We start from the raw sequence: 48,182 nt of genomic DNA, 5'->3' as shown, positions 1-48,182 counted from the left end.
GCACTACAACCGCTATCGGTACTATGATCCGCAGGTCGGGAGGTTTATCAGCAAAGACCCGATCGGGTTTGCGGGTGGGCTGAATGTCTATGCGTATGCGCCGAATCCGGTGGGGTGGGTTGATCCGCTGGGGTTGGCTCGCATCCCGAAATCAGTTAAACAAAAAATTTCAGACGAAAATAGGGATTTTTTTGGAGTGGAGACATGTGAAAGTTGCATTTCCGCAGTTGTACCAGGACAAAAAAGTACAAAAGGCATTAGCCCGCCATCCAATGAACGTCAGTTTGACCATATCGAAGCCGACTCACGCGGTGGCTCAAATGATGAAAATAATACACAACTTTTATGTAGAAAATGCAACCGGGGCTTCTCAAACAATTCAAAACCAAACTTCAGAATACTAAATCGTATAGACGGCGCTCAACAATGACTTCTCAATCACTCAAAAAAATAACATTCAAACTAAACCAAGATATGGAAGACTATCCACCACTCGAATTCGAATCATTATGGGGAATTCAAATAAAGCCACACACATACAAAGTAGACAATATCCCCTACTACATTTATGGCGTAAGCAAAGGAGATATCATTTTAGCTATAGAAAGCAACAAACAAATCCAGGCATCGTACCTTTTATACAGAGGTGGGCACTCAACGCTACGCGTATTTGCTGAAAACAAAAGCGATCGCATTAAAATCATTAACTATGCAAAAAAAAATGGCGCTCAGTGCACTAGTCAAAAAGGGAGCTCACTACTTGCTATTGACATCCCCCCCAGCATAGATTTTCATAAAATCGATGCTTTCCTTTCAAATCAATCAGACAACAAAACTATTGCCTATGAAGATGCCTGCCTGCAACACACTATAAGTGACATAAATCGGATTAATGAGTGCTACTCACTCGCAACGATCCCGATCTGGGCAAATTGATATTCACACTGTATTTTTGAGCTTATTACTGATGACATTCGGATAGTTTAGTGAGCGAATCCTTCCTCACACGCAGGCTTAAATATGAAGACAATAACAGACTAAGGTTACCTGGTGATGCATATCACTTGTACAAAAGGTCATATCCAATACTTATAAAAACTACCTATTCCGTCAGCGACGTAAGGGTAGCACTGCAAGTTATGAAGACCTTCGCGGTACCGGACTGATCACCAGTGACTCACAAGTATGGTGCAGCGCTGACCATAAAGTTCATAGCTCTTTAACAGTCGGGCAACACCGGCATTGGCCTCCCGTTGTCAGTGCCTGCAAGTATTAAGACAAACCTTCGCCCTCTACCCTGCCAGCAGTCTGCGCGACTACTTCGGCCAGCACTACACCTACGACGCCCGTGGCAACCTGCTTGAACGCCTCGACAACGGCAAAAAAGCCCGTTTCACCTGGGACCTCTACGACCGCCTGACCCGCTACGAAGACGACCGCCTGATCGCCGACTTCGCCTACGACGCTCTGGGGCGACGGGTAGCCAAATACTCCAAAGCCCATTGCCCGCCCAGCCCCGGCGCCGGCCCGGCGTGGATCGAGCAACAGCAGCGCACGCTCAACGCCCAATACGACTGCGGCCAAAACATCTACGGCTGGGACGGCGACACCCTCGCCTATGAAACGCGCTACAGCGACAACCCTGGCGAACGACGCCTGATCCACTACTTCTACGAACCGGGCAGCTTCATCCCCCTCGCCCAAACCGTCGAAAACCGCAGCCTGTCGCTAGTGCGCGAGCCAAGCCATGAAAACGGCTACCACATCGACCGCGACCCGCTGTGGCAACACCAACCCGTGGCGAAACCATTCAACGCCATGGCCTGGTACCAATGCGACCACCTCGGCACCCCGATGGAACTCACCGACCAACGTGGCGAGATTGCCTGGACTGGGACCTATCAAGCGTGGGGGCTAGCCAAGGAAAAGCGTACCGACAGCGCAACTCGCGAAAACATCCGCAACCCGCTGCGCTTTCAAGGGCAGTACTTCGACACCGAAACCGGGCTTCACTACAACCGCTATCGGTACTATGATCCGCAAGTCGGGAGGTTTATCAGCAAAGACCCGATCGGGTTTGCGGGTGGGCTGAATGTCTATGCGTATGCGCCGAATCCGGTGGGGTGGGTTGATCCGCTGGGGTTGAACCGTACCAATAAACAAGGACGCTATCACGGACCAAAACCCCAATATCACAATCCCGGCCATCATGACCTCTCATCAGGAAACTTCAGAGGCGGCGGATCGAAAACATCAATAATCCCTCAAAACGCAGAGCAACTTTACAAGCGAGCAATACCTGACGTCGATGGAAGGCACTGGTATGCCATGGACGAAGACGGGGTGATTCACAGGTTTGGGAACAGCAATGACGGAAATGTTCACTGGAACGGAGATTCATCGCAAGGACGCGGCGTCCCACTTCCACCTGAGATTGAAAAAAGATTTAACGCCATGAGAAAAGACTGTATTTGCGGAGTAAAAAAAAGATGAGCAAATCATTCGTACGACTCGACACATTCTTCTCAAACGACAAAAAACACATTTTCTCAAGATGCCAATTTGTGTTTCCCTCAACAACAATTGGAGATTACGACCAAACCACTTTAACAAATACATTAATAGCTGCATTCGAAGATCTAACCACGCGACTAAGCAATTACCACCTAGAAAATTGCACCCTAAATAACATAAACACCGAACTGCCATTACTGATATCGCACAACATTAGAAACTCCTGCCTACCGATTGATGTCGAAAGCTTTGATGGGGATCAAGCAGCTTTTTTCCTTATTGAAAACGAAGAAAAAATTGCACTAAAACCGTGGAATTCAAATAGCATCACACTAGAAAATCTGAGCCTAATTAAATTTAAGTACGAAATTATAAAAACTACAGAAAAGTTAAAAAAACAAAAAACTTTTCTAACTAATCATTCATCAACTTAGACACATAGCCACCTTCATCACTTAGCTACGAGCCGAATACTGTGAAGTGAATAAATAGTCGAGCAAGAGTAATTATTACGTCAACGGCGTCTTGGGCTGCATGAAACATGCTTTCGGTGCCAGCCTGATCGCCAGCAAGTCGCGCACTTTGATTTGTCGCTAACTTCACACGGCACTGTTCTTTAACAAGCAGCCATCATCGGTATTGGCCCAGCGTCGCCAATGCCTGCGGACTTACGACCCGCTCGGCTGCCTGCTCGACCTCAAGGCTCCGCGCCGGCCCATCCACCACCCGCCGCTCAAGCTCCTCGACAACCTCCTTGAACGCCTCGACAACGGCAAAAAAGCCCGTTTCACCTGGGACCTCTACGACCGCCTGACCCGCTACGAAGACGATCGTCTGACCGCCGACTTCGCCTACGACGCACTGGGGCGACGCGTAGCCAAATACTCTAAAGCCCACTACCTACTCAGCCCCGGCGCCGGCCCGGCGTGGATCGAGCAGCAACAGCGCACGCTCAACGCCCAATACGACTGCGGCCGAAACATCTACGGCTGGGACGGCGACAACTTGGCTTACGCATCTCGCCCCCATGAAACCCGCCGACCAACACGGCGCAATCCCGACCCTCCAAACCTAAAACCGATCAACACTCCCAACCTGCACACCCCATCGTCTTTTAACACCAGACGGTGGCCGTTTGGTGCCAACGGTGCGTACTATGACGCCCGTTTCAATAACGCGATCCAAGTGCCCCATACGGCGATGCATGCCTTGCGCTGACGCCATCTAACTCTTTTGAGAACAGCATGACTTTTGACTTCGATACGCTGCTGGATCGTGCCGGCAGCGGCAGTAAAAAATGGGGCCGCTATCCGGATGAGGTTCTGCCGATGTGGGTCGCGGACATGGATTTTGCCGTCGCTCCGGTCATTCAGCAGGCCTTGCAACAGCGCATTGCACACCCTGCTTTCGGTTATTGTCTGGCTACCGACGCGTTGCGTAACACGCTGGTTGATTACCTTTGGCATGCCTATGCCTGGCGGATCGAACCTCAGGACCTGGTGTTTCTGCCAGGTATAGAACCCGGCGTCAGTATGGCGCTGCGTTCATTGATCGAACCGGGTGCGGGGGTAGTTGTGCAGACCCCGAACTACGCGCCGCTGCGTAATGCCGCCAGCCATTGGCAGTTGCCAAGCATTGAGTTGCCGTTCCAGACCAATGACCAAGGCCACTGCTATACCGATATCCCGGCACTGCACGAGGCGTTGGCCAGCGCCGGTGCGCTGCTGTTGAGCAACCCGCACAATCCGTTGGGCAAAAGCTTTTCTGCCAGCGAACTGACAGATATTGGGCATGCCTGTGTGGAGCACAACGCGCTGATCATCAGCGACGAAATTCACGCCGATCTGCAATTCGATGGTCTGCGCCATGTGCCTGTTGCGTCACTTGATCCGCAGTTCGCGCACCGCACGGTGACTCTGATGTCAGCCAGCAAGGCCTATAACATCGCCGGTCTGAAGACCGCGTTTGCGGTGATCCAGAACCCACAGCTACGTAATCGGTTTGATAACGCCCGCGCCGGCATGGTCGACAGTGTGAATGCCTTGGGTCTGGAAGCCACTCGCGCCGCCTACGCCGATGCAAAACCGTGGTTGACCGAGTTGCTGGCTTACCTGCAGGGCAACCGTGATTACCTGCTTGAAGCCGTGCGCACGCGGCTGCCGGGTATTACCCTGCATGCGCCGCAAAGCACTTACCTGGCCTGGCTGGACTGTTCTGCACTGGGCCTGGACGACCCGCAGCGCTTTTTCCTCGAAGAAGCCAAGGTTGCCCTGAGCGCCGGGACTGAGTTTGGCGCAGCCTGTCAGCAATTTGTACGGCTCAATTTCGGTTGCCCGCGTTCGACCCTGGAAGAAGGTCTGGCCCGGATGGAACGCAGCTTGAGGGGCACCACAAAACCGTAGGAGCGTGCTTGCCTCGCGATCTTTTGATATTAAAAGATCGCAGCCTTCATACCTCAGCAGCGATTACCCGATGTTCATTTCCCTGGCCAGTTCCAGCCAGGCTTTGGCGGCGGGTGGCAAGTGTGCGTTGGCACGCCAGGCCAGGGCGATGTGCCAGTCAGTGTGCGGTTCATCCAGCGGCACCAGAGCAATGCCCGCATGTTGGTGTTTGTGCGCCAGCATGCGCGGTAAGAAGGCCACGCCCAGATCCGCCGCCACCAGGTCGACGATAAAGTCGATCTGCCCACTGCGGGCCGTAACACGCGGCACTACGCCTTTGCGCTCGCAGGCGGCCATGATCTTTGCGTTCAGTGCAAACCCCGCTTCAAACAGAATGAAGGGCGAATCCGCGAGGTCGGTAAAATCAATGCGCTTGCGCCGCGAAAGCGCATGACCCGCCGGCAGCACCACAATCAACGGCTCATTGCGCACAGCCTGATAATCAAACGCCTCATCCATCGGAATCAACAGCGCCGCCAGGTCAACCTCCCCGGCCTCAAGGCATTCCTGAAGGCGCTTGCTGCCATGCTCAATCAGTTCGATGTCGACCTGCGGATAGCGCTTGCGGTAGGTGGCAAACATCGCCGCAAACAGCACGCCACAGCCCACCGGTGGCAAGCCGATGCGCAACCTGCCACGCTTGAGGTCGAGCAGTTCGTTGATTTCAGCGAGCATGTCACTACGCTCAGAGAGCAAAACAAGCGCACGCCGGTAGGCGATTTCACCGGCGGCCGTTAGCTCGACTTTGTGACCGGCGCGGTTAAACAAGGGCGTGCCCAACTCGTCTTCAAGGGACTTGACCGCCTTGCTGACGGTGGACTGCGTCAGTGACACCACTTGCGCCGCTTGGGAGAATCCGCCCTGGCGTACAACCTCGACAAAGGCTCGCAATGTTCTCAGATTCATAGGTATTCCAATTTCGACTTAACATAAGGAATAAAAGTCGTTTTTATCATAATTGGTTTTTGCCTATCTTGAACCCACCTCGGCGACACGGCGCGGTCACTGAGCTCATCTGGTTTTTGAGGAATGATTGACATGATTATTTCATCCGCTTCCGATTATCGCGAAGCCGCTAAACGCAAGTTACCGCGCTTTCTGTTCGACTACATCGACGGCGGTGCCTACGCCGAGCACACCCTGCGCGCCAACAGCGCCGACCTCTCGTCTATTAGCTTGCGCCAACGCATCCTGCGTAATGTCGAGAGCCTGAGCCTCAAGACCACGCTGTTTGGCCAGGAACACGCAATGCCGGTCATCCTCAGCCCGGTCGGCCTGACCGGCATGTTCGCCCGTCGCGGTGAAGTGCAGGTGGCCAAGGCTGCCGCCAACAAAGGTATCCCTTATTGCCTGTCGACGGTGTCGGTGTGCTCCATTGAAGAGGTGGCGTCGCAGAGCCCGCAGGCGATCTGGTTTCAGTTGTACGTGCTCAAAGACCGCGGCTTTATGCGTAACGCGCTGGAGCGTGCCCAGGCAGCGGGCGTAACGACCCTGGTGTTCACCGTTGACATGCCCACCCCAGGCGCACGTTACCGCGATGCCCACTCCGGGATGTCCGGGCCGTACGCCTCCTCGCGGCGCATCCTGCAAGCCATGACCAAGCCAAGCTGGGCGCTCGATGTGGGCCTGTTGGGTCGCCCCCACGACTTGGGCAATATCACTAAATACCGGGGCAAACCTACCACGCTGGAAGACTACATTGGCTGGTTGGCCAACAACTTTGACGCGTCCATCAGTTGGAAAGACCTGGAATGGATCCGTGAGTTCTGGAAAGGCCCGATGATCATCAAGGGCATCCTGGATCCGCAGGACGCCAAGGATGCGGTGAGTTTCGGCGCCGACGGCATTGTTGTCTCCAACCATGGCGGCCGCCAACTCGATGGCGTGCTGTCCACCGCCAAAGCCTTGCCCGCGATTGCCGACAGCGTAGGCGATGACCTGACCGTCCTCGTCGACTCCGGCATTCGTTCCGGGCTGGACGTAGTGCGCATGCTGGCACTGGGCGCAAAAGGATGCTTGCTGGGGCGCTCCAGCGCTTATGCACTGGCGGCTGACGGGCAACACGGGGTTGAAAACCTGCTGGATATCTTCAGCAAGGAAATGCGCGTCGCCATGACGCTCACAGGTGTTACCTCGATCGACCAGATCGACCGCTCTACCCTGACCCAGGGCGATTATTGATTATCGCCCCGGCCTGACGTATTGATCAGGCAGCCAGCCCGCCGTCTATGAGGTAGATGGCGGCAGAAAACGTGACGATCGACAACACGGTACTGATCAAGATGGAAGTCGCGGCCTCGCTCTGATACACACCGGCCTGGTTGGCGAACATGGCCGGTATCGTCGCCGAGGGCAGCGCACTCAACAGGATCATTTGCTGGGCAAACAAACCGTGCCTGCCCAGTACCACCATCGCCCCAAACATCAAGGCCGGCTGAACAAACAGCTTGAGCCCCAGGTTGGTCCATACCTCACCCGACATCTTCAACGTGTCGGTAGACATGATCAAACCCAGACAGAACAGCGAAACCCCTGGCGTTGCCTTGCCCAGAAGGTTGAACGACTCGGCGGCCACGGCGGGCAATTTAAACTCCAGCATGGACAGCAGAATACCCAGCGCAGGCGCCCACACCAGAGGTCGGCGCACTGCCGTTGACAGGCTCGACACAAACGCCTGAACACCGCTGTCTTTGCCATCGGCGATAGTCAGCAACGTGATAGTCAGGGGGATCATGATCAAGGTTGCGACAAGGTTTAAGACCAGCACCGAATAGATGCTCTGCGGCCCGTACATGGCACCCAGGATGGGGATCCCCATAAACGCGGCATCCGGAAAACCGTTGACCAGCCCTTTGAGGGTCGCCGCCTTGAGGTCGCGAAGGCGCAGCCAGCCAATGCCCAGCGCCAGCAGGAACATGCCGATGATGCCAATCACCGTCGCGAAAATGTACTTGAAGTCTAAGAGCTGCGCCCGCGGTGTATTCGCCATGCCAACGAAAAGCAGAGCCGGCATGATCCAACCGAGTACCAGGCGGCTGATCAACAAACTGTCCGAGTGGGTTAACTTCCCGCGCTTACCGGCGATGAAGCCGAGGAGGATGACGCATGCAACAGGCAAAAGAGGCCCTACTATCCTGTCTAACACTTCTTGAATCCTCGACTTTATTTTTATCTCTGGAGAGTGATCCCGACACACTCCGCACGCGGCATCACACCCGGTAACTGCGGCTACCGAACGTTGCACACGCACGCGATGAATTCGGGGTCAATACAGCGGATCAGATGGCCAAGGCCTGGGCGCCCATACACAGGCGGTTTATCAACCGTGTCGAGCAGCAGTTGTGCTGGGGTGTTGCGCCGTTTGAGCCGGCCACACGCTCACGCGCTGTCGGTTTCAAAGTCAGCGGAAAGTAATTGAGCTACCGTTGTTCAGCAAATTAAAAAACATGACTTATTCTTCATTTTTGCTCTAAGCGGTGCGCAACATTATTGTGATTTTACGAATAGAGATTGCAGCTAAGCCCTATTTATTCAGCCCAATGAACATGCAAACCTTTAGACAGAGCACGCTTCAGCTCACCCGCACGACTACGCAGGCGTTCCGGGGGCCAGGTTATTTTCTTAAGGGTTTTAACTCATGAACACGTCCAGCAAAAAAGTCGCCATCGTTACCGGATCCTCACGGGGCATTGGCGCAGCCATTGCCGAACGCCTTGCGCACGATGGTTTCGCAGTGGTGGTCAACTATTCGGGCAATGCGGCGCCAGCCCACGCTCTGGTCGATAAGATCACTCAGCAGGGTGGCAGCGCAGTCGCGGTTCAGGCCGATGTCAGCGACAGTGCGGCGGTCCAGCAACTGTTCAAAACCACCCTCGACACCTTCGGCGGCGTCGATGTACTGGTCAACAACGCAGGGATCATGGCGCTGGCCCCCTTGGGCGATACCGACGACGCGACCTTCGACCGACTGCTGGCGATCAACGTCAAAGGCACCTTCAATACCCTGCGCGAAGCCACCAGGCACCTGCGTGATGGCGGGCGGATCATCAACTTTTCGTCCAGCGTGACCGCCCTGCTGCAACCGACCTACTCAATCTATGCCGCCACCAAAGCCGCAGTAGAAGCCATGACCAGCGTCCTGGCCAAAGAACTGCGCGGTCGCACTATCACCATCAACGCCGTGGCCCCCGGCCCGACGGCAACCGACCTGTTCCTTAACGGCAAACCTCAGGAAGTAATCGATCGCCTGGCCAAACTGGCGCCGCTGGAACGCCTGGGCGAACCTGCGGATATCGCAGCAGTTGTGTCGTTCCTCTCGGGCCCGGACGGTGCCTGGATCAACGGCCAGACCCTGCGCGCCAACGGCGGGATTATTTGAGCCATTGATGACACCTGGTCAGGTCGGCCAAAAGGCCGACCTTTTTTTACTGCTCACGCCAACCACCTGCAACCAAGACCACGATGAATTTTCAGGTCAATACAGCGCATCGGCGGCGACTCAATTATCTGTACGGCACCCTCCTTGCGCTGTTGGTCGCATGGGGACTGAGCCTGTGTACAGGCAAGCGCACACCCGATGCCATGCAAGAGATGACGATGAAACCCTCTATTACCTATTTGCATTTACTGCGGCATACGCCTTTTTTCACCGCACTGTCGACGGAACAACTGCAGTGGGTGATCGCCCACTCAATGGAGTGGGCGGCCGAGCCGGGTGCCGTGATCGCCAAAGCCGATCAACAGGCAACTTCAGCCGCGGATTACTGGATCCTGCTCGATGGCGCATGGCAAGTCGAGCATGACGGCCAGGTCTACCCCAGCCAACATGCCGACCCTGGCAAATGGTTCAACATCCGCGAGGCAAAAGACCGCAAGTGTGCTCTGGTCACTACACAGAACAGTTACGTGATGCGCATCACCGAAGCCGATATGCAAACAATGCTGGAGCGCGGCTTTGGGTTCGGCCAGCACCTGCATGACGGAAAAAAATACTACGACGCATTATTCCCCGTCCAAGCGTATGTCCAGTAAACCCAAGAGCCGGGAACAGGCTAATCAATGCTGCGCAGCCCATTGACCATATCGTCCCGGCATTTCAGGAGGGCGGCTTTCACCGCGTCTTTGGCCTGATCAATACGCCACACCGGGCCAACCACATCGATCGCATAGCGGCCCTGCGGTGTTTGCAGCCCCACAGCTATTGCGCCCACACCCAGCGTATGTTCATCAAAATCCAGAGCGAATCCATCCTCGCGGATCGTCTCCAGTTGCTCCAGCAACTGGGACAGCGACGGGGTTTTTTCGGTGAGCGGTTTGAGTGCCTTGCCCAGTAATTGCCGAATGGCTTGATCAGGCATCGTGGACAACAGGATTTTTCCTCCGGCCGTGGCGTAAATGCTCAGAAAACTACCGGCGACCGGCGCAACCCGCAGTGCATGAGGTGAGACCACAGATTGAAGAATCATCATTTGCGCGCCACTGGCACTGACCAAGCTTGCTGTCTCACCCGTCACACGAGACAACTCCTCAAGGTAGGGCCTGGCTTTTTGGGTGATATCGACGTGGCTGTGGGAGGCCAAACGCATCAACGCCGGTCCCAGGCACACGCCACCACGACCGTGCACCTCCAGCAGTTCTTCCTGTGCAAGTGCGTCTACCAGCCGCTGGACGGTTGAGCGCGGCAGGCCGCTACGCTTGGCGATGGCCCCCAGGCTCAGGCCCGAAGGCTCATCCTCCAGACAGCGAAGAATCGCTGCCGCGCGTGAGATGACCTGAACACCGCCACGGTCAGTTTCCTGAATAGTCATAAGATTGTCCTTAGTATTGCCTAGTGGTACATTGCACCGCATGTCAGGTTAATTGATTTCAACAGCAGGAACCTTCCCTTTGTCCGCTCCCCTTCCCCCCTCGGCGCCGGCTCCATTTGGCTGGCGAATTGCCCTTGGGCTTATCGGCGTGCTCGTTGCCGCACTCACGTCAGGCATCAATGACCGCGTCACCGATATCACGTTGGTCGACATCCTTGGTATTTACGGCCTTGGTCATGATGAAGGGACCTGGATCAGCTCCGCATACGCCGCTGCCGAAGTGAGTGCCATGTTGCTGTCGCCGTGGCTGGCAGTCACCTTTTCACTTCGCCGCTTTGCCATTGTGGTGACATTTTCCTTTGCTGTCCTGGCCGTCATTATCCCGTTTGCACCCAACGTTGAAAGCCTGGTGCTGCTGCGCGTACTACAAGGCTTGGCCGGCGGCGCATTACCTCCCCTGCTAATGACCGCAGCACTGCGCTTTTTACCTTGGCACGTAAAGCTTTACGGGCTCTCGGCGTACGCGCTCACCGCTACCTTCGGCCCTAACCTGGCCATGCCACTGGCGGCGCTCTGGACCGAAGGCGGTGACTGGCGAATGGTCTTCTGGCAGATCGTACCGACGTGCCTGATGGGGGCAGCGCTTATTGCTTACGGCCTGCCGCAAGATCCGCTGCGGCTGGAGCGGTTCAAGCAACTCGACTGGAGAGGTGCGCTACTGGGTGTCGCGGGCATTTCAATGCTGGTAATTGCCTTGACTCAGGGCGAGCGGCTCGACTGGTTCAATTCACCGCTGATCAGCACGCTGATTGCAGGCGCGATCATTTGCCTGCCACTGTTTTTGCTGAACGAATGGTTCCACCCGCTGCCGCTGTTCAAGCTGCAACTGCTGGAACGGCGCAATTTTGCCTACGGGATTATCACCCTGTGCCTGTTTTTGTTCCTGACCATGGCCAGCGGCTTCATCCCGGCCGCCTACCTGACTGAAGTCAAAGGCTATCGACCGCTGCAAACCATGCCAACGGCCCTGTTGATTGCGCTGCCTCAATTGTTGCTCGCACCGCTGGTCGCGACCGTCATCAACCGAAACTGGGTTGACTCACGTTATGTGATGGCAACCGGTCTGGCGCTAATTGCCATCGCCTGCGCAGGCGGTTCGCTGATCACCAGCGAATGGATTCGTGACGATTTCTATGTGCTGCAGATACTGCACACCTTCGGCCAACCGATGGTAGTCGTGCCCTTGCTGATGAACGCAACGGGGGTGATTCATCCCATGGAAGGCCCCTTTGCGTCTTCGATGGTCAACACGATGCGCGGCCTGTTCTCGGTGGTGGCCGCTTGCACCGTCGAAAACTTCATTACTCATCGCGAACATGTGCATTCAAATACGCTCCTGGACGGGCTGGCCTCAGCACAACCGTCCTTGCCCGGCCTGCTGCATGCCCCCTCTGCCCACGCATTGGCCGAGCGGGTACGAGAACAAGCCTTCGTCTTGAGCTTCAGCGATGCCTACCTCGCCTTGCTGGTCATTATCGCGGTGATGTTTATCGTGCTGCTGACCCTGCCTAAACGCGCCTTTCCACCGCAACCTCCGGTATCACCATGAAACAACACAGAACTGCTATTGGCTTAGTCACTACCGCCGTCGTCATATGCGTCGTCTACATCGGCTACAGACTGGTGGGTGGAAGCTCCGTCCAAAGTACAGACGACGCTTACATCAGGGCCGACTCTGTTTTCGTATCACCGCGCCTGTCTGGACAAATTGCCAGGGTTGCGGTCGAAGATAACCAGCAAGTGAAGGCCGGCCAGCTGCTGGCCGAACTGGATGACCGGGACCTTCTGGTTGCTCAGGCTGCCGCAGCCTCCAGCGTGCAAGCAGCCAAGGCTGAATTGGAGAACCTGGGCGCCAGCATTGAACGCCAATCGGCAATCATCGATCAGTCAACCGCGACGATCCGGGCCACGGCCGCGTCGCTCAAGTTCTCCCAGGCCAATGCACAGCGATACCTGAACCTCTCCAACGCCGGTGCCGGTACTCAGCAAGAACAACAAAAGGCCGAGGCCGAGTTGCTGGGCTGGCAAGCCACCCGCGACCGAGATGAAGCAATCCGCATTGCAGCGGTCAAAACCCTGAGCGTCCTGAAAGCCCGGGTGGATGTTGCCAAAGCTGCATTGGCCAAGGCTAACGCGGCCCTGGAACAGGCGGACCTCAACTTGTCGTACAGCAAAATAACCGCGCCTCAGGATGGCATGATCGGCCAGCGCTCCGTGCGCGTCGGCGCGTATGTAGGCCAAGGACAACCCCTCATGGCGGTGGTCCCGGTAGACAAAGCCTTCGTGATCGCTAATTTTCGCGAGACACAACTGGCGCACATGCATACCCGCCAAGCCGTGGAACTGCGTGTCGACAGTTTTCCGGAGCACAGTTTCAAAGGCTGGATAGAAAGTCTGGCACCGGCAACCGGTCTGTCCTTTTCGGCTATCGCTCCGGACAACGCTACGGGCAACTTCACCAAAGTCGTGCAGAGAATCCCGGTGAAAATCATGTTTGATGAGCACCAACCGGATCTGGATCGACTGCGCGTTGGGATGTCGGTGGTTGCCAGCGTCGATGTCACCCAGGAGCGCTGAAATGAAACGCACGCTTCTGTTTATATCCATAGCAAGCCTTGGCGCTTGCACCGTAGGGCCGGACTTCCAAAAGCCTGAAGCTCAACTACCGGCAACTTGGCAAACCGCTGTTACTTCCGGTGCAAGCCTGGACACCAAGGTAGATAACCTGTGGTGGCAGCGCTTGGGCGACCCGCTGCTGACACAGTTAATCGATCGTTCTGCCAGCGCCAATTTTGATGTGCGCACGGCCAGTATTCGCCTGGAGCAAAGCCGCTTGCTGCGTCAGGTCACCGGCAGTGAAAGGCTGCCCGAGGTCAGTGCCAACGCTGCTTATAAACGAGCGCGAAACAGTGCCGAAGGGGTGCTGGACGAGTCCAACCTCAATGGCAAGGCACCTTTTGAACTGTGGACCAGTGCCCTCGACGCCAGTTGGGAAATTGATCTCTGGGGGCATGTGCGCCGCAGTATCGAGGCCGCAGATGCCGACGTCGAACTCAGCCAGGCGCAACGCGACGGTATACGCTTGAGTATCGCGGCTGAAACCGCCACTGATTACATTCGTTTGCGGGGTGTGCAAGCCAAACTGGCGGTCGCGCGATTGAACCTGGACATTGCCCGGCAAAGCCAACAACTGACCCGCGCACGCTATGACAATGGTGTGACTACAAACCTGGACACCGCCAACTCGGCCGCACAGGTGGCAACCATTGAAGCCGTATTGCCGTCGCTTGAAGCGGCGCAAAGCCGCTTGATCAACGCTCTCAGCTTTTTACTCGCCACCCCGCCACGCACGCTGCATTCAGAACTGATTGAGCCCAAAGCCATCCCCCATCCAGCTCCCGATGTGCCGCTGGGCCTGCCCTCGGAGCTGGCCCGTCGGCGTCCCGACATCTTGCAAAGCGAAGCCGCATTACACCGGGCTACTGCAGCCATTGGCATTGCACAAGCGGACTTCTACCCGCGTGTCAGCCTGGGCGCAAGCATGGGCTATCAAGCCCTCAATGGCTCAAATCTGGGAACATGGGGCTCGCGGGAGTGGTCGTATGGGTCCAGTGTGTACCTGCCGATTTTTCAGGGCGGTCGCCTTACCGGCACACTGCAATTGCGCAAACGTCAGGAGCAGGAAGCCGCATTGAACTACCAGCGCGTGGTATTGAGCGCCTGGCATGAAGTCGACAATGCCATGACTGATTACGCGGCCGAGCAAAAACACCACGCCGCGCTGGAAAAAGCCGTCAACGAAAATACCCTTGCCTTGCGTACCGCCAAAGAACGTTATGCCCAAGGCGCCGCAGACTTCCTGAACGTTTTGACCGTACAGCAGGCCTTGCTGGCAACTCAAAACGATCTGGTCGACAGCGCGACCGATGCCGCCATTGACCGTGTACACCTGTACCGGGCGTTGGGCGGCGGCTGGCCCAAGGGGTAAACATGCAACAGTCATCGCGACACGCTTGCCTCCTTGGCTGGTAGCAGGAGGCAAGCCTGAGGCGCCGCTCTAACGCCTGCGCGCAGGCAAGTCGGTGCAACTGCCGAGGGCAACCTCGGCAGCCATGCCGACCGTCTCACCCAAGGTGGGGTGCGGGTGAAGGGTCTTGCCGATGTCCAGAGCGTCGGCCCCCATTTCGATGGCCAGGCAGACTTCACTGATCAAATCACCCGCCCCGGTACCGACAATGCCGCCGCCGATCACACGCCGCGTGTCGGCATCGAACACCAGTTTGGTCAGGCCTTCATCGCGGCCGTTGGCAATCGCGCGGCCTGATGCGGCCCACGGGAACACCGCCACCTCTACCTTGATGCCTTGGGCTTTGGCTTCTTGCTGAGTCAGCCCGGCCCACGCCACCTCCGGGTTGGTGTAGGCAACCCCGGGGATCTGCAACGTATCAAAATGGCTGCACGCCAGCTCAGGGTTATTCAGGGCCTCACCCGCCGCCACTTCGGCGGCGACATGGCCTTCGTGCACGGCTTTGTGCGCCAGCATGGGCTGGCCAACAATGTCACCGATCGCGAAGATGTGCGGCACAGTGCTGCGCATCTGCTTGTCGACGCGGATAAACCCGCGCTCATCCACATGGACACCGGCCTTGTCAGCGCCGATCCGGTCGCCATTGGGTTTGCGCCCGACCGCAACCAGCACCAGGTCATAACACTGCGGTTCGGCAGGCGCTTGTCCACCGTCAAAGGTCACCCAGATGCCCTGCTCGCTGGCCTCGGCGCTCACCGTGCGGGTATTGACCATCACCCGATCAAAACGCGGGTGGTTGTACTGCTCCCAGACCTTGACCAAGTCGCGATCAGGCCCCTGCATCAGGCCATCCAGCCTTTCGACCACGTCGATGCGTGCACCAAGGGCCGAATAGACGGTAGCCATTTCCAGGCCGATAATCCCGCCACCCACCACCAGCATGCGTTTGGGCACCGTCTTGAGTTCAAGGGCGCCGGTGGAGTCCACGATGCGTGGATCATCCGGCATGAACGGCAACGTCACCGGTTGGCTACCGGCAGCAATCACGCACTGCTTGAACCGGATCACCTGCTTTTCACCCGTCAGCTCAAGACCTGTGCCCGAGCACAGCGAGACCTCAAGGTGATGCGGGTCCAGAAAACGCCCGACCCCGCGCACAACCTCAACCTTTCGCCCCTTGGCCATCCCCGCCAGCCCGCTGGTCAGTGTGTTGACCACCGCCTCTTTGTGACGACGCAACGTACCCAGATCAACTTGACCAACACCAAACTCAATGCCCATGGCGGCCAAGTGCGGCACTTCCTCCATCACCGCAGCGATATGCAGCAACGCTTTGGAGGGGATACAGCCGACATTCAGGCACACGCCGCCCAAGGTGGCATAGCGCTCAACCAGCAGGGTTTTCTGGCCCAGATCGGCCGAACGAAAGGCCGCTGAATAGCCGCCGGGGCCACCACCCAGCACCAGCACATCGCATTCCACACTCACTTCATTCACCTGACTCATGTGCGCCCTCCTCACAGGGTAATTCGACGAAAGTCAGCCAACAGCGCGGCCAGATGCTGAAGGAAACGCGCCGCCGCCGCGCCATCGACCACGCGGTGATCCCACGAAAGCGCCAACGGCAGAACCAGGCGTGGGGCAAATGCTTGGCCATCCCACAGAGGCCTGATCTGTGCCCGGGTCACCCCCAGAATGGCTACTTCCGGGGCGTTGATAATCGGGTTAAAGCCGGTGCCGCCAATCCCGCCCAGACTGGAAACGGTAAAGGTCCCTCCGCTCATGTCTGCAGGCCCCAATTTGCCGTCCCGGGCCTTTTTTGCCAGTTCTGCGCACTCTGTGGCGATCTGGCCGATGCCTTTGTGCTCGACATCGCGAATCACCGGCACCACCAGCCCATTGGGCGTGTCCGCGGCAAAACCGATGTGGCAGTACTGCTTCACAATCAGGATCGGCTCGCCATCTTCGTGGCCCAGTGAACTGTTGAACGCCGGGAAAGCCTTCAGCGTTGCAGCTGCCGCCTTGATCAGAAATGCCAGCAAGGTGTACTTGATCGCCTCCTTGCTGCCCTCCTGATTGAGTTGAACCCTGAATGCCTCCAGGTCGGTGATGTCTACCTCCTCGTTATTGGTGACATGGGGAATCATCACCCAATTGCGCGACAGGTTGGCCCCCGAGATTTTCTTGATGCGTGACAGCGCCACTTTTTCAACCGGACCGAACCGGGCAAAATCCACCTCCGGCCACGGCAGCAGGTCGAGCCCGGCGCTTTGCCCGGGGCTATCCAGACGCGCCATGGCGTCCTTGACGAAGCGCTCGACATCCTCGCGCAGCATGCGCCCGCCCTTGCCGGTGGGCACCACGCGCGACACATCCACGCCCAATTTGCGCGCATAACTGCGCACGGAGGGGCTGGCGTGCGGTTTGGCTGCCGATGGGTTCACCGCCGGGACTGCCGCCGGGGCCGACGGTGCAGTGACAGCCACAGGCGCAACACTGACCTGCGCAGGGCTGCTGACTGCCGGTTGAGGCGCAGGCTCGGCACTCACCGCCACCTGCAACGTCAGCATAGGGCTACCCCTGGAAACCCGATCACCCTCTTTGACCGTCACCGCCACCACAACCCCGGCCTCGGGGCTGGGTACATCCATCGAGGCCTTGTCCGACTCCAGGGTCAGCAAGGGCTCATCGATTGCCACTGTGTCGCCCGGTTTGACCAACACTTCAATCACCGGGAGGTCTTTAAAGTCCCCGATGTCCGGGACATGAATCTCTCTGATTTCACTCATGACTTACCGCCGCATAAAAAGGGAAGACAACCGTTAGCACGTCCACGGCGCGGGACGATCACCGTCCAGCCCATAACGCTCAACGGCCTCAGCCAACACCTGTCGCGGTAAACGGCCGTCGCGCACCAGGCCGTCCAAAGCCGCCAAAACAATCTGCTGGCGGTCCACTTCAAAGAAGTCACGCAAGGCGGCGCGGGTATCACTGCGGCCGAAGCCGTCGGTGCCCAGCGCAATAAAGCGCGCATCGACATAACTGGCGATCAGTTGTGGCCAGGCGCGAACATAGTCAGAGGCGGCAATCACCGGCGCATCGCCAGCCAGCGACGCGCACAAATGGCTGACCTGCTCAGGTTCGACCGGGTTGAGCCGGTTGTGCCGCTCGACCTCACGGGCTTCACGCGCCAGCTCGCTGAAACTGGTGACGCTCCACACCTCACTCGCAATCTGCCAGTCGGTTGCGAGCATTTCAGACGCAGCGATCACTTCGCGCAAAATAGTCCCGCTGCCCAGCAGCCGGACCGAACCACGGGGCGCATCAGCCTCTGTCTGTGCATAGCGATACATGCCGCGAATAACCTGGGCTTCGACGCCACTCGGCAGTGACGGCTGGGCGTAGTTTTCGTTCATTACGGTGACGTAATAGAACTCATCGACATCGCGCTCCATCATCTGGCGCATGCCATGGTCGACAATCACCGCCAGTTCACCTGCGAACGCCGGGTCGTAGGCGCGGCAGTTGGGTACAGTGGACGCCACCACGTGGCTACTGCCGTCCTGGTGCTGCAGCCCTTCGCCGCCCAAGGTGGTTCGCCCGGCGGTTGCGCCGAGTAAAAAGCCCCGTGCACGTTGGTCCGCCGCAGCCCAAATCAAGTCCGCAACCCGCTGAAAACCAAACATGGAGTAATAGATGTAGAACGCCAGCATCGGCTTGCCATGGGCACTGTACGAGGTCGCAGCCGCCACCCACGAAGAAATCGCCCCGGCTTCGGTGATGCCCTCCTCCAGCAACTGGCCATCGCGGGCTTCGCGGTAATAGAGCATGGAACCCGCGTCTTCTGGCTCGTACAGCTGGCCCAGCGGCGAGTAAATGCCGATCTGACGAAACAGATTGGCCATACCAAAAGTGCGCGCTTCGTCCGCCACAATCGGCACGATTCGCGGCCCCAGTTCTTTGTCCTTGAGCAAACCGCCCAGCATGCGCACCACGGCCATGGTGGTGGACATTTCCTTGCCATCCGCTTCAAAGGCGAAACGCGCGTAATCCGCCATGGCCGGTATGGCGACGTGCTCACTGCCCTTGTTACGCGCAGGCAGATAACCACCCAATGCGTTGCGACGTTCACGCAGATAGCGCATTTCCTGGCTGTCTTCAGCCGGGCGATAAAAGCGCAACTGCGCCACATCATCATCCGACAGCGGCAAGGCGAAGCGATCCCGAAACGCCTTGAGCGCATCGATATCCAGCTTCTTGGCCTGGTGCGAGGTCATGCGTGACTCCCCCGCGCCGCCCATGCCGTAGCCTTTTTTGGTCTTGGCGAGGATGACCGTCGGCTGGCCTTTGTGCGCCTTGGCGGCGGCGAACGCGGCATACAGCTTGCGCAAGTCATGCCCGCCACGCTTTAGGGCATCAATCTCGGCATCCGACATGTGCGAGACCAGTGCCTGGATCTCCGGATCTTGCTGGAAGAAGTGCAGCAAATTGTAGGCACCATCCTTAGAACCCAACGTCTGGTACTGGCCATCGACCGTCTGGGCGAAGCGTTGCAACAAGGCGTTGTGGGTGTCCCGGGCAAACAGCGGGTCCCAGTCCGAGCCCCAGATCACCTTGATCACATTCCAGCCAGCGCCGGTAAACAGCGCTTCAAGTTCTTGAATGACCTGACCGTTACCGCGCACCGGGCCATCCAGACGCTGCAAGTTGCAGTTGACGATAAAGGTCAGGTTGTCGAGCTTCTCCCGCGCCGCAAGCGTGAGCCCGGCAATCGACTCGGGCTCATCCATTTCACCGTCACCGAAGACGCCCCAGACATGGCGCTCGGCGGTATCGGCCAAGTGGCGGTGTTCGAGGTAACGCATGTAACGCGCCTGATAGATCGCACTGATCGGACCGATGCCCATCGAGCCGGTCGGAAATTGCCAGAAGTCCGGCATCAACCAGGGGTGCGGATAAGAACTCAGGCCGTTGCCGCCGACTTCCTGGCGATAGTTCGCCAGTTGTTCTTCAGACAAGCGCCCCTCAAGGAACGCACGGGCATAGACCCCAGGCGCCGAGTGCGGCTGGAAAAACACCAGATCGCCGCCATGCAGCTCATCACGGGCACGGAAAAAATGGTTGAACCCCACCTCGAAAATTTCAGCGGCAGAGGCGTAACTGGCGATATGCCCGCCCAGTTCGCCGTAGGCCTGATTGGCGCGCACCACCATGGCCAATGCATTCCAGCGAATGATTGCGGTAATCCGTTCCTCGACGGCCAGGTCGCCCGGGTAAGGCCCCTGGCGTTCAATCGAAAGGGTATTTCGATAGGCCGAGTACGGATGCACCTGCGCGGTGACGCCAAGTACTCTTGCGTGTTGCTCCAGTTGTTTGAGTAAAAACTGGCCGCGTTCACAGCCGGCCTCCCGCACCACGGCTTCCAGCGACTCCAGCCACTCCAGGGTTTCATCGCGATCACTGTCAACCGGCAGACGTTCGTTTGGCACACCCATGGTGGCCTCCTTGATTATTATTTGAGGGCGCAGCTGTAGTCGCTGTCGAGGCACGAGGGCTGCGATGCGGGCCGCAGGACCGCCGTTTCATCTCTCGCAGCCTCGTGCCTTTGCAGCGACTACAGGCTTTGGGTGAAGGTGTCGCGGTAGGCGTAAAGGCCCGGAGTGCCGCCGGTCATAACGAACAGCACGTTATCGCCAGCGCGGTAGCGGCCTTGGCGAAGGTCGGCCAGCAGGCCTGCGAAGGCCTTGCCCGAGTACACCGGGTCAACCAGCAGCCCTTCGCAACGGGCCATCAGGCGCACGGCTTCGATCATCGCCGGTGTCGGCAGCCCGTAGCCTTCCCCCAGTTGGCTGCCATCGATATGGATGGCCTGCGGCGCAAGGGTGGCTGCATGACCGAGCAGCGCCAGCGCCTCTTGAGTCAGCTGCCGCGTCCTGCTTGCAGAGGTTTGCTGATCGGCCAGCACCGACCAGGACTTCACGGTCGAAGCCCCACGCCCCAGCAGCTCAAAGCCTGCCGCGAGCCCGGCATGGGTGCCCGCACTGCCATTGGGGATCACCACTTCGCTGAAATGAACGCCCAACTCGATCTCTTGCTGCGCGATTTCTGCCGCGCAACGGGCGTAGCCCAGGCTACCCAACGGCGTCGAGCCGCCAGTGGGAATGACCATGACGTTGCGCCCCGCTGCTCTCAATTCATTGGCCCGGTGCTCAGCGGCGGCCAGGGCGTCGGCCCCCTTGGCCAGCACCTGTAGCCGGGCACCAAACAGCTGATCCAGCAAGACGTTGCCGTTGAGTTCGTAATCGGTGTCGGCCTTGGGCACCGAGCGGGCCAGAATCAACTCGCAGGCCATGCCCAGTCGGGCACACACCGCCGCCGTCAAACGCGCATGGTTGGACTGAATCCCGCCAACCGTAATCAGCGTATCAACACCGTTTTTCAGCGCGGCACCGAGGTGGAACTCCAGCTTACGCAGCTTGTTGCCGCCACCGCCGATGTGCATGTGATCATCACGCTTGAGGTAAAGGCCGACGCCTTGCTCGCGCAAGCCCAACTCCTGCTCAAGCCGCTCGGCGCGTTGAATGCGGGTGGCGCCCTGCAACACATCTGCCCGGGGAAAGGCCGCCAAAGCCTTGTCCAGTCTGGTTTGCATGTTCTGTGACCTCATCGCTGATGTTTATTCTTAATTAATATAGGAACAAACCAGCGGGTAATAAACGCACTGAAAGTTAGTACTTGTATAACCTGAGGTTCGTAATTAATGTCGCCTGCTGTTCAGGCCGCAAACTGCGCTATAAGGGTTTTCAGTTTTTTATCTGTACAGCCAGAAGGCATTTTTTATGAGCAAGCTCAGGCAAATGGAAGTCTTTGTGGCGGTCGTCGAGGCGGGCAGTTTTGCTGAGGCTGCGGTTCAGGTGGGCATGTCGGCGGTCATGGTCGGGCGGCATATTCAGAGCCTTGAAACGGCCTTGAACACCCGGCTGATTCAGCGAACAACGCGCCGCCAGTCCGTCACCGGTGAAGGCCGGTTGTTTTACGCCGAAGCCAAAACCGCCCTTGAGCAAATCGAGTACGCCTTCAAGCGCGTCGAGGCCTCCACCGACAAACCCAGCGGCCTGCTGCGCGTGACCGCGCCGATGACCCTGGGCAGTGCGTTGATTGGTCCACTCGTCACCGAGTTCATGCAGTTGTACCCCGAGATACAGATTGAGCTGATCTTGAGCAATAAGGTCGTGGACCTCTATGAAAGCTCATTTGATCTGGGCTTCAGGATTTCCGAGCGGGTGGACGTCAATCTCGTCTGCAGGCCACTGCCGCCCTACCGGATGGTGATCTGCGCGGCGCCCAAATACCTCGCCACCTGGCAGGCGCCGCAGACCCCGGAGGACCTTTCTACACACCGGATTTTGACCCACACCTCGTGGAACAATCGCTTTGCCTGGCCCTTGCGCCAAGGCAACAAGGACATCCCATGGCCTGAGCGGGCGGTCCTCAAAAGCAACGATGGCAAGGTGCTGCTTGAAGCGGCCATTGCCGGCTGCGGAATCTTGATGCAGCCGGATTTTCTGGTAGCCGCGGCATTGGCCAGTGGTGAGTTGGTGCCGCTGATGAGTGCCTGTGCACCGGAGCCCAAGCCGGTGCAAATGGTCTATTTGCGCTCAAAAAAATCACTGCCCAAGCTGAACGCCTTTGTCACGTTCATCAGCGAACGGCTGGGCTCGTCCACGCCTGAGCAACACGCTCACTGACCGAAAATAGACGTTCGATGCTCGATCCACTTGAGCAACTCTTCAGCCCCTACCGATTGCGGCTTGTTGAGCTTGACCAACAGCCGGGCATGCACATTCTGAAACAGCGGGTGATCGATTGAGCGGGTCACCAGCGCACCGCTGACCCGGTCGTTGAAGGCCGAGAACTCGCTCATCATGGTCACCGCATCACCGCTCATCACATACCGCCTGAGGGCCGTCAGGGAGTTGGTGACCATGGCCGGGCGAATGGACAGGTTTTCGGTATGCAGCACGAGCTGAATGATTTGTCCCAGGCCGTATTCCGACGGCATCACTGCCAGCGGGTAACGCAAGATGTCTTCCAGCTTCAACGGCTCGCTGAGCTGCGCCAACGGATGGCCCGAGCGCATCAGTAAACGAACCGGCTGCAAGGACGACGCGCGATAGGTCACGTCAGGGTGCGCCGGAGGATTGTAGGCCAGACCAATGCTCGCGGCGCTTTGCGCGACTTCGTCAAGCACGCTGTTGACCGGCAACACGTCCAGCGTGATGCGAATGCCTGGATAGGTGTCGGTGAATTCACTCAAGACCTTATCAATCAGCAAGTCGATAAAGCCCTCACTGATAACAATCCGGATATCCCCTTCCCTCAAGCCTTTGAGCCCGCGCAAGCGGTCTTCGAGGTGTTCTTGCTGCGCCTGGCAGCCACGCCAGAACTCCAGAAGAAACTGCGCCGCTTCAGTCGGCACCACACCGCGGGCTTGGCGTTCAAACAAGACGGTGCCGACCTCTTCCTCCAGCAATTGAATTTGCCGGGTAATCACAGAAGGCGCGGTGTTCAGATTCTCCGCCGCTCCGCGAATGGAGCCGCTGGAGAGGACTTCATAGAAATAGCGCATTCGACGTTGATTCAGATCTCTCACGATAAACCTGCTGCTCAATGACTGTTGCTTACAGAGCAACGCTAGCATTAAAAAGTTGCTCTTGCTCACGCAAGGTTTCCACTTGAATATCGATCGAACAATAAAAAGATCCCGTGGAGAGCCGTATGCACAGCAGCAAGCCAGCGAGTGAGCTTTCAGCCATCTATCGAAAGATTGACTGGCGGTTATTACCTTTTTTGCTCGTGTGTTACTTCGTGGCGTATCTGGACCGGGTCAATGTGGGCTTTGCCAAGTTGCAAATGCAAAGCGACCTGAACTTGTCCGATGCCGCTTATGGGCTGGGCGCCGGTATCTTTTTTATCGGCTACGCCTTGTTCGAGACGCCGAGCAACCTGCTACTGCCCAAGATCGGCGCACGCAAGACCCTCAGTCGAGTGATGATCTTATGGGGCACCACATCGGCCTGCATGATGTTCGTCGAAACGGAACGGGCGTTTTACGTCTTGCGCTTTTTCCTCGGGGTATTTGAGGCCGGATTCGCGCCGGGCATGTTGTTCTATTTGACCTATTGGTACGGCCGCGAACGGCTGGGGCAAGTGCTGGCAATCGTCATGCTGGCAGCGCCGCTGGGCGGGATCTTTGGCGCGCCGCTCTCGGTATGGCTAATGACTGCGTTCGAAGGCGTACACGGTTTGTCCGGCTGGCAATGGATGTTCTTTCTGGAAGCCATCCCCGCTGTGCTGCTGGGCGTGCTCGCCCTGAAAGTATTGAGTGACAAACCGGCCACCGCGCCATGGTTGAGTGAACCTGAAAAACAGGCACTGGCAGCGCACATCGGCACAGGTCGGGGCGATCACCATTCGTTCAAAGAGGTATTGAAAGACCCGCGGGTTTACCTGATGGCAGCGGGGTATTTCTGTTTGATCTGCGGCATCTATGCCATGAGCTTCTGGCTGCCGACCATCATCAAAGAGTCAGGTATCCACGACACCATGCAGATCGGCTGGTACTCGGCCATTCCTTATATCGGCGCGATGGCGGGCATGTTGATCTTTGCCCGGACCTCCGACCGTTTCTATGAACGGCGCTGGCACACAGCCCTTCCGGCATTGATAGGTGCGATCTGCCTGACCGCGTCGGTGATCTACAAGACCCACTTCGGGTTATCCCTGCTGTTCCTGACCTTGGCCACCACCATGATGTGGTCAGCCTACACGGTGTTTTGGGCCATCCCATCGCAGCACTTAAAGGGTGACGCGGCCGCAGGCGGCATTGCCGTCATCAACACCATCGGGCTTACCGGTGGTTTCCTCAGCCCGACATTGATGGGCTACGCCAAAACGGCCACGGGCAACTCTGACTCGGGCCTGGTGTTTATCTCGCTGATTCTGCTGCTGGGGGCCGTGCTGCTGGCTGCAAATAAACCTGAACACGCTCAGCAAAGAGCAGCGTCTACCCAAACCGTTTAAACCCATTATAAAAAGGTGTCTTTACTGTCATGGCCTATCGAATCCTGGTGGCGGGTTTCCAGCATGAAACCAATACCTTCGCGCCCTCCAAAGCAGAATACGAAAACTTCGTCAGGGGCGAAGGTTTCCCGCAAATGGTCAGGGGCGCGGACGTGCTGAACTTACGCGAGGTCAACATTCCCGCAGGCGGCTTTCTGATTGAGGCCGAACGATTGGGCTATGAGGTGGTTCCAGTGATCTGGGCCGGGGCCAGCCCGTCAGCCCATGTCACCCAGGCAACCTACGAACGCATTGCCAACGAAATCATTCAGGCGGCTGCCAGCCAGACACTGGACGGCCTCTATCTGGACCTGCATGGCGCCATGGTTGCCGAACATACCCATGACGGTGAAGGCACACTGCTGAGCCGGCTGCGTGCCGTGGTTGGGCCGGACATACCGATCGTGGTCTCACTGGACCTGCACGCCAACGTGACCGATTTGATGCTCGAACAGGCCGATGCCATGGTTGCCTTTCGAACCTATCCCCACGTGGACATGGCTGAAACCGGCATAAAAGCCGCGCAATTGCTTGATCTGCGACTGCGTTGCGGGAAACTGCAGTGCGCCAGTCTGCGACTGCCCTTCCTGATTCCGGTCAATGGCATGTGCACCCTGCTGGAGCCCGCGCGCAGCCTTTACCAGCAACTGGAGCACCTTGAGTCTGAAGGCCTGTCGCTGTCCTTCACCCCCGGCTTTCCGGCCGCCGATTTCGAAGAGTGCGGGCCGGTCATCTGGGGCTATGGGCTGGATTCGCAGGCGCTGCAAGCCGCCGTCGGCACTCTGTATGACAAGCTGGTCGGCGAAGAAGATCAGTGGGAAGTGCCGCTACTGCTTCCAGACGATGCCGTGCGCCAGGCCATGGCATTGGCAGCGTCGGCCCAACGCCCCATCGTGATTGCAGACACCCAGGACAACCCCGGCGCAGGTGGCGACGCCAATACCATGGGCATGCTCAAAGCCCTGTTAAGCCACCATGCGCGTAACGCCGCCATCGGTTTGATCTATGATCCTGCAGCCGTTCAGGCCGCGATTGCCGTCGGGCTGGGCGGTTTTATTGACATCGCGCTGGGTGGGCAATCCGGCGTGCCGGGGGATGAGCCATTACAAGGCCGCTTTGAAGTCACCCACCTGTCTGACGGCCGCTGCCGCTTCGAAGGCCCCATGATGAATGGCATGGACGTTGATGTCGGCCCGGTGGCGGGTCTGAAAATCGACGATGTGAGCATTGCCGTCAGCTCAAGCAAATGCCAGATGCTGGACCGTACCCTGTACCGGCTGGCCGGCATCGACCCTGAAAAAAAGAGCGTGCTGGTCAACAAAAGCTCCGTGCATTTTCGCGCCGACTTCCAACCCATCGCCGAGCACATCCTGGTGGCCAAAGCACCCGGTCCGATGACCGCAGATCCGGCGGACATCCCGTGGACAAGGTTGCGTGAAGGCATCCGCTTAAAGCCCAACGGGCCTGCGTTCCATCACTGAATCAAAAAGGATGACCTGAGCATTTCGTGCAGATGCACTGCCGCATGATGGGACGTATCCGTCAGCAGATAAACGTGATGCTCAGGCAAGCCAGGCAACGCCATCTGAAGAATCAGCGAACCGTCATCGGCCGCCCCCTGGGCTTCCACAATGCCCAACGCCAAACCACTTCTCACACACGCCAATACAGCGTGGGAATTGGCACTCTCCAGCAGGATCCGGTAACGGATCCCGGCGGCTTTCAAGATCGCCAGCGCTGACTCCCGGTACGGGCAGCCACTCAATTGCAGGGCAATGGGCAAAGGCTGATCTGGATCGTACTTGAAGCCAGCAGCCGCCGCCCAGCACGGCTGTGTAGAACGCAGCCGCTCAGCATGGCTCAGCTGCTCATGACTGACAGCGATGGTCAGGTCCAGTTGCTTGCGTGCAAACAGGTCGAGCAGTTCAGTACTGGATTTGACCACCACTTCAAGCTCCAGAGCCGGATTGCCCGCGACGAACAGCGGTAAAAAGTCCGCCATCAATTGCTCGGCATAACCGTCCGGCACTCCCATACGAACCTTGCCCGTCATCAGTTGTGGCGACAACGTTGCCAACAGCCGGTCATGGGCCATCAAAAAGCGCGTGGTTTCGCCCAACAGTTGCCGCCCCGCGGGTGTCAACTCAACGAGTTGATTGTTGCGGACCAAAAGTTGATGCCCAACCTTTGCCTCAAGTTTCTGGATCTGCGTTGTCACTGCCGAAGGGCTGCGATGGACGTAATCGGCCGCATCCTTGAAGCGCCTGAACCTGGCCACGGCCTGGAAGGTTCTGAGCACATCAATGTCGAGGGCTCTGCCCATGAGGTCACCTGATTTCGTTATGTCGAACCAGCGATTCGATTTATTCAACTGTACAGGGTTTACACCCACTCCTATGGTGGGGTCAACACATGCCAGCCACTGAACGCGCAACCTCAACCGGAGCAAACAAGACCACTCAAACCACCGTATGGAGTGACACCGATGAGCCTGAATGACTTTGTTGTAGATGCCCTCATACGCACCGAACGCTATAAGAACACCCGACTATGGACCGTTGAGAACCACGCCAAGTACTCGACCCTGACCGCCCCCCTGGCCAGTTCTTGCAACCCTTCGCGCTTCAACTTGCAAATATTTCAGCTCATGTGCGCCTTGAATCAGCAAGGCATGGCCGAGGATGGGCTGTGTGCCGACGCCCAAGGCCAGGGCGCACTCAAAGACATTCTCGGCACGCTTGCCGAGCGTCTGGCCCTGCTGAGCGAGAATCGCCATGTGCACTATGTTGAATTAGGCCCTGAACCGATCAAAACCGCGCACTTGCTGGGGCGGATCACTGAGGCTTGCACCTCCCTGCGCTATACCGCCATCGACATCAATCAGACCTCAGAAAGCGTAATGCGTGACGCGGTGTTTCCAATCGTGGAACAGCATGGCAGCTTCAATTACATCGCCGCCGACTATCGAACCGTTGAACGTGCCGACCTGCATCATGAGCAGGACATTACCCTGATTACCTTGCTTGGCTTTCAAGAAGGCAACGAGTTGCCGGTGACCACCGGACGACTCATTCGCAGCCTCGCGAGCGACGCCACATACATCATTTCGGAGATGCAGATCTACGAAGAAGGGCTGCAAAGCAACATCCACGCTTTTTATGCCAACCCGCACATGATCAGGTTTTCGCAGGTAGTTGCCCTGCAGCAAGGCTTCATCCCGCTGGATGAGCATGCTGTCACCCTCGTGAGATTCAAACTGCTGGATGAGCTGATCCATGTGGCCGTCACCCTGCAACCCGTTGAGAAGGGACGCCAACAAGGCTGCCTGCTGACCAATATCTGCCTCAAATACACCCCTGAACAGTTCCGTCGCATCAGATCCCGACACTGCAACTGCAGCGTGCTGGATGAGTTCGCCAGCGGTGATGGCTCTGTGCGTTATCAGATTGCCAAATACCTCCAATAGCAACACCACAGGGAGCCATGAACCATGGATCACACAGACCCGCTACCCCTGTTTGAGCGCGGCGTCGGGCGAGTAAAACTGGCGCTGAAATCCACGTTGAGAAAAAGGTCGCGCAGTGCCTCGCCCGCTGCCGACGAGCAAGCGCTCTGGCGTGACGACCTGCTCTGCCAGGCAAACCTTACGATCAGCGATGCGCGAACACTTGCCGACCTGGGCTACGCCTTGAGCCCGCACCCCGACATACCGGCCGAAACGATCACCGCAGTGGCTTGCGCGCACCGGTTGTTCACGCCCGAAGCCGTGGCGACTCTTCAAGACATCTGCACGCGTCTGGAAGAACATGCAGATGACAGCGACTGGATCATTTCCCGGCGCACACGCGCAGTCACCACGCTATCGCCGTTCATCAACGCCATGATGAACAGTCGCCGCTTCCTGTTGGCCATCTCGCGCATTGCGGGCGTCCCCCTGGTGCCCTACCCCATGCTCAATGCCCGGTCGCAGATCAATTATTTCTATCCCAAGCCTGAGCATGAACAGCAGCAACTCGGTATGTGGCATACCGACGGCACCAACTATGTGCTGAACATTGTGCTAACGCGCTCGTCAGACTACACCGGCGGAGAATTCGTCTTTCATAACAGCACAGTCGAGTCTTTCGACGCCCTTAATCACCGTACGTTCGAAACCGCCCCGCTGATCGAACCCGGTGATGCGCTATTCATTTATGGCAGTCGATTGTTTCATGGCGTTCGGCCAGTAAGCACCGGCCGACGCATGTCGTTGGTGCTGTCCTTCCACTGCCCTTACGCCCGTGAAGATTCCAACCAGTTCTGGCACCTCGCCTCAGACGACGGCATCCCCGCGACCATTCCCAACTGGTTAAAACTGCGCTGGGCCTTACAGCGCTCAGCCGCCAGACAATTCGCACGTATCGGTATCGCGCCCATTACCTTCGAAGAACTGCGCTATCCAGAGAGTTGACTATGTCACGCAGCACGCTGTATCTGTTTTCACTGCAAGCCGTCTTCGTCCTGTCCTGGAGTTCGGGCTTTATCGGCGCCCGCTTGGGCACTGAAGATGCTGGCGCCATCAACCTGCTGTTCTGGCGGTTCCTGCTGGTCACTGCGTGTTTGCTGCCGTTTGTCTGGCAGCGACTGTGGGCATTGTCCCGGGCACAGTTGCGCTATAACGCCATTATTGGCTTCCTGTCTCAGTTCGCTTACCTGGTCAGTGTCTATATCGCCATACGTGGCGGCCTGCCCGCCGGGATAGCGGCGATTATCTGCGCACTGCAGCCACTGATCACCGCCGCCCTGGCCGCACGGGGCAACCACGAGCGCAGCGGCTTGCAAGAATGGCTTGGGCTGGTGATCGGATTCAGCGGGGTCGGCATCGTGATCTGCGGCGAGTATGCCCTGTCCGACAACAACATCGGCATTGGCCTGTATGCCCTGCCATTGATCGCGGCGATCACCCTGTCTATCGCCACGTTGTATCAGCGCCAGCAATCGGTATTGGCAACCGGACACAGCAAGGACGGCCAGCTAATGCCACTGTTTCTACAATCGGCCACCACGCTGGTCCTGCTGTTTGCTGCCGGTTTGGCACTGAATGACATCCAGGTACCCACCCAGGCCAATGTCTGGGTGGCCGTCGGCTGGTTGACGCTGTTCTCAACGTTTATTGCCTACCTCAGCCTGTGGACCCTGCTCAAGCGAATGTCCGCTACTCGCGTGTCGGCGCTGGTCTATCTGGAGCCGCCGGTCACCTTGCTGTGGGCCGCCCTGATGTTTGGCGACGCCCTGCACTGGACCACCTACGTGGGCATTTTGGTGGTGGCCACTGGAGTCCTGATTACCCGGCGGCGCAGCCATGCCTGCGCCGTTTGCAGTGAAGCGTGAGAAGGAAATCAAACTGGGCGACGAGCAATCAGTGGGCAATGCACACCGATTTAAGCTCAGTACAGGCCTCAATCACTGAACGGCCAAATTCACGCCCCATGCCCGATTGTTTAACACCCCCAAATGGCATCGCCGGGTCCAGCAGGACATGGGCGTTGACCCACACGGTGCCGGCTTCGATGCGTGGTACCAGGTTAAGCGCCTTGGTCAGGTCGTTGGTCCAGAGGCTGGCAGCCAGGCCGTAGCGGTTGTCGTTGGCCAGTTCAATCGCGGTGTCCTCATCGTCAAACGGCATGACAGCCAGCACAGGACCAAACACTTCCTCGCGGGCCACCGCCATGCTGTGGTCAATGTCTGCGAGGATGGTCGGCTGCACATAGAACCCCTCGCCTTCCTGCGATTCACCCCCCAACACCACGCGCGCACCTTGCTCGCGCGCCAGTTCGATGTGCTTGAGCACGCTCTGTTGCTGTTTACGCGACACCAAAGGGTTGATCGCTGCATCGCAGTTCATGCCTGCGCCCATCGGCAGGGCCGAGACTGCAGCAGCCAGCCCCTCGACAAAACGATCGTGAATCGAGCGGTGCACATAGAAGCGCGATGCCGCAGCACACACCTGGCCATTGTTCAACAGACCGCCGAGGATCGCGCCCTGGATGGCTTTGTCGACGTCTGCATCGGCCAGGATGATCATCGGGTTCTTGCCGCCCAGCTCCAGGGCAAACCGGGTCATATTCTCCATGCAGGCCACGCCGACACTTTTGCCCACAAGGGTGGAGCCGGTGAACGAAACCTTGCTCACCAGTGGGTGGCTGGTCAACCTGCCGCCGACTGAAGCGCCACCGCCGGTCACCACGTTGAATACGCCAGCCGGAATACCCGCCTCAACCGCCAGTTCAGCGAGGCGCATGGCAGTCAGCGGGGTTTCCATCGCCGGTTTGATGATCACCGTGCAACCGCTGGCCAGCGCTGGCATCAGTTTCCAGGCGGCGATCATCAGCGGGAAGTTCCACGGCACGATACCCACCACCACACCGACCGGTTCACGCTTGGTAAACGTGGTGAACTTCGCTCCCTGCGGAAGCGGAATCGACACATCAAAGGTCTGGCCTTCGATTTTCGTCGCCCAACCGGACATGTAGCGCATGAATTCAACGGTGGCATTGAGGTCCAGCGCCCGCGCCATATTGATCGACTTGCCCTGACTCAGCGTTTCAAGTTGCGCCAGTTCCTCAGCGTGTTCTTCAACCAGGCGAGTGAAATTCAGCAGGATCCGTTCGCGATCGGCCGGACGCAAACCAGACCACACACCCGATCTGAAAGCCGCGCGAGATGACTGTACAGCCCGTTCAACCAGGTGCGGCGGCGCATCCAGGGTTTCGCACAGCACTTGACCGGTCGCCGGGTTTAGTACTGCAATGGTTTGCCCATCTGCCACTACCCATTGGCCGTCAATAAAGCAGCCATGGCGACGGTCAAGGAATGCGGCAACCTGCGGCAGGATTTCAACGTTGCTCATAAAGCACCTTTCTTTCAATTGAGTTGCAAGCCGTTCACTGTGACCGGCAAGGTTGACGCGATTGTCGATGCTCAACGCCAAGCCGGGTTTTCCCTGCGTGCCAGTTGTATTGGCTGATTTGCCAAACGTTGCGCAACCTGGATCGCAGGCAGAACAACGGTTGCGAATATGGCGGCCTGACAATTCAGGCACGCAGCACAAGGATTTTGGCGAGAATCCAAAAGCATCCCTCCACGCGCTGTAGCAAAGTGCTGCCTGACACTGTCCTCGGTTTACCTCAAGGAAATCAGAAATGCTTTCGCCCGCCGCTTTGCTCAAACGAACGCCCCTGGCCCGACTCGCACTGGCCATTGCCCTGGGCACCTTAGGCCTGCCCGGTTTGCAGTCCAACGCCCACGCCCATGGCGGCGCCGCCGAAATGGTGCCGCTGCAGTCAACCCTTGAAGCGTTTGGCGCCACCGTCAAATGGGACGATTACGCCGATGTGTTTGTGATTGCCAAGGACGGCGCCTACCTCAAGGTGAAACCCGACAGCAAAGTCGCCGTGCTCAACGGCAAGCGCATGGAGTTGACAGTGCCAGTGGTGTTCAAGGGCAAGACGGCGTTCATGTCCAAAGACTTCATCAACCAGGTGTTCCAATCCGGCCTGGACAAAACATTTGTCATCGAAACCCGCCCTAGCCCGCTCAACCCGCTGAGCGCGGATGAGATCAACACTGCGGTCGAGATCATCAAGACATCCGGGCACTACACACCGGGTTTGCGTTTCACCGAAATCTCGGTGCATACCCCGCCCAAGGACCAGGTGTGGAATTTCATCTACACCGGGCAAAAACCTGCGCAGTCGCGCCAGGCCAATATCGTGGTGCTGGATGGAAAGCACGTAATTGAAGGCCAGGTCGACCTGGACAGCAAAACCCTGTTGTCGTGGAAGCCCATTGAAGGCGCTCACGGCATGGTGTTGCTGGACGACTTTGCCACCGTGCAATCCGTGATCGATACCAGCCCCGAGTACGCCCAGGCGCTGGCCAAACGTGGCATCAAAGACATTAAAAAAGTGGTGACGACACCCCTCACCGTGGGCTATTTCGACGGCAAGGACGGTCTGACCCAAGACAAGCGCCTGCTGAAAATCGTCAGCTACCTCGATGTTGGTGACGGCAACTACTGGGCCCATCCGATCGAAGGGCTGGTCGCGGTGGTCGACCTGGAGCAAAAGAAGCTCATCAAGGTCGAGGATGGAGGAGTGATTCCGGTCCCCATAAAAGCCACCCCCTACGATGGTCGCGATCGCAAGAGCGTCGCGCTAAAGCCGCTGGAGATCATCGAGCCGGAGGGCAAGAACTACACCATTACCGGCAACAGCATTCACTGGCAGAACTGGGACTTGCATGTGCGTCTCGACTCACGGGTCGGGCCGATCCTGTCTACCGTCACTTATGACGACAAGGGCAATAAACGCAAAATCATGTACGAGGGCAACCTGGGCGGCATGATCGTGCCGTACGGGGATCCGGACGCAGGCTGGTATTTCAAGGCGTACCTGGATTCGGGCGACTACGGCATGGGCACGCTCACCTCGCCGATTGCCCGTGGTAAAGACGCTCCGCAAAATGCCGTGCTGCTGGATGCAACCATTGCTGATTACACCGGTGCACCCACCACAATCCCTCACGCTCTCGCTGTGTTCGAACGCTACGCCGGTCCAGAGTACAAACATCAGGAAATGGGCCAGCCCAACCTGAGCGCCGAGCGACGTGAATTGGTGATCCGCTGGATCAGCACCGTGGGCAACTACGACTACATCTTCGACTGGGTCTTGCAGCAGAACGGCACCATTGGCATCGACGTAGGCGCCACGGGTATCGAAGCGGTCAAGGGCGTGAAAAGTAAAACCATGCATGAAGCAACCGCCAAGGAAGACACTCGCTACGGCACCCTGATCGACCACAACATCGTCGGCACCACCCACCAGCACATCTATAACTTTCGCCTGGACATGGACATTGACGGGGAAAATAACTCACTGGTCGAAATAGACCCGGTCATCGCGCCAAACGACCGTGGCGGACCCCGCACCAGCACCATGCAGACTAAACAGCGGGTGGTCAGCACCGAACAACAAGCGGCACAGAAATTCGACCCGTCGACCGTGCGCCTGCTGAGCAACCTTAATAAGGAAAACAAAGTCGGCAACCCCGTGTCCTACCAACTGATCCCGTATGCCGGTGGTACTCACCCGGTGGCCAAGGGCGCCAATTTCGGCAAGGACGAATGGCTCTACCACCGTTTGAGCTTCATGGACAAACAACTCTGGGTGACGCGCTACAACCCGGACGAAAAGTACCCGGAAGGCAAATACCCGAATCGCTCGCAAACCGACACCGGGCTGGGGCAGTTCACCCATGACAACCAGTCCATCGACAACACCGACAATGTGGTGTGGCTCACCACCGGTACAACCCACATCGCCAGGGCCGAGGAATGGCCGATCATGCCGACCGAGTGGGTACACGTGTTGTTGAAACCGTGGAACTTCTTCGATGAGACTCCGACGCTGAACCTCAACGCGGCAAAATAACCTGTATAAGCCATGCCCCTGTCACCCTGGTGACGGGGGCATTGTTGTTTCAGGCGTACTGCTTGCGGTATTCACCAGGCGAAATACCAAAGCGCGACTTGAACGCGGTAGAGAAGTAGCTCGAATCGGAAAACCCCCACGAGTAACCCAGTGCCGACAACTTCTGTTCGGTACGCGACTGACGAAGGGATTCGGCACACAGGTCAAGGCGGCGATTTTTGATATAGCGCGCAACCACCAGGCCCTTGCGGGCAAACATCCGATACAACCCGCGCATCGATACCCCCACCTCCCGCGCCAGCAGTTCGGGGCAGAGGTCTTCCGAGCGAATATGCTCATCGATATAGCCGAGGGTCTTGCGAAAAATACGCTCATGCACATCATCGACGCCTTCACTCTGGCTGATGGCGGGGCGCAGCAGGCTGATCACGGCATCCAATGTCGCTTCGCTTTCCTGCTGGCTCAGGTTGGTCTGACGTGCAGCGTCCAGTATCAAGTGGTGCGACAGCGTGGCAATGGGTGACTTCCCGCCGATCCGGTGGCCGCACTTGACCGGGGTATAACGCAAGGACTGCTCGATCAGCCGGTGCGGCAGGATCAATGACAACTGTCGGGAGTTTTCGTGATAGGTGAAATCGCTGGGCTGGGAAGCATCGATCAAGGTGATGTCACCGGCGCACAGCGACACCCGGTTGTCGCCCTGCGCCATGCAGGCGCTGCCGTCAAGCTGGAACACCGCAAAGTACTTGCCGCCTTCGCTCGCGGCAACTTCCTTTGGCGTGCGGTACAGCCGCGCCTGGCAAGCATCGACAAAGCTGAGTTTGAGTGCACCGCTCTGGTACTCACGGATGTGACCGGAAAACTCATCGCCCAAGGTTTGCGCACTGAAGGCACCGCAGATGCGGTTGACCTGATGGATCCATTGATCGAACCCGTCACGGCGCTGTGCAATTGAAGAATTCATGTGAGGCCTCACGCAGGTTTATTGTTTTTATCTACGTTGATCCACGCTAAAACGAACAGCGACTCTGCTGGGATGATGGCGGCCTATTTAAGCCCGCCAAAACGCCGATAGAAACTCTCTCCGACATCCGGCAACGGCCCATCGGCTGTTTCCAGTGCACTGTTCAACCACTCCTCCGCCTTGGCGAAGATCAAACGGTAGATATTTCGGCACAGCTGTCGTGCAGCCCGGCCCTCCCAGTCGCCGGGCAGCAGTTCGTCCGGCAACTGTGGGTCACGCAGCAGCAATTTACGGTACTCATGCACTAGCAGAAGACGTGCCAGGAAGCAGTCGCTGGGCAGCAAATTGTCCTGCTCGCGCAGGGCTTGCCAGAGCGGTCGGAACAACTTGATGAACTCGCTGTAATGGGTCGCCAGCTCCTCGATGTTCCAGCTTTCGCGGACCTGCAGACGCAAGGCCTTGGAGGCCATTACATCCTGCGCGGTGGTCTCGAAGACAATGGTGTCTTCCTGGGCATCAAGGTCGGCCAGGGTCGCGTTCACGTCGGCACGATCACTGCGTGGACAGGCCAGCAGCACCGGAGAAATTGCACCAAAACCTTGCCACTCCAGCTCTTCGCGCACTTGTTTGCGCTTGTCCTGAGCCAGTTGTGTGAGCATTACCAGGCACCACGAGCCATCCCAGGCCGGGACGGTAGAGCTGTAGACCCGCTTGAACGCCTTGTCGAAACGCCGACGCCCAGCACCGGTGAGGCTGTAGTAACTGCGCCGGCCGACTTTTTCGGCGCTCAGCCAGCCTTCCTTGGTCAGGCGAAAGATCGACGTGCGGATCAGCCGCTCATTGATCCCGACAGGCTCGAGCAGTTGAATCAAACTCCCCAACCAGACCGTTCCGCCATGGGGCTCAATGGCATCCCCGTACAAGGTAATGATCAGAGAACTGGCGCGAATCGGCGTTTGCTCCTGAAAGCGCGTAATCAGTTGGTTCAAGGGGGTCAGGGACGACATGGACGTACCGGGCTGAAAAAAGAAAGGAATATACCGAAAAATTCGGCGCCAGAGTTCACTGGACGCTGCGCTTGGGGCGCAAACCGCTGTCGCTGATACGCGGCCGGTCGGGCTCCGGCTCGCCAAGCGGCTCGCATTCTTGCATCTGCGTCAAGCAACGCTGGGCCAGGCGCTGATATTCAAGCGTGCCCGCGCGCTTCCAGGCCACTTCTTCATCACTGAGAGTGCGTTTGACGCTGGCCGGTGTGCCCATGACCAATGACTGCGGCGGGCACTCGAAACCGGCTTTAACGAACGCCGCCGCCGACACAAATGAGCGCTCACCGATGCGCGCATGGTCCATCACCACGGCATTCATCCCCACCAGCGCATCAGCGCCCACCCGACAGCCGTGCAAAACCGCGCCATGGCCGATGTGGCCGTTGCGCTCCACCACCGTATCGCTGTCCGGAAAACCATGCATGACGCAGGTGTCCTGAACATTGGCGCCCTCTTCGAGCACGATCCGCCCGAAATCACCGCGCAAACTCGCCAGCGGGCCCACGTAGCAATGCGGGCCAATGATCACATCGCCGATCAGCACCGCTGAAGGGTGGACATAGGCGGTGGGATCGACCACCGGGGTCAGGCCATCGAGGCTGTAACAGGTCATGAACGCTTCCTTTTGACTCAGTGCCTGGCGTATTCGCAAAGCGATGCCAATGTTCGGGCATTTTGTATCACATCACTTTTGTAATCACAATTTACAAAAAAGCGTATCACTTAAAAACCTCTCATCAGCAACCCCGTAAAATCGGCCATACAACGCCTTTAAAGCGCATAAAATCGCGGCTCTCAGATCATAAACCCTCATTAAAAAGCGCTACACAAAAACTCAAATCAACATAATAAGACACGTTAAATTAATTTTATCGTTGCATTTGTGTATCACGTCAAAGCTATACTTGGGCAAAACCGGCCCCTCAGGCCGATCCAATAATGAGCCGGCTGACCGCCGAGCGTGCACCGTGAGGGCATCCGCCATGCCATTAACCCTTGCCGTCGAGTTCATCGAGCCCGGCGTGCGTTTGATTACCTTGCAGCGCCCGCAAGCCTTGAACGCCCTGACCACCCAATTGCTTGGCGAACTGGCCGACGAACTGAACGCTGCGCAAAGCGATCACAACACCCACGCGGTGGTCATCACCGGCAGCGCCAAGGCCTTTGCCGCAGGCGCCGACATCAACGAAATGGCCGAACGCAATCTGGTCGGCATCCTCGACGACCCGCGCCAGGCGTCCTGGCAGACCCTCACTCGTTTCAGCAAGCCGTTGATTGCAGCGGTTAACGGGTTTGCCCTGGGCGGTGGCTGCGAGCTGGCAATGCATGCCGACATCATCATCGCGGGTGAAGACGCACGCTTCGGCCAGCCGGAAATCAACCTGGGGATCATGCCCGGCGCGGGGGGCACCCAACGTCTGCTGCGCGCCGTGGGCAAGTCGATGGCCATGCAAATGGTCCTGACCGGCGAGCCGATCAGCGCCCGCCAGGCCCTGCGCTCAGGGCTGGTGAGTGAAGTGACCCAGCCCGAATTCACTGTCGAACGCGCCCTGCACATCGCCCACAGCATCGCCACCAAGGCGCCGCTGGCCGTGCGTCTGGCCAAAGAGGCGCTGCTCAAGGCGATGGACACCGACCTTGCCAGCGGCCTGCGCCTGGAGCGCCATGCTTTCACCCTGCTGGCCGGCACCCGTGACCGCGATGAAGGCATTCGTGCCTTCCAGGAAAAGCGCCGACCGGCCTTCACCGGCGAATAAACCGCGCACTCGAACGACTTCTCAAGCGAGCATCAAGACCATGACTTTCGAACACATTGTGTTTTCCATTGAGGCCGGCGTTGCGCTGCTCAGCCTCAACCGCCCCGAGCAGCTCAACAGCTTCAACACGCAGATGCACGGCGAGGTCAAGGAAGCCCTGAAACAGGTACGGCAAAACCCCGAAGTACGGGTATTGCTGCTGACCGGTGAAGGCCGCGGCTTTTGCGCCGGGCAAGACCTCAGCGACCGCAATGTGGCGCCCGGCAGCGAAGTGCCGGACCTGGGGCTATCCATCGAGAAATTCTACAACCCGTTGATCCGCCAACTGCGCGACCTGCCCATGCCGGTGATTTGCGCCGTAAATGGCGTGGCGGCCGGGGCCGGGGCCAATATCCCGCTGGCCTGCGACCTGGTGCTGGCGGCGCGCTCGGCCAGCTTTATCCAAGCCTTCTGCAAAATCGGCCTGATCCCGGATTCCGGCGGCACCTGGACCTTACCTCGTCTGGTCGGCATGGCACGGGCCAAGGCCCTGGCCCTGCTTGGCAATAAACTGAGCGCCGAACAAGCGGAACAATGGGGCCTGATTTACCGCTGTGTAGACGATGCTGAACTGCGCAACGAAGCCCTGATCCTCGCCCGCCACCTGGCCACGCAACCGACCTATGGCCTGGCGCTGATCAAACGCAGCCTCAATGTCAGCCTGAGCAACACCTTCGATGAACAATTGGAGCTGGAAAAAGACCTGCAACGCCTGGCCGGGCGCAGCGACGATTACCGTGAAGGCGTCAGCGCCTTCATGGAAAAACGCAGCCCGCGTTTCAAGGGGTGCTAGCCATGAGTGCTCTCAACCTCAATGCCCGCATCGGCGTGATTGGCGCCGGGGCCATGGGCGCCGGGATCGCCCAGGTCGTAGCGCAGGCCGGCCATCAGGTGCTGTTGCTGGACAACCGTCCGGGCGCTGCTGCCCAGGCCATTGACAACATCGATCGGCAACTGGGCAAACGCGTCGAAAACGGCAAGCTCGCCGCAGAAGCCCGAGACGCCACCCTCGCCCGCCTGCACCCGGTCGAAAACGCACAAGCGCTGGCTGACTGCGCATTGGTCATCGAAGCCATTGCCGAGAACCTCGAGGCCAAGCGCGCGCTGTTTGTGCAGTTGGAGAGCCTGTGCAGTACACAATGCGTGTTCGCCAGCAACACCTCGTCGCTGTCGATCACCGGCATCGCCGCGCCACTCAAGCACCCGCACCGCCTGCTCGGCCTGCATTTTTTCAACCCGGCGCCGGTCATGGCGCTGGTGGAAGTGGTGTGTGGCGTGGCCAGCGACCCGGTGCTCGCCGACTGCTTGTACGACACCGCTAAGGCCTGGGGCAAAAAACCGGTGCACACGCGCTCCACGCCCGGATTTATTGTTAACCGTGTCGCCCGGCCGTTTTACGCCGAAAGCCTGCGCCTGCTGCAAGAAGGCGCAGCCGATTGCCCAACGCTTGATGCGCTGCTGCGTGAAGCCGGTGGCTTCGCCATGGGCGCGTTTGAATTGACCGACCTGATCGGCCATGACGTCAACTACGCAGTCACCTGCTCGGTGTTCGACGCCTATTACGGCGACCCGCGCTTTCAGCCATCACTGGTGCAAAAAGCGCTGGTCGACGCAGGCCGCTTGGGGCGCAAAAGCGGTCAGGGTTTCTACTGCTACAGCGAGCAGGCCGAACGCCCCGGTCCCAGCACTCTGCCCGATGCTCCAGTTGCGCAAACCTGCGTGGTCGAGGGCGACGTGGGTGCTTTACAACCGCTGCTCAGCCGCTTGCAAGACCAGGGCGTTGAGGTCATCAGCCGTGACGGGGGCGGCCTGCTGCGGGTTGGCGATGCGGTGCTGGCCCTGAGTGACGGGCGCATGGCGTGCCAACGGGCGCAGGAAGACGGCCTGCGCAATCTGATAATGCTCGACCTTGCCTTCGATTATCGCCAGGCCACGCGCATTGGTATCAGTTGCGCCGCCGGTATCGACCCGCAGGCTTTTGAACAAGGCGTGGGGCTGCTGCAACGGGCCGGGCTGCACGTCAGCCTGCTCAGTGACACCCCGGCGCTGGCGGTGTTGCGCACCGTGGCCATGCTGGCCAACGAGGCTGCCGACGCGCTGCTACAAGGCGTGGCCTCAGCCACTGACATCGATCTGGCGATGCGCGCTGGAGTCAACTACCCCCAAGGTCCGCTGGCCTGGGCTGACGCCATCGGTCCGGCCTATGTGCTGCGGGTGCTGCACAACCTGCAAGCCACGTACGGCGAAGAACGCTATCGGCCGTCGTTACTGCTGCGCCGCCGGGTCGCTGAAGGGAGAACACTGCATGACTGACCTTGAAGCCATGAACCTGGCCAATCAATGCGCCCAGGCAATGCTCAAACGTGACGCGGCCAGCCAGGCCATGGGCATGCATTTACTGGCAGCAGCACCCGGTTGCGCGCACGTGAGCATGAGCGTGCGCGCAGACATGATTCAGGGTCACGGCACCTGCCACGGCGGCTACCTGTTTGCTTTGGCCGACTCGGCATTCGCCCTGGCCTGCAACAGTTACAACGACGCCACCGTCGGCCTCGGTTGCAGCATCGACTACGTTGCTCCGGCCCGCCTGGGTGACACCTTGAGCGCGGAGTGCCGCGAGCAAAGCCGCGCCGGGCGCACCGGCAACTACGACGTGCGCATTACCAACCAACTGGGCCAGCTGATTGCGCTGTTCCATGGCAAATCCTACAAAGTGCGCGGCACGGTGCTGGCGCAGGAGACCCCCAATGAATGACGCCTTGATCATCGACGCGGTACGCACCCCGATTGGCCGTTATGCCGGCGCCCTGAGCAGCGTGCGCACTGACGACCTTGGCGCGCTGCCGCTGCGTGAGCTGCTGCGCCGTCACCCGCAAGTAGACTGGAACAGTGTCGACGACGTGATCTACGGCTGCGCCAACCAGGCCGGCGAAGACAACCGCAACGTCGCGCGCATGTCGGCCCTGCTCGCCGGGCTGCCAGTGAGTGTGCCGGGCACCACCCTCAATCGTTTGTGCGGTTCCGGGCTGGACGCCATCGGCAACGCCGCCCGCGCCATTCGCTGTGGTGAGGCCGGTTTGATGCTGGCCGGTGGCGTTGAGTCGATGTCACGCGCGCCCATGGTCATGGGCAAGGCCGAGCAGGCGTTTTCTCGCGAGGCTCAGCTGTACGACACCACCATCGGCTGGCGCTTTATCAACCCGCTGATGAAGCAGGCCCACGGCGTCGATTCGATGCCCGAAACCGCTGAAAACGTCGCAGAGCAGTTTGCTATCTCCCGAGCCGATCAGGACGCCTTTGCTTTACGCAGCCAGCAACGCGCCGCGGCTGCCCAAGCCAGCGGGCGCCTGGCCAAAGAAATCGTCGCGGTACAGATTGCCCAGCGCAAAGGCCCGGCCAAAGTGGTCGAGCACGACGAACACCCCCGCGGTGATACCACCCTCGAACAACTGCAAAAACTCGGCACGCCATTTCGTGCAGGCGGCAGCATCACCGCAGGCAACGCCTCGGGGGTCAATGACGGTGCCTGCGCGCTGTTGCTGGCCAGCCCCGCAGTGGCCAAGCGCTTCGGTTTGGTCGCCCGCGGCCGGGTGGTGGCAATGGCCGCCGCCGGTGTCGAACCGCGCATCATGGGCATTGGTCCGGTACCCGCCACCCACAAGGTGCTGGAGCTGGCCAACCTGAGCCTGGCCGACATGGATGTAATCGAACTCAACGAAGCCTTTGCCGCACAAGGCCTGGCGGTTCTGCGCGAGCTGGGCCTGGCCGACAACGACCCACGGGTAAACCCCAATGGCGGCGCCATTGCCCTGGGCCACCCGCTGGGCATGAGTGGCGCGCGACTGGTCACCACCGCCCTGCATGAGCTGGAAGAACGTCGTGGCCGCTATGCCCTGTGCACCATGTGTATCGGCGTCGGCCAGGGCATAGCGCTGATCATCGAACGCCTGGGCGACTAAAAGATTCGCGATTCCCGGGGAGCCGAGCGGTATCCTTGGGGCATGCACTCAAGGCCCGGCATTTAAGCCGGGCTGATAGACAAAAATAATTCGAGTGAACTCATGAACATGCCAATGTCAACGACCGTGCTTAACCCGCTGCTGGACCCGATGGAAACTGCCAGCGTCGATCAATTGCGAGAACACCAGCTCGAACGCCTGCGCTGGAGCCTGGGCCACGCCTACAACAACGTGCCGCTTTACCGTCAGCGCTTCGATGCACTGGGCATTCACCCCAACGACGTCACGTCTCTGGCGGACCTGGCCAAGTTCCCCTTCACCACCAAGAACGACCTGCGTGACAACTACCCGTACGGCATGTTTGCCGTGCCCATGAATGAGGTCGTACGCCTGCATGCCTCCAGCGGTACCACCGGCAAACCGACGGTGGTGGGCTATACCCAGAACGACATCGACACCTGGGCCAATGTGGTTGCCCGTTCAATTCGCGCCGCTGGCGGCCAGCGTGGCGACAAGGTGCATATTTCCTATGGCTACGGCCTGTTTACCGGCGGTCTGGGCGCCCACTACGGAGCTGAACGGCTGGGCTGCACGGTGATCCCGATGTCCGGCGGGCAAACCGAAAAACAAGTGCAACTGATCAAGGATTTCCAGCCGGACATCATCATGGTCACCCCCTCGTACATGCTCAATATTGCCGATGAGCTAGAACGCCAGGGCATCGACCCGCACAAGCTGGCCTTGCGCCTGGGGATCTTCGGCGCCGAGCCGTGGACCGGCGAACTGCGCAGCGCCATCGAAGCGCGACTGGGCATCACCGCACTGGACATCTATGGCCTTTCGGAAATCATGGGCCCCGGCGTTGCCATGGAGTGCGCAGAAAGCAAAGACGGCCCGACCATTTGGGAAGACCACTTCTACCCCGAAATCATCGACCCGGTCACCGGCGAGGTGCTGCCAGACGGGCAAATGGGCGAACTGGTGTTCACCTCCCTGAGCAAGGAGGCGCTGCCCATGATCCGCTACCGCACCCGCGACCTCACGCGCCTGCTTCCAGGTACGGCGCGGCCCATGCGGCGCATCGACAAAATCACCGGGCGCAGCGATGACATGCTGATCATTCGCGGGGTCAACGTGTTCCCGACCCAGGTCGAGGAGCAAGTACTAAAAGTAAAACAACTTTGTGAAAGCTATGAGATCCATCTGTATCGCAATGGCAATCTCGACAGCGTGGACGTGCACGTAGAGCTTAAAGCCGAGCATCAGCACCTCAGCAGCGAACAACAGAGCGCCGTGACCAACGAGCTGAGCCGACATATCAAAACCCATATCGGCATCAGTTCCCGTATCGTTTTGCAGCCGCTGCATTCGCTCAAGCGCTCGGAAGGCAAAGCCTGCCACGTGATTGATAAACGCCCTAAAGCCTGACCACCGGCCTGTAGGAGCGAGCTTGTCGCGCGATCTTTTCAGCATCAAAAGATCGCGAGGCAAGCTCGCTCCTACTGATGATTGACGTACAGCCCCGCTTTTGCGGGGCTTTTTTTCGCCTGGCAAACGCCCAAATACGCCAAAAGCGATACAAAAAATAAATAGAACACACTATTTTGTGTTTGATATTAATTTTTGTATCGCTTATAAAGTTCTCCATGCCTATGAACACATGCAAGGCGGGAGAGCCCCATGTACGCACAGCTTGTAGAAACCGGCGTTAAGCGCATCAAGGACCTGGCGGAGATGTCCGATCAGGAACGCGCCTTCCAGGAAAAAATCGACGCCGAAATCAAGATCGAAGCCAAAAACTGGATGCCCGATGCCTATCGGCAAACCCTGATCCGCCAGATCTCTCAACACGCCCACTCAGAAATCGTCGGCATGCTGCCGGAAGGCAACTGGGTCACCCGCGCACCGTCGCTCAAACGCAAACTGCAATTAATGGCCAAGATCCAGGACGAAGCCGGCCACGGCCTGTACCTGTACAGCGCGATGGAAACCCTGGGCGCCGACCGCGACGAAGAAATCGCCAAGCTGCACAGCGGCAAGGCCAAGTACTCGAGCATCTTCAATTACCCGACCCTGAACTGGGCCGACATGGGCGCGGTCGGCTGGCTGGTGGATGGCGCGGCCATCGTCAACCAGGTGGTGCTGCAACGCACCTCCTACGGGCCCTATTCGCGGGCCATGGTGCGTATCTGCAAGGAAGAGAGCTTTCACCAGCGCCAGGGCTACGAAATCCTCCTGACCATGATGCGCGAAGGCAATCAGGCACAAAAAGACATGGTCCAGGACGCGATCAACCGCCTCTGGTGGCCGTCGCTGATGATGTTCGGCCCCAGCGACGAACACTCCCCCAATAGCGCCCAGTCCATGGCCTGGAAGATCAAACGCCAGAGCAACGACGAATTGCGCCAGCGTTTCATCGACCAAACCATTCCACAGCTTGAACTGCTGGGCTGCACCTGCCCCGACCCGGACCTGAAGTGGAACGCCGAACGCGGTCATTACGACTTTGGCGAAATCCAGTGGAACGAATTCTACGAAGTGCTCAAGGGCAACGGCCCGTGCAACCAGGAGCGCGTCGCCACCCGCCGCAAGGCCATTGAAGACGGCGCCTGGGTGCGCGAAGCCGCCGTCGCCCATGCCCGTAAAAAACACAATAAGAACGCTGCCTGATCCGGAGTTGCCGCTATGTCTGAATGGACCCTTTTTGAAGTCTTTGTGCGCAGCAAGCACGGCCTCAACCACAAGCACGTCGGCAGCGTTCACGCCGCCGATACCACCATGGCCATCGAGAACGCCCGCGAGCTGTACACCCGCCGCAGCGAAGGCGTCAGCCTGTGGGTGGTGCCCTCCAGGTTGATTACCGCCTCGTCGCCGGATGAAAAAGACCCGTTGTTTGACCCGGCCGACGACAAGGTCTACCGCCACGCCAGCTTCTACGAGTTGCCGGCCGAAGTCGGGCACATGTGAGGTCAACCATGAAGCCAACTACTGATCTGATCGAATACCTCCTGCGCCTCGGCGACAGCGCCCTGATCCAGGGCCAGCGCCTGTGCCAGTGGTGCGGCCATGCACCTGCACTGGAAGAAGAACTGGCGCTGATGAACGTCGGCCTCGACCTGGTCGGCCAGGCGCGCAACTGGCTGGAATACGCCGCCGAACTGTTGGATGACGGCCGCGATGCAGACCACCTGGCCTTCCGCCGGGATGAGCGGGCCTATCGCAATTTGCTGCTGGTGGAGCAACCCAATGGCGATTACGCGGTCACCATTCTCAAGCAGTTTTTGTATGACGCTTGGCACCTGCCAGTCCTTGAAGGCCTGAGCCAGTCCAGCGACGAGCGCATCGCCGGTATCGCCGCCAAAGCCGTCAAAGAAGTCACCTACCACCTGCGCCGCTCCAGCGAATGGGTGGAGCGGCTCGGTGACGGCACCGACGAAAGCCACGCGCGCATGCTCGCCGCCCTCCCCGAGGTGTGGCGCTTTACCGTGGAACTGACTAGCGCCGATGACAGCGAACAACGCCTGTGCGAGGCCGCCATCACGCCGGACACCGCCCACGTTGCTGCCACATGGCAAGCCACCGTCAGCGACACGTTTACCCGCGCCACCCTGCCCGTGCCCGCGGCACCGAGCTATTTCTACCTGAACGCGCGACGCGGCCTGCACACCGAACACTTGGGCATTCTGCTGGCCGAAATGCAGTTTTTGCCCCGAGCGTACCCCGATGCAACCTGGTGAGCTGATCGCCAGCGACCTCGGCGCGCGCCCGGTGCAACCCACCGACCTGGCGGCGGCGTGGGCCATCCTTGCGCAGGTCATGGACCCGGAAGTGCCGGTGGTCAGCGTGGTCGACCTGGGTATTGTCCGCGATCTGGCCTGGCAAGCCGGGCACTTGCATGTGGTGGTCACGCCCACCTATTCCGGCTGCCCCGCCACAGAAGTGATCGAGAGCGACATTCGTGAGGCATTGGAGCTGGCCGGTTTTCGCGCACCGCAACTGGAGCGCAAGTTGACCCCGGCCTGGTCCACCGACTGGATCACCCACAGTGGCCGCGAGCGCCTGCGCGCCTATGGCATCGCACCGCCGCAAGGCAGCGCCAGCAAGCGCACGTTGCTCGGCGAAAGCCCGGTGATCGCCTGCCCGCACTGCGCCAGCACCCACACCGAAGTGCTCAGCGAATTCGGCTCCACCGCCTGCAAGGCACTGTACCGCTGCCGCGACTGCCTGGAACCGTTCGACTATTTCAAATGCATCTGAGGCGCCCTCGGCCGTCTTGGTTGGAGAATAACCATGAGTAAGTTTCACAGCCTGACCATCAAGGATGTGCGCACCGAGACCCGTGATGCGGTGTCCATCGCCTTCAACATTCCGCAGCACCTGCAAGACAGTTTTCACTTCACCCAGGGCCAGCATCTGGTCATGCGTACCCTGCTGGACGGTGAAGAAGTACGTCGCTCTTATTCGATCTGCGCCGGGGTCAATGACGGCGAACTGCGAATTGCCGTCAAACGTGTCGCAGGCGGGCGTTTTTCAGCCTTTGCCAACGAGCAGTTAAAGGCCGGGCACAGTTTGGAAGTGATGCCGCCCGCCGGGCATTTTCACGTAGAGCTGGACCCGGCGCGCCATGGCAATTACCTGGCGGTGGCGGCTGGCAGCGGCATTACGCCGATTCTCTCGATCATCAAGACCACCTTGCAGACCGAACCGCACAGCCGCGTGACGTTGCTGTACGGCAACCGCTCCAGCTCCGGCGCACTGTTTCGCGAGCAGCTCGAAGACTTGAAAAACCGCTATTTGCAGCGTTTGAACCTGATCTTCGTGTTCAGCCGTGAACAACAGGACGTCGACCTTTATAACGGCCGGATCAACGCCGAAAAATGCACCCAGCTGTTCACCCGCTGGCTCGACGTCAAGCAACTCGACGCCGCGTTTATCTGCGGCCCGCAAGAGATGACCGAAACCGTGCGCGACTGCCTCAAGTCTGAGGGCATGGCGCCTGAGAACATTCATTTCGAACTCTTTGCCGCTGCCGGCAGCCAGCAAAAACGCGAGGCCCGCGAGGCGGCCCGCCAGATCGACGCGGCAGTCAGCCAGATCACCGTGATCAGTGACGGTCGCGCCCTGGCCTTCGACCTGCCGCGCAACAGCCAGAGCATCCTCGACGCAGGCAACGCGCAGGGTGCCGAGCTGCCGTATTCGTGCAAGGCCGGGGTGTGCTCGACCTGCAAGTGCAAGGTGATCGAAGGCGAAGTGGAGATGGACAGCAACCACGCCCTCGAGGACTACGAAGTGGCTGCCGGATATGTGCTGTCGTGCCAGGCATTCCCGGTCAGCGACAAGGTGGTATTGGACTTCGACCAGCTGTAACACCGTCCCGCCCCACTACAACAATAAGAAGGAGCACACCACCATGTCCCCCGACGACATCCAGCGTATTTGTCAAAACCCCGATTTCATTAAGTTGGTACGCCGCAAGCAAAACCTCTACTGGTCGCTGTCGCTGATCATGCTGGTGATCTACTTCGGCTTTGTGCTGCTGGTGGCGTTCTCCCCGGCCACCCTGGGCCAGCCCCTGAGTGACGGCGTGACCTCGGTGGGCATGCTCGTCGGTGTACTGGTGGTGTTGGCGGCCTTCGCCCTGACCGGCTTTTATGTGTACCGGGCCAACCGGGTCATCGACCCGCTTAACGATAAACTCAAGCAGGAGTGCGCCCTGTGAGCCGCCTCAATGCTGGGTTTGTTTTGCCTTTAGTGATGGTCGCGGACCTGGCGCTTGCCGCCGAGGAAACATCACGGCCATTGAACTGGAACGCCATCGGCATGTTTATGGTGTTTGTGCTGTTTACCCTCGGCGTCACGCGCTGGGCGGCCTTGCGCACACGCTCGGCCAGTGACTTCTACACCGCTGGCGGTGGTATGAGCGGTTTTCAGAACGGCTTGGCGATTGCCGGTGACATGATCTCGGCGGCGTCGTTT

General features: G+C 58.6%; 44 protein-coding genes (1 of these 44 only partly in view). 31 read left to right on the top strand and 13 right to left on the bottom strand.

Features of this window, described 5'->3' with window-relative positions; genetic code table 11:
- From QMX84_RS04155 to QMX84_RS04135, 5 genes are all read left to right on the top strand, one after another.
- Positions 1-430 (top strand): RHS repeat-associated core domain-containing protein (locus QMX84_RS04155; protein WP_282363245.1); only part of this gene is annotated, 430 nt, incomplete at its 5' end.
- Positions 427-936: a DUF4265 domain-containing protein gene (locus QMX84_RS04150; protein WP_282363244.1), complete on the top strand. Its 510-nt coding sequence runs from the start codon at positions 427-429 to the stop codon at positions 934-936. The genes QMX84_RS04155 and QMX84_RS04150, both read left to right, overlap by 4 nt.
- A 306-nt stretch (positions 937-1,242) precedes the next feature.
- Complete coding sequence (locus QMX84_RS04145) at positions 1,243-2,493, top strand: RHS repeat-associated core domain-containing protein (protein ID WP_282363243.1); 1,251 nt, start codon at positions 1,243-1,245, stop codon at positions 2,491-2,493.
- A 660-nt stretch (positions 2,494-3,153) separates the two neighbouring features.
- Positions 3,154-3,732, top strand: coding sequence for a hypothetical protein (locus QMX84_RS04140; RefSeq protein ID WP_282363242.1), 579 nt, complete (start codon positions 3,154-3,156; stop codon positions 3,730-3,732).
- Positions 3,733-3,758: 26 nt separating this feature from the next.
- A complete protein-coding gene (locus QMX84_RS04135; protein ID WP_282363241.1) occupies positions 3,759-4,916 on the top strand; it encodes a PatB family C-S lyase in 1,158 nt (385 codons plus the stop codon).
- Between the two features lie 63 nt (positions 4,917-4,979).
- Here QMX84_RS04135 and QMX84_RS04130 read toward each other — a convergent pair whose 3' ends face one another.
- Positions 4,980-5,861, bottom strand: a complete 882-nt coding sequence (locus tag QMX84_RS04130) for a LysR family transcriptional regulator (protein ID WP_153334923.1) — start codon at positions 5,859-5,861, stop codon at positions 4,980-4,982.
- A gap of 132 nt (positions 5,862-5,993) precedes the next feature.
- On the opposite strand from QMX84_RS04130, the gene lldD reads away from it, so the two are divergent.
- Complete coding sequence (gene lldD / locus QMX84_RS04125; protein WP_153391071.1) at positions 5,994-7,136, top strand: FMN-dependent L-lactate dehydrogenase LldD; 1,143 nt, start codon at positions 5,994-5,996, stop codon at positions 7,134-7,136.
- 25 nt (positions 7,137-7,161) lie between these two features.
- On the opposite strand, the gene QMX84_RS04120 is transcribed toward lldD, so the two are convergent.
- Positions 7,162-8,100, bottom strand: a complete 939-nt coding sequence (locus QMX84_RS04120) for an AEC family transporter (RefSeq protein ID WP_262124524.1) — start codon at positions 8,098-8,100, stop codon at positions 7,162-7,164.
- A 492-nt stretch (positions 8,101-8,592) separates the two neighbouring features.
- Here QMX84_RS04120 and QMX84_RS04115 point away from each other — a divergent pair, with 492 nt between their 5' ends.
- A complete protein-coding gene (locus QMX84_RS04115; RefSeq protein WP_282363240.1) occupies positions 8,593-9,333 on the top strand; it encodes an SDR family oxidoreductase in 741 nt (246 codons plus the stop codon).
- 83 nt (positions 9,334-9,416) lie between these two features.
- Positions 9,417-9,986 (top strand): hypothetical protein, encoded by a 570-nt coding sequence (locus tag QMX84_RS04110; RefSeq protein WP_282363239.1) that lies wholly within the window; start codon positions 9,417-9,419, stop codon positions 9,984-9,986.
- Between the two features lie 20 nt (positions 9,987-10,006).
- Here the strand turns inward: QMX84_RS04110 and QMX84_RS04105 are convergent, their stop codons facing one another.
- Positions 10,007-10,762, bottom strand: coding sequence for an IclR family transcriptional regulator (locus tag QMX84_RS04105; protein ID WP_282363238.1), 756 nt, complete (start codon positions 10,760-10,762; stop codon positions 10,007-10,009).
- Between the two features lie 79 nt (positions 10,763-10,841).
- Between QMX84_RS04105 and QMX84_RS04100 the strand changes: the two genes are divergently transcribed.
- Genes QMX84_RS04100 through QMX84_RS04090 form a run of 3 tightly spaced genes read left to right on the top strand, consistent with a single transcriptional unit; the run spans position 10,842 to position 14,810 of the window.
- The gene (locus tag QMX84_RS04100; RefSeq protein WP_282363237.1) at positions 10,842-12,371 is read left to right on the top strand and encodes an MFS transporter; all 1,530 of its coding nucleotides are present in this window, start codon (positions 10,842-10,844) and stop codon (positions 12,369-12,371) included.
- Entirely contained in the window at positions 12,368-13,399 is a 1,032-nt protein-coding gene (locus tag QMX84_RS04095; protein ID WP_048390655.1) for an HlyD family secretion protein, read from the top strand. The genes QMX84_RS04100 and QMX84_RS04095 overlap by 4 nt, the downstream gene beginning before the upstream one ends.
- 1 nt (position 13,400) lies before the next feature.
- Positions 13,401-14,810, top strand: coding sequence for an efflux transporter outer membrane subunit (locus QMX84_RS04090; RefSeq protein ID WP_282363236.1), 1,410 nt, complete (start codon positions 13,401-13,403; stop codon positions 14,808-14,810).
- Positions 14,811-14,879: 69 nt separating this feature from the next.
- Here QMX84_RS04090 and lpdA read toward each other — a convergent pair whose 3' ends face one another.
- The 4 genes from lpdA to QMX84_RS04070 all read right to left on the bottom strand — a co-directional run bounded on the left by lpdA (position 14,880) and on the right by QMX84_RS04070 (position 21,501).
- Positions 14,880-16,355, bottom strand: a complete 1,476-nt coding sequence (lpdA, locus tag QMX84_RS04085; RefSeq protein ID WP_282363235.1) for a dihydrolipoyl dehydrogenase — start codon at positions 16,353-16,355, stop codon at positions 14,880-14,882.
- A gap of 11 nt (positions 16,356-16,366) precedes the next feature.
- A complete protein-coding gene (gene aceF, locus QMX84_RS04080; protein WP_262124514.1) occupies positions 16,367-17,638 on the bottom strand; it encodes a dihydrolipoyllysine-residue acetyltransferase in 1,272 nt (423 codons plus the stop codon).
- Between the two features lie 33 nt (positions 17,639-17,671).
- Positions 17,672-20,344: an alpha-ketoglutarate dehydrogenase gene (gene mdeB, locus QMX84_RS04075; RefSeq protein WP_282363234.1), complete on the bottom strand. Its 2,673-nt coding sequence runs from the start codon at positions 20,342-20,344 to the stop codon at positions 17,672-17,674.
- Positions 20,345-20,463: 119 nt separating this feature from the next.
- Positions 20,464-21,501 (bottom strand): D-cysteine desulfhydrase family protein, encoded by a 1,038-nt coding sequence (locus QMX84_RS04070; protein ID WP_262124511.1) that lies wholly within the window; start codon positions 21,499-21,501, stop codon positions 20,464-20,466.
- A 187-nt stretch (positions 21,502-21,688) separates the two neighbouring features.
- On the opposite strand from QMX84_RS04070, the gene QMX84_RS04065 reads away from it, so the two are divergent.
- Positions 21,689-22,597, top strand: a complete 909-nt coding sequence (locus QMX84_RS04065) for a LysR family transcriptional regulator (protein WP_282363233.1) — start codon at positions 21,689-21,691, stop codon at positions 22,595-22,597.
- Here the strand turns inward: QMX84_RS04065 and QMX84_RS04060 are convergent.
- Positions 22,591-23,502: a LysR family transcriptional regulator gene (locus tag QMX84_RS04060; protein WP_282363232.1), complete on the bottom strand. Its 912-nt coding sequence runs from the start codon at positions 23,500-23,502 to the stop codon at positions 22,591-22,593. The genes QMX84_RS04065 and QMX84_RS04060 overlap by 7 nt on opposite strands.
- Positions 23,503-23,627: 125 nt before the next feature.
- Between QMX84_RS04060 and QMX84_RS04055 the strand changes: the two genes are divergently transcribed.
- Entirely contained in the window at positions 23,628-24,932 is a 1,305-nt protein-coding gene (locus QMX84_RS04055; protein WP_282363231.1) for an MFS transporter, read from the top strand.
- A 29-nt stretch (positions 24,933-24,961) separates the two neighbouring features.
- Positions 24,962-26,452 carry a M81 family metallopeptidase gene (locus QMX84_RS04050; protein WP_282363230.1) on the top strand — a complete coding sequence of 497 codons (1,491 nt, stop codon included), beginning with the start codon at positions 24,962-24,964 and terminating at the stop codon, positions 26,450-26,452.
- Here QMX84_RS04050 and QMX84_RS04045 read toward each other — a convergent pair.
- Entirely contained in the window at positions 26,446-27,294 is an 849-nt protein-coding gene (locus tag QMX84_RS04045) for a LysR substrate-binding domain-containing protein (RefSeq protein ID WP_048390670.1), read from the bottom strand. The two genes, QMX84_RS04050 and QMX84_RS04045, sit on opposite strands and share 7 nt — an antisense overlap.
- Before the next feature lie 162 nt (positions 27,295-27,456).
- On the opposite strand from QMX84_RS04045, the gene QMX84_RS04040 reads away from it, so the two are divergent.
- The 3 genes from QMX84_RS04040 to QMX84_RS04030 are packed head-to-tail and all read left to right on the top strand — an operon-like array spanning position 27,457 to position 30,341.
- A complete protein-coding gene (locus tag QMX84_RS04040; protein ID WP_153334912.1) occupies positions 27,457-28,437 on the top strand; it encodes a hypothetical protein in 981 nt (326 codons plus the stop codon).
- Between the two features lie 24 nt (positions 28,438-28,461).
- Positions 28,462-29,421 carry a 2OG-Fe(II) oxygenase gene (locus QMX84_RS04035; RefSeq protein WP_282363229.1) on the top strand — a complete coding sequence of 320 codons (960 nt, stop codon included), beginning with the start codon at positions 28,462-28,464 and terminating at the stop codon, positions 29,419-29,421.
- Between the two features lie 2 nt (positions 29,422-29,423).
- A complete protein-coding gene (locus tag QMX84_RS04030; RefSeq protein WP_282363228.1) occupies positions 29,424-30,341 on the top strand; it encodes a DMT family transporter in 918 nt (305 codons plus the stop codon).
- Positions 30,342-30,369: 28 nt separating this feature from the next.
- Here the strand turns inward: QMX84_RS04030 and QMX84_RS04025 are convergent, their stop codons facing one another.
- Positions 30,370-31,860 (bottom strand): aldehyde dehydrogenase family protein, encoded by a 1,491-nt coding sequence (locus QMX84_RS04025; RefSeq protein ID WP_262124503.1) that lies wholly within the window; start codon positions 31,858-31,860, stop codon positions 30,370-30,372.
- A gap of 292 nt (positions 31,861-32,152) precedes the next feature.
- Here QMX84_RS04025 and tynA point away from each other — a divergent pair, with 292 nt between their 5' ends.
- Entirely contained in the window at positions 32,153-34,441 is a 2,289-nt protein-coding gene (gene tynA / locus QMX84_RS04020) for a primary-amine oxidase (protein WP_282363227.1), read from the top strand.
- A gap of 49 nt (positions 34,442-34,490) precedes the next feature.
- Here the strand turns inward: tynA and feaR are convergent, their stop codons facing one another.
- The 3 genes from feaR to paaY all read right to left on the bottom strand — a co-directional run bounded on the left by feaR (position 34,491) and on the right by paaY (position 37,064).
- The gene (gene feaR, locus QMX84_RS04015; RefSeq protein WP_262124501.1) at positions 34,491-35,405 is read right to left on the bottom strand and encodes a transcriptional regulator FeaR; all 915 of its coding nucleotides are present in this window, start codon (positions 35,403-35,405) and stop codon (positions 34,491-34,493) included.
- A gap of 83 nt (positions 35,406-35,488) precedes the next feature.
- Positions 35,489-36,412, bottom strand: coding sequence for a phenylacetic acid degradation operon negative regulatory protein PaaX (paaX, locus tag QMX84_RS04010; protein WP_153332071.1), 924 nt, complete (start codon positions 36,410-36,412; stop codon positions 35,489-35,491).
- 55 nt (positions 36,413-36,467) lie between these two features.
- Positions 36,468-37,064 (bottom strand): phenylacetic acid degradation protein PaaY, encoded by a 597-nt coding sequence (paaY, locus tag QMX84_RS04005; RefSeq protein ID WP_262124499.1) that lies wholly within the window; start codon positions 37,062-37,064, stop codon positions 36,468-36,470.
- A 370-nt stretch (positions 37,065-37,434) separates the two neighbouring features.
- On the opposite strand from paaY, the gene paaF reads away from it, so the two are divergent.
- From paaF to QMX84_RS03940, 13 genes are all read left to right on the top strand, one after another.
- Complete coding sequence (gene paaF / locus QMX84_RS04000) at positions 37,435-38,208, top strand: 2,3-dehydroadipyl-CoA hydratase PaaF (protein WP_153374920.1); 774 nt, start codon at positions 37,435-37,437, stop codon at positions 38,206-38,208.
- Between the two features lie 40 nt (positions 38,209-38,248).
- Positions 38,249-39,040 (top strand): 2-(1,2-epoxy-1,2-dihydrophenyl)acetyl-CoA isomerase PaaG, encoded by a 792-nt coding sequence (gene paaG / locus QMX84_RS03995; RefSeq protein WP_262124497.1) that lies wholly within the window; start codon positions 38,249-38,251, stop codon positions 39,038-39,040.
- A 2-nt stretch (positions 39,041-39,042) separates the two neighbouring features.
- A complete protein-coding gene (gene paaH / locus QMX84_RS03990; protein ID WP_282363226.1) occupies positions 39,043-40,560 on the top strand; it encodes a 3-hydroxyacyl-CoA dehydrogenase PaaH in 1,518 nt (505 codons plus the stop codon).
- A complete protein-coding gene (gene paaI / locus QMX84_RS03985) occupies positions 40,553-41,002 on the top strand; it encodes a hydroxyphenylacetyl-CoA thioesterase PaaI (RefSeq protein WP_282363225.1) in 450 nt (149 codons plus the stop codon). Before paaH ends, paaI begins: the two co-directional genes overlap by 8 nt.
- Positions 40,995-42,206 carry a 3-oxoadipyl-CoA thiolase gene (gene pcaF, locus QMX84_RS03980; RefSeq protein WP_282363224.1) on the top strand — a complete coding sequence of 404 codons (1,212 nt, stop codon included), beginning with the start codon at positions 40,995-40,997 and terminating at the stop codon, positions 42,204-42,206. The genes paaI and pcaF overlap by 8 nt, the downstream gene beginning before the upstream one ends.
- Before the next feature lie 102 nt (positions 42,207-42,308).
- Positions 42,309-43,634, top strand: coding sequence for a phenylacetate--CoA ligase PaaK (gene paaK / locus QMX84_RS03975; RefSeq protein ID WP_282363223.1), 1,326 nt, complete (start codon positions 42,309-42,311; stop codon positions 43,632-43,634).
- Between the two features lie 252 nt (positions 43,635-43,886).
- A complete protein-coding gene (paaA, locus tag QMX84_RS03970) occupies positions 43,887-44,876 on the top strand; it encodes a 1,2-phenylacetyl-CoA epoxidase subunit PaaA (protein ID WP_048372745.1) in 990 nt (329 codons plus the stop codon).
- A gap of 15 nt (positions 44,877-44,891) precedes the next feature.
- Positions 44,892-45,173, top strand: coding sequence for a 1,2-phenylacetyl-CoA epoxidase subunit PaaB (gene paaB, locus QMX84_RS03965; protein WP_153334899.1), 282 nt, complete (start codon positions 44,892-44,894; stop codon positions 45,171-45,173).
- Between the two features lie 8 nt (positions 45,174-45,181).
- Positions 45,182-45,943, top strand: coding sequence for a 1,2-phenylacetyl-CoA epoxidase subunit PaaC (gene paaC, locus QMX84_RS03960; protein WP_153427912.1), 762 nt, complete (start codon positions 45,182-45,184; stop codon positions 45,941-45,943).
- Positions 45,930-46,463, top strand: coding sequence for a 1,2-phenylacetyl-CoA epoxidase subunit PaaD (gene paaD, locus QMX84_RS03955; RefSeq protein WP_153334897.1), 534 nt, complete (start codon positions 45,930-45,932; stop codon positions 46,461-46,463). Before paaC ends, paaD begins: the two co-directional genes overlap by 14 nt.
- A 33-nt stretch (positions 46,464-46,496) precedes the next feature.
- Entirely contained in the window at positions 46,497-47,573 is a 1,077-nt protein-coding gene (gene paaE, locus QMX84_RS03950) for a 1,2-phenylacetyl-CoA epoxidase subunit PaaE (protein WP_262124492.1), read from the top strand.
- 43 nt (positions 47,574-47,616) lie between these two features.
- Positions 47,617-47,925: a DUF485 domain-containing protein gene (locus tag QMX84_RS03945; RefSeq protein WP_282363222.1), complete on the top strand. Its 309-nt coding sequence runs from the start codon at positions 47,617-47,619 to the stop codon at positions 47,923-47,925.
- A protein-coding gene (locus QMX84_RS03940) for a cation acetate symporter (RefSeq protein WP_282363221.1) crosses the window boundary here: on the top strand, positions 47,922-48,182 show its 5' portion. The gene runs 1,386 nt beyond the window's last position; only the first 261 of its 1,647 coding nucleotides appear in the window; its start codon is at positions 47,922-47,924; its stop codon lies beyond the right edge, outside the window. Before QMX84_RS03945 ends, QMX84_RS03940 begins: the two co-directional genes overlap by 4 nt.

The organism is Pseudomonas sp. PS01297 (assembly GCF_029959305.1).
Taxonomy (GTDB): domain Bacteria; phylum Pseudomonadota; class Gammaproteobacteria; order Pseudomonadales; family Pseudomonadaceae; genus Aquipseudomonas; species Aquipseudomonas helleri.
The sequence above is the reverse complement of the archived record's forward strand: the minus strand, read 5'-3'. Positions and strand labels throughout refer to the sequence as shown.

Excerpts from the sequence above, each read along its gene's own strand:
- QMX84_RS04150 (WP_282363244.1), top strand. The coding sequence starts at position 427 with ATGACTTCTCAATCACTCAAAAAAATAACATTCAAACTAAACCAAGAT.
- QMX84_RS04135 (WP_282363241.1), top strand. The coding sequence starts at position 3,759 with ATGACTTTTGACTTCGATACGCTGCTGGATCGTGCCGGCAGCGGCAGT.
- QMX84_RS04130 (WP_153334923.1), bottom strand. The coding sequence starts at position 5,861 with ATGAATCTGAGAACATTGCGAGCCTTTGTCGAGGTTGTACGCCAGGGC.
- lldD (WP_153391071.1), top strand. The coding sequence starts at position 5,994 with ATGATTATTTCATCCGCTTCCGATTATCGCGAAGCCGCTAAACGCAAG.
- QMX84_RS04115 (WP_282363240.1), top strand. The coding sequence starts at position 8,593 with ATGAACACGTCCAGCAAAAAAGTCGCCATCGTTACCGGATCCTCACGG.
- QMX84_RS04110 (WP_282363239.1), top strand. The coding sequence starts at position 9,417 with ATGAATTTTCAGGTCAATACAGCGCATCGGCGGCGACTCAATTATCTG.
- QMX84_RS04105 (WP_282363238.1), bottom strand. The coding sequence starts at position 10,762 with ATGACTATTCAGGAAACTGACCGTGGCGGTGTTCAGGTCATCTCACGC.
- QMX84_RS04095 (WP_048390655.1), top strand. The coding sequence starts at position 12,368 with ATGAAACAACACAGAACTGCTATTGGCTTAGTCACTACCGCCGTCGTC.
- QMX84_RS04090 (WP_282363236.1), top strand. The coding sequence starts at position 13,401 with ATGAAACGCACGCTTCTGTTTATATCCATAGCAAGCCTTGGCGCTTGC.
- lpdA (WP_282363235.1), bottom strand. The coding sequence starts at position 16,355 with ATGAGTCAGGTGAATGAAGTGAGTGTGGAATGCGATGTGCTGGTGCTG.
- aceF (WP_262124514.1), bottom strand. The coding sequence starts at position 17,638 with ATGAGTGAAATCAGAGAGATTCATGTCCCGGACATCGGGGACTTTAAA.
- mdeB (WP_282363234.1), bottom strand. The coding sequence starts at position 20,344 with ATGGGTGTGCCAAACGAACGTCTGCCGGTTGACAGTGATCGCGATGAA.
- QMX84_RS04070 (WP_262124511.1), bottom strand. The coding sequence starts at position 21,501 with ATGCAAACCAGACTGGACAAGGCTTTGGCGGCCTTTCCCCGGGCAGAT.
- QMX84_RS04065 (WP_282363233.1), top strand. The coding sequence starts at position 21,689 with ATGAGCAAGCTCAGGCAAATGGAAGTCTTTGTGGCGGTCGTCGAGGCG.
- QMX84_RS04055 (WP_282363231.1), top strand. The coding sequence starts at position 23,628 with ATGCACAGCAGCAAGCCAGCGAGTGAGCTTTCAGCCATCTATCGAAAG.
- QMX84_RS04050 (WP_282363230.1), top strand. The coding sequence starts at position 24,962 with ATGGCCTATCGAATCCTGGTGGCGGGTTTCCAGCATGAAACCAATACC.
- QMX84_RS04045 (WP_048390670.1), bottom strand. The coding sequence starts at position 27,294 with ATGGGCAGAGCCCTCGACATTGATGTGCTCAGAACCTTCCAGGCCGTG.
- QMX84_RS04040 (WP_153334912.1), top strand. The coding sequence starts at position 27,457 with ATGAGCCTGAATGACTTTGTTGTAGATGCCCTCATACGCACCGAACGC.
- QMX84_RS04035 (WP_282363229.1), top strand. The coding sequence starts at position 28,462 with ATGGATCACACAGACCCGCTACCCCTGTTTGAGCGCGGCGTCGGGCGA.
- QMX84_RS04030 (WP_282363228.1), top strand. The coding sequence starts at position 29,424 with ATGTCACGCAGCACGCTGTATCTGTTTTCACTGCAAGCCGTCTTCGTC.
- QMX84_RS04025 (WP_262124503.1), bottom strand. The coding sequence starts at position 31,860 with ATGAGCAACGTTGAAATCCTGCCGCAGGTTGCCGCATTCCTTGACCGT.
- tynA (WP_282363227.1), top strand. The coding sequence starts at position 32,153 with ATGCTTTCGCCCGCCGCTTTGCTCAAACGAACGCCCCTGGCCCGACTC.
- feaR (WP_262124501.1), bottom strand. The coding sequence starts at position 35,405 with ATGAATTCTTCAATTGCACAGCGCCGTGACGGGTTCGATCAATGGATC.
- paaX (WP_153332071.1), bottom strand. The coding sequence starts at position 36,412 with ATGTCGTCCCTGACCCCCTTGAACCAACTGATTACGCGCTTTCAGGAG.
- paaY (WP_262124499.1), bottom strand. The coding sequence starts at position 37,064 with ATGACCTGTTACAGCCTCGATGGCCTGACCCCGGTGGTCGATCCCACC.
- paaF (WP_153374920.1), top strand. The coding sequence starts at position 37,435 with ATGCCATTAACCCTTGCCGTCGAGTTCATCGAGCCCGGCGTGCGTTTG.
- paaG (WP_262124497.1), top strand. The coding sequence starts at position 38,249 with ATGACTTTCGAACACATTGTGTTTTCCATTGAGGCCGGCGTTGCGCTG.
- paaH (WP_282363226.1), top strand. The coding sequence starts at position 39,043 with ATGAGTGCTCTCAACCTCAATGCCCGCATCGGCGTGATTGGCGCCGGG.
- paaI (WP_282363225.1), top strand. The coding sequence starts at position 40,553 with ATGACTGACCTTGAAGCCATGAACCTGGCCAATCAATGCGCCCAGGCA.
- pcaF (WP_282363224.1), top strand. The coding sequence starts at position 40,995 with ATGAATGACGCCTTGATCATCGACGCGGTACGCACCCCGATTGGCCGT.
- paaK (WP_282363223.1), top strand. The coding sequence starts at position 42,309 with ATGAACATGCCAATGTCAACGACCGTGCTTAACCCGCTGCTGGACCCG.
- paaA (WP_048372745.1), top strand. The coding sequence starts at position 43,887 with ATGTACGCACAGCTTGTAGAAACCGGCGTTAAGCGCATCAAGGACCTG.
- paaB (WP_153334899.1), top strand. The coding sequence starts at position 44,892 with ATGTCTGAATGGACCCTTTTTGAAGTCTTTGTGCGCAGCAAGCACGGC.
- paaC (WP_153427912.1), top strand. The coding sequence starts at position 45,182 with ATGAAGCCAACTACTGATCTGATCGAATACCTCCTGCGCCTCGGCGAC.
- paaD (WP_153334897.1), top strand. The coding sequence starts at position 45,930 with ATGCAACCTGGTGAGCTGATCGCCAGCGACCTCGGCGCGCGCCCGGTG.
- paaE (WP_262124492.1), top strand. The coding sequence starts at position 46,497 with ATGAGTAAGTTTCACAGCCTGACCATCAAGGATGTGCGCACCGAGACC.
- QMX84_RS03945 (WP_282363222.1), top strand. The coding sequence starts at position 47,617 with ATGTCCCCCGACGACATCCAGCGTATTTGTCAAAACCCCGATTTCATT.